At 67.2% G+C, this 54862-nt stretch carries 53 protein-coding genes (2 of these 53 cut by a window edge); 23 read left to right on the forward strand and 30 right to left on the reverse strand.

The genetic code is table 11. From position 1 onward, the window contains the following. The 9 genes from AC1DMS_RS23830 to AC1DMS_RS23870 all read right to left on the reverse strand — a co-directional run. Positions 1 to 386: the start of a Bug family tripartite tricarboxylate transporter substrate binding protein gene (locus AC1DMS_RS23830; RefSeq protein ID WP_015866202.1), read on the reverse strand. It extends 586 nt beyond the left edge of the window; the window shows 386 of its 972 coding nt (coding positions 1–386); it begins with the start codon at positions 384 to 386; the stop codon falls past the left edge of the window. Between the two features lie 78 nt (positions 387 to 464). Continuing rightward, the gene (locus tag AC1DMS_RS23835; protein ID WP_015866203.1) at positions 465 to 932 is read right to left on the reverse strand and encodes a VOC family protein; all 468 of its coding nucleotides are present in this window, start codon (positions 930 to 932) and stop codon (positions 465 to 467) included. A 47-nt stretch (positions 933 to 979) separates the two neighbouring features. Next, on the reverse strand, positions 980 to 2593 hold the full coding sequence (locus AC1DMS_RS23840) for an AMP-binding protein (protein ID WP_015866204.1): 1614 nt from the start codon (positions 2591 to 2593) through the stop codon (positions 980 to 982). A 200-nt stretch (positions 2594 to 2793) separates the two neighbouring features. After that, the gene (locus AC1DMS_RS23845; RefSeq protein ID WP_015866205.1) at positions 2794 to 3699 is read right to left on the reverse strand and encodes a LysR family transcriptional regulator; all 906 of its coding nucleotides are present in this window, start codon (positions 3697 to 3699) and stop codon (positions 2794 to 2796) included. Positions 3700 to 3757: 58 nt separating this feature from the next. Next, positions 3758 to 5257, reverse strand: a complete 1500-nt coding sequence (locus AC1DMS_RS23850; RefSeq protein ID WP_015866206.1) for a tripartite tricarboxylate transporter permease — start codon at positions 5255 to 5257, stop codon at positions 3758 to 3760. A gap of 8 nt (positions 5258 to 5265) precedes the next feature. After that, positions 5266 to 5775, reverse strand: a complete 510-nt coding sequence (locus AC1DMS_RS23855) for a tripartite tricarboxylate transporter TctB family protein (RefSeq protein ID WP_015866207.1) — start codon at positions 5773 to 5775, stop codon at positions 5266 to 5268. Next, positions 5772 to 6758 carry a Bug family tripartite tricarboxylate transporter substrate binding protein gene (locus AC1DMS_RS23860; RefSeq protein ID WP_015866208.1) on the reverse strand — a complete coding sequence of 329 codons (987 nt, stop codon included), beginning with the start codon at positions 6756 to 6758 and terminating at the stop codon, positions 5772 to 5774. The genes AC1DMS_RS23855 and AC1DMS_RS23860 overlap by 4 nt, the downstream gene beginning before the upstream one ends. A gap of 28 nt (positions 6759 to 6786) precedes the next feature. Beyond that, the gene (locus tag AC1DMS_RS23865; RefSeq protein ID WP_015866209.1) at positions 6787 to 7770 is read right to left on the reverse strand and encodes a Bug family tripartite tricarboxylate transporter substrate binding protein; all 984 of its coding nucleotides are present in this window, start codon (positions 7768 to 7770) and stop codon (positions 6787 to 6789) included. 47 nt (positions 7771 to 7817) lie between these two features. Then, positions 7818 to 8870 carry a lactonase family protein gene (locus AC1DMS_RS23870; protein ID WP_015866210.1) on the reverse strand — a complete coding sequence of 351 codons (1053 nt, stop codon included), beginning with the start codon at positions 8868 to 8870 and terminating at the stop codon, positions 7818 to 7820. A gap of 265 nt (positions 8871 to 9135) precedes the next feature. On the opposite strand from AC1DMS_RS23870, the gene acnA reads away from it, so the two are divergent. The 3 genes from acnA to AC1DMS_RS23885 are packed head-to-tail and all read left to right on the forward strand — an operon-like array spanning position 9136 to position 13528. Continuing rightward, on the forward strand, positions 9136 to 11775 hold the full coding sequence (acnA, locus tag AC1DMS_RS23875; protein ID WP_015866211.1) for an aconitate hydratase AcnA: 2640 nt from the start codon (positions 9136 to 9138) through the stop codon (positions 11773 to 11775). A gap of 30 nt (positions 11776 to 11805) precedes the next feature. Beyond that, a complete protein-coding gene (locus tag AC1DMS_RS23880) occupies positions 11806 to 12702 on the forward strand; it encodes a GntR family transcriptional regulator (RefSeq protein ID WP_015866212.1) in 897 nt (298 codons plus the stop codon). 4 nt (positions 12703 to 12706) lie between these two features. Further along, complete coding sequence (locus AC1DMS_RS23885) at positions 12707 to 13528, forward strand: ABC transporter substrate-binding protein (protein ID WP_015866213.1); 822 nt, start codon at positions 12707 to 12709, stop codon at positions 13526 to 13528. Here AC1DMS_RS23885 and AC1DMS_RS23890 read toward each other — a convergent pair. Continuing rightward, on the reverse strand, positions 13476 to 14393 hold the full coding sequence (locus tag AC1DMS_RS23890; RefSeq protein ID WP_015866214.1) for a LysR family transcriptional regulator: 918 nt from the start codon (positions 14391 to 14393) through the stop codon (positions 13476 to 13478). The two genes, AC1DMS_RS23885 and AC1DMS_RS23890, sit on opposite strands and share 53 nt — an antisense overlap. 72 nt (positions 14394 to 14465) lie before the next feature. Here AC1DMS_RS23890 and AC1DMS_RS23895 point away from each other — a divergent pair, with 72 nt between their 5' ends. From AC1DMS_RS23895 to AC1DMS_RS23915, 5 genes are all read left to right on the forward strand, one after another. Next, complete coding sequence (locus tag AC1DMS_RS23895; RefSeq protein ID WP_015866215.1) at positions 14466 to 15140, forward strand: HAD family hydrolase; 675 nt, start codon at positions 14466 to 14468, stop codon at positions 15138 to 15140. Between the two features lie 27 nt (positions 15141 to 15167). Then, the gene (locus tag AC1DMS_RS23900; protein WP_015866216.1) at positions 15168 to 16154 is read left to right on the forward strand and encodes a tripartite tricarboxylate transporter substrate-binding protein; all 987 of its coding nucleotides are present in this window, start codon (positions 15168 to 15170) and stop codon (positions 16152 to 16154) included. Between the two features lie 6 nt (positions 16155 to 16160). After that, positions 16161 to 17315, forward strand: coding sequence for a DSD1 family PLP-dependent enzyme (locus AC1DMS_RS23905; protein WP_015866217.1), 1155 nt, complete (start codon positions 16161 to 16163; stop codon positions 17313 to 17315). Then, the gene (locus tag AC1DMS_RS23910) at positions 17305 to 17721 is read left to right on the forward strand and encodes a RidA family protein (protein WP_015866218.1); all 417 of its coding nucleotides are present in this window, start codon (positions 17305 to 17307) and stop codon (positions 17719 to 17721) included. The genes AC1DMS_RS23905 and AC1DMS_RS23910 overlap by 11 nt, the downstream gene beginning before the upstream one ends. A gap of 68 nt (positions 17722 to 17789) precedes the next feature. After that, a complete protein-coding gene (locus AC1DMS_RS23915; RefSeq protein WP_015866219.1) occupies positions 17790 to 18083 on the forward strand; it encodes a type II toxin-antitoxin system Phd/YefM family antitoxin in 294 nt (97 codons plus the stop codon). Positions 18084 to 18092: 9 nt separating this feature from the next. Here the strand turns inward: AC1DMS_RS23915 and AC1DMS_RS23920 are convergent, their stop codons facing one another. Then, complete coding sequence (locus AC1DMS_RS23920) at positions 18093 to 18749, reverse strand: dihydrofolate reductase family protein (RefSeq protein ID WP_015866220.1); 657 nt, start codon at positions 18747 to 18749, stop codon at positions 18093 to 18095. 99 nt (positions 18750 to 18848) lie between these two features. Between AC1DMS_RS23920 and AC1DMS_RS23925 the strand changes: the two genes are divergently transcribed. Continuing rightward, positions 18849 to 19619, forward strand: a complete 771-nt coding sequence (locus AC1DMS_RS23925) for a glutathione S-transferase family protein (RefSeq protein ID WP_369664660.1) — start codon at positions 18849 to 18851, stop codon at positions 19617 to 19619. An 11-nt stretch (positions 19620 to 19630) separates the two neighbouring features. Here AC1DMS_RS23925 and AC1DMS_RS23930 read toward each other — a convergent pair whose 3' ends face one another. Next, positions 19631 to 20557 (reverse strand): LysR family transcriptional regulator, encoded by a 927-nt coding sequence (locus AC1DMS_RS23930; RefSeq protein ID WP_015866222.1) that lies wholly within the window; start codon positions 20555 to 20557, stop codon positions 19631 to 19633. 171 nt (positions 20558 to 20728) lie between these two features. On the opposite strand from AC1DMS_RS23930, the gene AC1DMS_RS23935 reads away from it, so the two are divergent. Further along, complete coding sequence (locus tag AC1DMS_RS23935) at positions 20729 to 22108, forward strand: MFS transporter (protein ID WP_369664659.1); 1380 nt, start codon at positions 20729 to 20731, stop codon at positions 22106 to 22108. Here the strand turns inward: AC1DMS_RS23935 and AC1DMS_RS23940 are convergent. After that, the gene (locus AC1DMS_RS23940) at positions 22077 to 22970 is read right to left on the reverse strand and encodes an alpha/beta fold hydrolase (protein ID WP_015866224.1); all 894 of its coding nucleotides are present in this window, start codon (positions 22968 to 22970) and stop codon (positions 22077 to 22079) included. The genes AC1DMS_RS23935 and AC1DMS_RS23940 overlap by 32 nt on opposite strands. A 204-nt stretch (positions 22971 to 23174) precedes the next feature. Between AC1DMS_RS23940 and AC1DMS_RS23945 the strand changes: the two genes are divergently transcribed. Further along, positions 23175 to 23624 carry a hypothetical protein gene (locus tag AC1DMS_RS23945; RefSeq protein ID WP_015866225.1) on the forward strand — a complete coding sequence of 150 codons (450 nt, stop codon included), beginning with the start codon at positions 23175 to 23177 and terminating at the stop codon, positions 23622 to 23624. A 118-nt stretch (positions 23625 to 23742) separates the two neighbouring features. Here the strand turns inward: AC1DMS_RS23945 and AC1DMS_RS23950 are convergent, their stop codons facing one another. After that, entirely contained in the window at positions 23743 to 24204 is a 462-nt protein-coding gene (locus AC1DMS_RS23950; RefSeq protein WP_062365245.1) for a carboxymuconolactone decarboxylase family protein, read from the reverse strand. A 156-nt stretch (positions 24205 to 24360) separates the two neighbouring features. Between AC1DMS_RS23950 and AC1DMS_RS23955 the strand changes: the two genes are divergently transcribed. The 4 genes from AC1DMS_RS23955 (at position 24361) to AC1DMS_RS23970 (ending at position 27752) form a co-directional block, all read left to right on the forward strand. Next, positions 24361 to 24960, forward strand: coding sequence for a TetR/AcrR family transcriptional regulator (locus AC1DMS_RS23955; RefSeq protein ID WP_015866227.1), 600 nt, complete (start codon positions 24361 to 24363; stop codon positions 24958 to 24960). Positions 24961 to 25038: 78 nt separating this feature from the next. After that, positions 25039 to 25863, forward strand: a complete 825-nt coding sequence (locus tag AC1DMS_RS23960; protein WP_015866228.1) for an oxidoreductase — start codon at positions 25039 to 25041, stop codon at positions 25861 to 25863. A gap of 46 nt (positions 25864 to 25909) precedes the next feature. Continuing rightward, positions 25910 to 26896 (forward strand): acrylyl-CoA reductase (NADPH), encoded by a 987-nt coding sequence (gene acuI, locus AC1DMS_RS23965; protein WP_015866229.1) that lies wholly within the window; start codon positions 25910 to 25912, stop codon positions 26894 to 26896. 22 nt (positions 26897 to 26918) lie between these two features. Beyond that, positions 26919 to 27752, forward strand: a complete 834-nt coding sequence (locus AC1DMS_RS23970; RefSeq protein WP_369664658.1) for an SDR family NAD(P)-dependent oxidoreductase — start codon at positions 26919 to 26921, stop codon at positions 27750 to 27752. Here the strand turns inward: AC1DMS_RS23970 and AC1DMS_RS23975 are convergent. Further along, a complete protein-coding gene (locus AC1DMS_RS23975) occupies positions 27701 to 28261 on the reverse strand; it encodes a DinB family protein (RefSeq protein ID WP_369664657.1) in 561 nt (186 codons plus the stop codon). The two genes, AC1DMS_RS23970 and AC1DMS_RS23975, sit on opposite strands and share 52 nt — an antisense overlap. Positions 28262 to 28347: 86 nt before the next feature. Here AC1DMS_RS23975 and AC1DMS_RS23980 point away from each other — a divergent pair, with 86 nt between their 5' ends. Further along, positions 28348 to 28974: a TetR/AcrR family transcriptional regulator gene (locus AC1DMS_RS23980; RefSeq protein WP_369664656.1), complete on the forward strand. Its 627-nt coding sequence runs from the start codon at positions 28348 to 28350 to the stop codon at positions 28972 to 28974. 43 nt (positions 28975 to 29017) lie between these two features. On the opposite strand, the gene AC1DMS_RS23985 is transcribed toward AC1DMS_RS23980, so the two are convergent. After that, entirely contained in the window at positions 29018 to 29899 is an 882-nt protein-coding gene (locus AC1DMS_RS23985) for a LysR family transcriptional regulator (RefSeq protein WP_015866233.1), read from the reverse strand. 103 nt (positions 29900 to 30002) lie between these two features. Here AC1DMS_RS23985 and AC1DMS_RS23990 point away from each other — a divergent pair, with 103 nt between their 5' ends. The 3 genes from AC1DMS_RS23990 (at position 30003) to AC1DMS_RS24000 (ending at position 33329) form a co-directional block, all read left to right on the forward strand. After that, on the forward strand, positions 30003 to 30944 hold the full coding sequence (locus AC1DMS_RS23990; RefSeq protein ID WP_369664655.1) for an NADP-dependent oxidoreductase: 942 nt from the start codon (positions 30003 to 30005) through the stop codon (positions 30942 to 30944). 42 nt (positions 30945 to 30986) lie between these two features. Then, on the forward strand, positions 30987 to 31856 hold the full coding sequence (locus AC1DMS_RS23995; RefSeq protein WP_478181884.1) for an NmrA/HSCARG family protein: 870 nt from the start codon (positions 30987 to 30989) through the stop codon (positions 31854 to 31856). A 300-nt stretch (positions 31857 to 32156) separates the two neighbouring features. Then, positions 32157 to 33329: a serine hydrolase domain-containing protein gene (locus tag AC1DMS_RS24000; RefSeq protein ID WP_369664653.1), complete on the forward strand. Its 1173-nt coding sequence runs from the start codon at positions 32157 to 32159 to the stop codon at positions 33327 to 33329. 34 nt (positions 33330 to 33363) lie between these two features. Here AC1DMS_RS24000 and AC1DMS_RS24005 read toward each other — a convergent pair whose 3' ends face one another. From AC1DMS_RS24005 to AC1DMS_RS24015, 3 genes are all read right to left on the reverse strand, one after another. Then, on the reverse strand, positions 33364 to 34620 hold the full coding sequence (locus tag AC1DMS_RS24005; RefSeq protein WP_478181885.1) for a CaiB/BaiF CoA transferase family protein: 1257 nt from the start codon (positions 34618 to 34620) through the stop codon (positions 33364 to 33366). Positions 34621 to 34694: 74 nt separating this feature from the next. Then, complete coding sequence (locus AC1DMS_RS24010) at positions 34695 to 35474, reverse strand: IclR family transcriptional regulator (protein WP_015866238.1); 780 nt, start codon at positions 35472 to 35474, stop codon at positions 34695 to 34697. After that, entirely contained in the window at positions 35471 to 36253 is a 783-nt protein-coding gene (locus AC1DMS_RS24015; protein ID WP_015866239.1) for an IclR family transcriptional regulator, read from the reverse strand. Before AC1DMS_RS24015 ends, AC1DMS_RS24010 begins: the two co-directional genes overlap by 4 nt. A 145-nt stretch (positions 36254 to 36398) precedes the next feature. On the opposite strand from AC1DMS_RS24015, the gene AC1DMS_RS24020 reads away from it, so the two are divergent. The 3 genes from AC1DMS_RS24020 to AC1DMS_RS24030 are packed head-to-tail and all read left to right on the forward strand — an operon-like array spanning position 36399 to position 39745. Next, on the forward strand, positions 36399 to 37367 hold the full coding sequence (locus AC1DMS_RS24020; RefSeq protein ID WP_015866240.1) for a Bug family tripartite tricarboxylate transporter substrate binding protein: 969 nt from the start codon (positions 36399 to 36401) through the stop codon (positions 37365 to 37367). 42 nt (positions 37368 to 37409) lie between these two features. Continuing rightward, positions 37410 to 38582: an acyl-CoA dehydrogenase family protein gene (locus AC1DMS_RS24025; protein ID WP_015866241.1), complete on the forward strand. Its 1173-nt coding sequence runs from the start codon at positions 37410 to 37412 to the stop codon at positions 38580 to 38582. After that, positions 38582 to 39745, forward strand: a complete 1164-nt coding sequence (locus AC1DMS_RS24030; RefSeq protein WP_015866242.1) for an acyl-CoA dehydrogenase family protein — start codon at positions 38582 to 38584, stop codon at positions 39743 to 39745. The genes AC1DMS_RS24025 and AC1DMS_RS24030 overlap by 1 nt, the downstream gene beginning before the upstream one ends. 5 nt (positions 39746 to 39750) lie before the next feature. Here the strand turns inward: AC1DMS_RS24030 and AC1DMS_RS24035 are convergent, their stop codons facing one another. From AC1DMS_RS24035 to AC1DMS_RS24065, 7 genes are all read right to left on the reverse strand, one after another. After that, a complete protein-coding gene (locus tag AC1DMS_RS24035; protein WP_015866243.1) occupies positions 39751 to 40194 on the reverse strand; it encodes a MaoC family dehydratase in 444 nt (147 codons plus the stop codon). Beyond that, a complete protein-coding gene (locus AC1DMS_RS24040) occupies positions 40187 to 41839 on the reverse strand; it encodes an AMP-binding protein (RefSeq protein ID WP_015866244.1) in 1653 nt (550 codons plus the stop codon). Before AC1DMS_RS24040 ends, AC1DMS_RS24035 begins: the two co-directional genes overlap by 8 nt. Beyond that, complete coding sequence (locus AC1DMS_RS24045) at positions 41836 to 42576, reverse strand: nitroreductase (protein WP_015866245.1); 741 nt, start codon at positions 42574 to 42576, stop codon at positions 41836 to 41838. The genes AC1DMS_RS24040 and AC1DMS_RS24045 overlap by 4 nt, the downstream gene beginning before the upstream one ends. A 135-nt stretch (positions 42577 to 42711) precedes the next feature. After that, the gene (locus AC1DMS_RS24050) at positions 42712 to 43731 is read right to left on the reverse strand and encodes an AraC family transcriptional regulator (RefSeq protein WP_015866246.1); all 1020 of its coding nucleotides are present in this window, start codon (positions 43729 to 43731) and stop codon (positions 42712 to 42714) included. Positions 43732 to 44248: 517 nt separating this feature from the next. Further along, positions 44249 to 44773, reverse strand: a complete 525-nt coding sequence (gene lspA, locus AC1DMS_RS24055; RefSeq protein ID WP_015866247.1) for a signal peptidase II — start codon at positions 44771 to 44773, stop codon at positions 44249 to 44251. A gap of 188 nt (positions 44774 to 44961) precedes the next feature. Then, positions 44962 to 45288, reverse strand: coding sequence for an EthD family reductase (locus AC1DMS_RS24060; RefSeq protein WP_015866248.1), 327 nt, complete (start codon positions 45286 to 45288; stop codon positions 44962 to 44964). 60 nt (positions 45289 to 45348) lie between these two features. Further along, positions 45349 to 45903: a carboxymuconolactone decarboxylase family protein gene (locus tag AC1DMS_RS24065; protein WP_015866249.1), complete on the reverse strand. Its 555-nt coding sequence runs from the start codon at positions 45901 to 45903 to the stop codon at positions 45349 to 45351. Between the two features lie 72 nt (positions 45904 to 45975). Between AC1DMS_RS24065 and AC1DMS_RS24070 the strand changes: the two genes are divergently transcribed. Further along, positions 45976 to 46299, forward strand: a complete 324-nt coding sequence (locus AC1DMS_RS24070) for a winged helix-turn-helix transcriptional regulator (RefSeq protein WP_015866250.1) — start codon at positions 45976 to 45978, stop codon at positions 46297 to 46299. Positions 46300 to 46493: 194 nt separating this feature from the next. On the opposite strand, the gene AC1DMS_RS24075 is transcribed toward AC1DMS_RS24070, so the two are convergent. From AC1DMS_RS24075 to AC1DMS_RS24090, 4 genes are all read right to left on the reverse strand, one after another. Next, positions 46494 to 47216 carry an alpha/beta hydrolase gene (locus AC1DMS_RS24075; protein WP_244883653.1) on the reverse strand — a complete coding sequence of 241 codons (723 nt, stop codon included), beginning with the start codon at positions 47214 to 47216 and terminating at the stop codon, positions 46494 to 46496. A gap of 243 nt (positions 47217 to 47459) precedes the next feature. Continuing rightward, entirely contained in the window at positions 47460 to 50033 is a 2574-nt protein-coding gene (locus tag AC1DMS_RS24080) for a DUF5682 family protein (protein ID WP_041945821.1), read from the reverse strand. Beyond that, the gene (locus AC1DMS_RS24085; RefSeq protein ID WP_015866253.1) at positions 50024 to 51145 is read right to left on the reverse strand and encodes an AAA family ATPase; all 1122 of its coding nucleotides are present in this window, start codon (positions 51143 to 51145) and stop codon (positions 50024 to 50026) included. The genes AC1DMS_RS24080 and AC1DMS_RS24085 overlap by 10 nt, the downstream gene beginning before the upstream one ends. A gap of 43 nt (positions 51146 to 51188) precedes the next feature. Continuing rightward, positions 51189 to 54862 carry the 3' portion of a DUF4132 domain-containing protein gene (locus tag AC1DMS_RS24090; RefSeq protein WP_015866254.1) on the reverse strand. The gene runs 154 nt beyond the window's last position, so the window shows 3674 of its 3828 coding nt (coding positions 155–3828); its start codon lies off the right edge, out of view; it ends in the stop codon at positions 51189 to 51191.

The following is a 54862-nucleotide window of genomic DNA, read 5'->3' on the forward strand; positions in this document are numbered from 1 at the left end:
TTCACCACAAGGATCATCGTGTTGGTCGCAACCTCCGAGATCACCGCCAGATCGCGCTTGACGTCGTATGGAACGTTGTTGAAGGTGTGCTGCGCGTAGTAGATCGGCGACGAATAGGTGAACAGCAAGGTATGGCCATCCGGGGCTGCCTTGGCAACCGCTTGCGTTCCGATCATTCCTGAGGCGCCTGCCCTGTTGTCCACAAGCACCGGCTGGTTCAGCCGCTTCTTGAGCTGTTCGGCAAACACCCTGCCCAGAATGTCCGTTCCCCCGCCGGGCGCGGCCGGCACCACCAGGGTCACCGGCCTGGTGGGGTAGCTCTGGGCCGATGAAAAGCCGCTGCAGGCGAGGGCCGCGGCCGCGATGACGATCTTGATGAATTGCATGTTTGTCTCCTTCGGTTGCTGCGCCGGTTCGTATGGCGGGCAGCGATTCTTGTGAACGTGAATGCCAGCGCGGTCGTCTTATTCGCCGGTGCCCAGTCCGTAGTAATCCCGCACGCGCGGATCGCGGTTCCTGCCAGGCTCGAACACCTCGAGCAGCACATCGTCCGGTGCCTTGACCATGAAGTAGCCGCCGCCGGAGTGCTCGCGCACGGGGTTGGGCAGATGCAGGCCCGCCGCCTTCATGCGCTCGTAGACCTCCTGCAGGCCGACCACCTGCATCCCCAGGTGATGCACGGCATTGCGGCCCAGATCGCGCGGCGATTGCTCGTACAGGTGCATGGCGCCAATGCCGATCTTCATGAACACGTTGCGTGCACCGCCATAGTCGCCGTCCCAGGTGACGCGGGCATCGAACCACTTTTCATAGAACGCGATGGTCTCGTCGATGTTCGACGCGAACAGGTGGACGTGCTGGAGGTGATAGCGATCGCCCAGACCATAGGGGCGGCTGCGGCTGGGCCCCAAGCTGGAGGTGACTTCTGTCATGCTTTCTTTCTCTCTGTTGGCGTGGTTTGGAACGATGGCGGCCTGCTTCACTTCTTCCAGCGCTTCTGGTCGCGCAGGTCGTGCAGGCCGGGAAGATCGGCGCGAAAGCCGTCGGGGAAGATGCGGTGCTTCTGCACCTTCTGCGTGCCGGTGATCGGCAGTTCGTCGACGAAGCAGATCCAGCCGGGTGGCTTGTAGTAGGCAAGCCGTTCCGCAGCAAACTGATGCAGCGCCATGGCCAGGGAATGGTCGCGGGCCGTCCCAGCGGCCGGAATCACGCAGGCAAGAACCTCCTCGTCGCGCAGATCGTCGGGCACCGCCATCACGGCGACCTGCTTGACCAGCGGGCTGGCGGCCAGCACGGCTTCGACTTCCGCGCTGGAGATGTTCTCGCCGCTGCGTCGCACGATGTTCTTCTTGCGGTCGACGAAGGTGAACAAGCCATCGGTCGAACGCGTACACAGGTCGCCGCTGTGGAACCAGCCGCCGGCCCACGCGGCTTCGGTCGCCTCCGGGTCGTCGAGGTAGCCGCTGAAGAAGCCTTGGCGCGGGTTTTCTGCGGTGTGGCGCACCACCAGTTCGCCTGCGGTGCCGTCGGCCACTTCGTGCCCCGCGTCGTCGACGATGCGGGCCTGCAGCCCCGGCAGCGGTCGGCCGCATGCCCGCGTATGGATCTGGCGCGGCTCGCGGTCGACGCACATGAAGCGGCCGGTTTCCGTCATTCCCCAGACCTCGATGAGCGGGATGCCGAACCGCGTTTCGAACCGCTCGTGGAGCACCGGATCGACGCCCGCGCCAAACGCCACGCTCACACCCGAGTGCCGGTCGCGCTCGGTTTCGGGTTGCCCCAGCAATGCCGGGATCATGATTCCAAGATATTTGAAGCGCGTCGCTCCGGTGTCGGCGATGTCGTTCCACCAGTGCGTCGCGCTGAACCGTCCCGGCATCACATAGCAGGAGCCCGTCACGATGGCGGTGCCCAGCGTGTTGATCGCGTTCATGTGATAGAGCGGCAGCGGATTCATCTGCCGCTCCGAGCCGACTGCAAAGGCCAGATGCGGCGGCAGCTGGCGCGCATAGTCCGCCGCCGTCTGCAGGTAGTCGTTGCTCAGCACGCAGCCCTTGGGCCTGCCGGTCGTGCCTGAGGTATAGAGGATGGCGGCCGCACGGTCCAAGGGTTCGGTTGGCACCGCGGCCGTATTGCCGCGGCGCGGCAAGCGGCGCAGCCCCTGCGGACCATTCGTGCTCAGCGGGATGGCGCGGCCCGAGGCTTCGATGGAACCCGCGAGCAGTGGCTGCAGCGCGGGCAGGCCGATCACCGCACCGCAGCCGGAGTGCCCGAGCTGGTAGGACAGCTCGGCAACCGTCAGGTCGGTATTCAGCGGCACCACGCAGGCACCCAGCGCGTTGAGCGCCAGATAGTGGAAGACGAACTCGGGCCGCGACTCGAAGGCCAGTGCCACACGGTCTCCCTCGCCCACACCCTGGTCCGCATACTGCGCCTTCAGCGCGTCGACCCGGCCGAGGACTTCACCGAACTGGAGTTCCCGTTGCACCTCCCATGCGTCGGCCAAGCGTGCGGGAACGGCCAGGAAGGGGTTGTTTTCGAATGCTTGCGCGGATTGGCGGAAGCGTTCGTACAGGCTTTGCCTGAGATCCATCGGTCGCTTTCTCTTTGCAAAGCCGCTTTCCGGCTTCGCCGATAGGGAGGGACCGCGGTCTGGTCATTGGCCATGGACCGCGATGGCGGCGGCATGATCCGGGATGTTGCGAAAGAACGCTCCGGAGCCGTTCGAGAACTCTAGGGAGGTCCCGGCGACTTTTCTTCCTACATCGATTCCTGGGCGGAATGCTGGCTGCGCTAGCCAGACAGGGAGTTGCTGCGGGCCTGCGCCTCGAGCCGGTGCTTCAGTTCCATCAGCAGTCCCACGGAGGGCGTCTTGCGTCGGTGATAGACCGTGACTTCGCCCGTCAGCGCATGCAGGTCGACGTCCAGCGCCGCCAAACCTTCGCCTGCGAGCGGCTGGAACGCTTGCTCGGGAAGCACCGTGATCAGGTCGCTTCGCCGCAGCAGCGGAATCATGAGCGTGGCCGAGGTGTCGGTCTCGACGCGCACGTCCAGCGCACCGAGGCCCGCATTGGCGAACATCTGTTCGACCTCGGTCCTGAGCGTCACATCGGAAGTCGGAAGCAGCCAGCGCGATTTCGACAGCTGCTCCAGGCTCGGGATGCTTCCTGCAAGCGGATGCCCGGCGCGAACCACGAGCCTGTAGCGCTGGGGTCCGACCCGCGTGCGCAGAACGTCGGGCGGGAGGTGCTGCACGCCGAAGCACACGGCCAAATCGAGCTTGCCTTCTTCGAGCATGCGCACCAGCTCTGCCGAATGCTTGACGCTCACCAGCAACTGGACCGGGTGCGGTCCCGGGAGCATGTCGGCCAGCACCGGCGCGGCCACGCTGCCGAGCAGTGCCGGCACGATGCCCAGCCGGATCGCCCCGCGCATCGCGGCCACTTCGCCGGCCATGTCGCGCCGCGTCGCAATCGTGAGCGCGCTGAGCTCCATGGCCCGCAGGTACAGGGTCCGGCCGGCCGGCGTCAGTGCGAGCGAACGCCCGCCGCGCTCCATCAGCTGGACACCGAACTCGTCTTCGAGCTTGCGCACGACCTTGGTGACGGCCGACTGGCTCAGGCCGCAGCGAAGTGCGGCCCGCTGAAAATTGCCGGTCTCGTGAACGGCTCGGAAGACATCCAGATCTTCAAGGCGCATCGAAGCAGCATAGCCGAGGCGCAGCTTGGAAGCTCATGGAGAAAGCGGCAACTTCGCCTCAGGCGTCGTCGCCCTTGAACCGTTTCAAACTCTTGAAGATCAGCGGAGCGACCAGCGCGAACAGCGCCAGCGCCAGCAGCGTGGCCGAGCCCGCGTGCTTGAAGAACACGAGGCCGTCGCCCAGGCTGATCTGCAGCGCGCGCCGGAATTGGCTCTCCGCCATCGGGCCCAGGATGAGTCCGACGATCATCGGCGCCACCGGGTAGTCCCAGCAGCGCATCAGGTAGCCGCAGATGCCGAAGGTCACGAGCATCACGAGTTCGACCGTCGACGGGTTCGCGGCCAGCGTTCCCATCACTGCGAACACGAGGATGCCCGCGTAGAGCCACGGCTGCGGCACCTTCAGCAGCCGCACCCACAGGCCGACCAGCGGCAAGTTGAGCACCAGCAGCATCAGGTTGCCGATGAAGAAGCTGGCGATCAGGCCCCAGACCAGATCGGCGTTGGTCACGAAGAGCAGTGGGCCCGGCACCAGTCCGTACTGCTGGAAGCCCGCGAGCATCATCGCGGCGGTGGCAGAGGTCGGCAGGCCCAGCGCCAGCAGCGGCACCAGCGTGCCGGTCGCCGCCGCATTGTTGGCCGCTTCCGGGCCTGCCACCCCTTCGATCGCACCTTTGCCGAACTCCTCGGGCTTCACCGCGAGCTTGCGCTCGAGCGTGTACGACAGCAGCGTCGGCACTTCGGCGCCGCCTGCAGGCAGCGCACCAATCGGGAAGCCCAAGCCGATGCCGCGCAGCCATGGCTTCCACGAGCGCTGCCAGTCTTCCTTCGTCATCCAGAGCGAGCCGCGCACGGCCTCGATCTTTTCCTGCACGCCGGTGAAGCGCGAGGCGATGAAGAGCGTCTCGCCCATCGCGAACAAGCCCACGGCCAGTGTCGTGATCGACACACCGTCGAGCAGGGCGGGAATGCCGAAGGCCAGGCGCGACTGGCCCGTGAGCTTGTCGATGCCGACCAGGCCAAGCACCAATCCCAGCGCAAGGCTCGTGATGCCGCGCAGCACCGAGTCGCCGAAGGTGGCCGACACCGTGACAAAGGCCAGCACCATGAGTGCGAAGTAGTCCCACGGACCGAACTGCACCGCGAAGTCGACAAGCCACGGTGCGAGCACCGAGATGCCGATCGTCGCGATCAAGCCCGCGACAAAGGAGCCGATGGCCGCCGTGGCGAGTGCAGGCCCGCCGCGCCCGGCCTTCGCCATCCGGTGCCCCTCGATCGCAGTGGCAATCGAGGCCGCCTCGCCGGGCGTGTTGAGCAGGATCGCGGTCGTCGAGCTGCCGTACATGCCGCCGAAATAGATGCCGGCGAACATGATGATGGAGCCGGTCGGATCGAGCTTGAAGGTGATGGGCAGCAGCAGCGCCACCGTCAGCGACGGGCTGATGCCGGGCAGGATGCCGACCAGCGTGCCCAGCAGCACGCCGATGCCGGCGAAAAGCAGATTGCCGGGCTGGATGGCCACCAGCAGGCCTTGCCCCAATAGCGTGAAAACTTCCATGTGGCCCCTTAGCCGAGAAACAGGCGCTCGAGCGGCCCAGCCGGCAACGACAGGGACAAGGCCCTGGTGAAGAAGGCAAACACGATAGCCGCGAGCAGAAAACCGATGGCGGGCGACTTGATGCGAATGGGCTGGCCGAAGGCCCGCGCAGTCGAAACAAAGAGCCAGGTCGAACCGATGACAAAGCCGCCGCCGAGCTGCAGGATCAGGATCATTCCGATGAGCCCGCCCAGCACCCAGCCCAGCGCCCCACGGTTGGTGAGCACGGCGCCGAGCTCCGACGCCTTCTTGCCGTGCAGCGCAGCGCGCATGCGCAGGGCTGCGACGAGGTGCGCGAGGCCGAGCACGACCAGCAGCAGCGCCACGATGCGCATCGCGGCGGTGGGCCCGACGCCGACCGCCTGCGCGGGCGCCATCAGCGTCACGTCGTAGCCGATGACCGCGGCCAGCCCGAACAGCACGGCGCCTACCATGGCGGTCGCGTGCCAGCCCGGGCCGTTGGTTTCCGGATCGCTCATTTCACGAGGCCGATGGAGCTCAGCACTTCCTTCACGCGCTGCTGATCGGACTTGAGGAACGCGGCGAAGGCGTCGGCGTCGAGGTAGGCATCGTCCCAGCCGCGGGCCTTCGAAATCTTGGCCCATTCGGGCGACTTGAGGGCCTTGTTCACGGCCGCCACCAGCGCGGCCTTCTGCGGCGCGCTGATCGCCGGACCCGCAACCACGCCGCGCCAGTTCACGAGCTCGACGTCGATGCCTTGCTCCTTGAGCGTGGGCACCTCGACGCCTTCGATCCGCCTGGCTGTCGACACGCCGAGCGCGCGCAGCTTGCCGGCCTTGATCTGGCTTTCGAACTCGTTGTAGCCGGACACGCCCGCGGTCACGCGGCCGCCCAGCATCTCGGCCAGTGCTTCGCCGCCGCCCGAGAAGGGCACGTAGTTCAGCTTGGCCGCGTCGCCGCCGGCCTGCTTGGCAATGAGCCCTGCCAGGATGTGGTCCGCGCCGCCGGCCGAGCCGCCGGCCCAGACGACCTTGGAGGTGTCCGCCTTCACGGCCGCTGCAAGATCCTTCAGCGTCTTGTGCGGCGAGTTCGCGGGCACGACCACCACCAGCGGATCGCCCGTCATGCGGGCGATCGGCGTGACCGCGTCCAGGCCGACCGGCGCCTTGTTGGTGAGCACCGCGCCGACCATCGTGATGCCCATCACCATCAGCTGGTTGCCATCGCCCTTTGCGTTGTTCGCGAACTGGGCCAGGCCGACCGTGCCGCCCGCGCCAGGAACATTGACGACCTGCACGTTCTTGGCTGCGCCCGTGGCGGTGAGCACCTGCTGCAGCGAGCGCGAGGCGCTGTCCCAGCCGCCGCCGGGGCCGGCCGGCGCCATGATCTTGAGGTCGAGGGGTGCCTGTGCCATGGCGGGCGCGGCCGCGAAGCCGAACAGCATGGCCGCGATGGAAGCGGCGAGCAGGGCGCGGCGATTCGAGTTGGACGAGAGTTTCATGAAGGTCTCCTGTGGATTTGATGGGGGCTCATTCCGCGACGATCCGGGCGCTGTCGACGATGTGCGCGTACTTGACGGATTCGGTCTTGATGAAGTCGCGGAACTGGGTTTGCGAGAGCGGCATGGGCTCGCCGCCTTGCTCGCGCAATCGCTTGATCAGCTCGGGGTCGCGCAGGGCAGCGGTGACTGCCTCGTTGAGCTTCGCCTGCACGGCAGGCGGCGTTTTCGCGGGTGCAAAGAGACCGAACCAGTTGTCCAGGTCGTAGGAAGCCGTGGGTGCGAACTCCGCGATCGCCGGGATGTCCGGCGCAAAGCCGGCGCGCCTGGCCGAGGTCACGGCCAGTGCCTTCACCCGGTTGCCCTTGATGAAGGGCGTTGCACCGGCCAGGCTCACGAAGGTGATGTCGACATTGCCCGACGCCACGTCGACCAGCTGGTTCGAGGCGCCCTTGTAAGGCACGTGCTGCATCTGGATGCCGGCCAGGGACTGGAGCAGCTCGCCATTCAGATGCTGCGGGTTGCCGACGCCGCTCGTGGCATAGGTCACCTTGCCCGGGTTCTTCTTCGCGTACGCCACGAGCTCGGGCAGGTCCTTTGCCGGGAACGATGGATTCGCGACCAGCACGTTCGGCACCCGCGTGACGGCCGTGATCGGCGCCAGGTCCTTCTCCGGCGAGTACTGCATCTTTGTCTTGTAGACCAGCGGATTGATGGCGGTCTCGCCCGCCGAACCCAGCAGCAGCGTGTAGCCGTCGGGAGCGGCCTTTGCCACGAAGGCGGCGCCCAGCATGCCGCTCGCGCCGGGCTTGTTGTCCACCACGACCGACTGCTTCAGTGAAACGCGCAGCTTCTCCGCCAGCAGGCGCGCCATCGCATCGACGCCGCCGCCGGCGGAGAAAGGAACGACGATGGTGATGGGGCGCGTGGGGTAGTCCTGCGCAAGCGTCGACAGCGGGAGGGCGGCGAAGGCCACCGTGGCGCACAGCAGCGCCCGGCGTTGGATCGAATGCATCTGGGTTGTTCCTTGGTTCTGAAAATGGGCTGGGTGTGGGAGCCGGGTCATGCAGAAAAGACCATGCAGACCGGGCTGCCTGACCTGACCGACGCGCCTGTGGGCTTGAGCGTGCCGGTCGAAAGGTCGACGGCCAGCGTCACGATGGAGTCGCTGTCCTCGTTGAGCGCAAACATGAAACGCCCGTCCGGCGAGAGGGTGAAGAACCGTGGCGTCTTGCCTTGCGTGGGTTCGGCCTCGATGAACTTCAGCGCGCCGGTGGACGGGTCGATGCTGAACACGGCGATGCTGTCGTAGCCGCGGTTGGAGGCATACAGGAAGCGCCCCTGCGCGTCGATCTGCAGCTCGGAAGCGCGGCTGTTGCCGGTGAAGTTGTCGGGCAGCGCAGACAGGACCTGGAATGGCGCAAGTGCGCCGGTTGCGGGAGTGACGCGATAGGCCGTCACGGTCGAGTCGAGTTCGTTGACCACATAGGCGAACGGCGCCTTGGGATGGAAAGACAGGTGGCGTGGCCCTGCGGTTTCGCGCGTGGCGACGAACGGCACCGGCGCGGGCGTCAGGCGGCCTTCTTCAAACCGGAAGCTGAACACCCGGTCCAGCCCCTTGTCCGGCACGACGACGAAGCGGCCGCTCGGATCGAAGGGATTGAAGTGCGGTTTCGCCTGCTTCTGTTCGATGCGGTGTGGTCCGATGGGACCGTCGAGCCTCACGAGCTGGGTCAGCCCGCCCAGCGAGCCATCGACGTTCACGGGCAGCACCGCCAGGCTTGCGCCGATGTGGTTCGACACCACCAGGAAGCGGCCCGTCGGATCCAGCGCCAGGTGCACCGGGTTCTTGCCCTGCGTGCTCTGCCGGTTGATGAAGGTGAGGAGGCCCGTGCTGCGGTTCACCTTGAAGGCGCTCGCTTCGCTCTCGTCGCCGTGCACGGCGTAGAGGAATTCGCCGTTGGCACTGAGCGCCAGGAAGGACGGATTCACGAGGTTCCTGACGACGTCGACGGGCTCCAGCGTTCCCTTCGCGGAATCGACTTTGAAGATGCTGATGCCCTCGCCACGCGCGTTGCGCTCTCGGGTGGTGCGACTGCCAACGTAGGCGTACATGGGGTGTCCTTGGGTTGATGAAGCCTGGGTGGGCTTGAAGGCCGTCGAGGCGCACCCGGCAAGTTGGCCAAGCAGGGCAGAACCACCGAGGGCCAGACCACCCAGCAATGCGCGGCGGCGGCCTGCTTGGGTGGATGGCTCGGGCGGAGAGAGGGGCGAAAACATGGTGGCGGGCGCTTTCGACGGGCTGTGGTGCGGGACTGAATCGGGGCTGAGGGTTTGCACTTAATTGCATTTTATGAATGAAAAATGCAAAATAAGAATCATGGAAAACACTGAGACGCCCTGCATGCGGTTTGTCGTGGCCGGGCAGGACTACCTGGCCGTCGATCTGCCGGCGCTCTGCAAAGACAAGCTCAGTCGCTTGCCCGTGGTCTTGCGCCTGCTGATGGAAAACGTCGCGCGCAACATGGAAGGCGCCGAGAAAGACGCCGCTCTGGCAGCGCTTCTCGCGTGGACCGACACCGGCACCAGCGAAGCGGAAATCGCCTTCCAGCCCGGGCGCGTGCTGATGCACGACACGACCAGCACGCCCGCGCTGGTGGATCTGGCCGCCATGCGCAGCACGCTGTCGGAGGCCGGTGTCGATCCGTCGGTGCTGAACTCGAGCCTGCCGGTGGATGTGTCGGTGGACCACTCGCTGGCGGTCGAGGCCTTCGCGCGCAAGGACGCACCCGAGGAGAACATGGCGATCGAGGTACGGCGCAACGCGGAGCGCTACGCATTCCTGCGCTGGGCCTCGAAGGTGCTGCGGGGCGTGCGCATCAATCCGCCCGGCACAGGGATCATGCACACCATCAACCTGGAACAGCTGGCCACCGTGGTGACGCTGCAAGAGCGTGATGGCTTGCGCTGGTTGGTGCCGGACATGATGATCGGCACCGACAGCCATACGCCCATGGTCAACGGCATCGGCGTGCTCGGCTGGGGCGTGGGCGGACTCGAAGCCCAGACCGTGATGTTCGGCATGCCAACCATGCTGCGTATTCCCGATGTGATCGGCGTGCGACTTACCGGTGCGCTGCGCCCGGGCGTGCTGGCGACCGATCTGGCACTCGTCGTTACGCAGCGTCTGCGGGCTATCGGAGTCTCCGGCGAGTTCGTGGAGTTCTACGGCCCCGGTGTATCGACTTTGACCGCAGGCGACCGCTGCGTGGTGGCCAACATGGCGCCGGAGTACGGCGCGACCACGGGCTTCTTTCCGGTCGACCGCCACACGATCGACTACCTGCTGGAGACCGGCCGAACGCGGGCTCAAGTCGAACGCGTGGAAACGTACACCCGCGCGGCCGGCTTGTGGTTCGACCCTGCAGCGCTGCCGACCTACACGCGCGGCCTCCACATCGCGCTGGAGACGGTCGACATGCACATCGCGGGCCCGCGTCGCCCGCAAGACCTGTTGGGGTATGGCGATGCCGCCTCGGCCCTGGCCGCGCTCGCCTTCGAGCCGAAGGCTGTCGATACCCAAATGCCCCGGCACCCGGTTGCCATTGCAGCCATCACGAGTTGCACCAACACTTCCGACCCGCGCCTGCTGGTTGCCGCCGGCCTCGTCGCGCGCAGGGCGCGCGCGCTCGGCCTGAAGGTGCCGCACTGGGTAAAGACATCGCTCGGTCCGGGCTCGCCCGCGGCAGCGGCCTACCTGGAGCGCGCCGGCCTCACGACCGACCTCTCGGCGGTCGGCTTCGACATCGTGGGCTACGGCTGCACGACGTGCATCGGCAACTCGGGTCAGCTGCCCAGGGTGATTCACGACGCGATGGGCAGAGGTGCGATCCATCCGGTCGCGGCGCTGTCGGGCAACCGCAACTTTCCGGGACGGGTTCACCCCGACCTCGACCTTGGCTTTCTGATGTCGCCGCCGCTGGTCATCGCTTTCGCGCTGGCGGGAGACGCGGAGCGGGACTTGCGCGTGGACCCTGTGCAGATCACCGCCAAGGGCAAACCGGTTTATCTGCGGGACCTGTGGCCTTCGGCCGAAGAGATCGAAATTGCGCTCGCGCGTTCGCAAGATCCGTCGGATTACCCGCGCGCCTTTGCCATCGCCACCGGCAACCCCCTGTGGCATGCGCTCGCCGCACCGGACACCGAGCTCTACCCCTGGAACCGCGCCTCCACCGCGCTGCGCCGCCCCCCGTTCGCCGCCTTGTCGGAAGGCAGCATGCTCGGCCGCTACAGCGCGTACCCGCTCCTCGTGGTGGGCGACGACATCACGACCGACCACATCTCGCCGGCCAGCGCGATTCCCAAGGACAGCCTGGTGGCCGACTTCCTCGTGGCGCGCGGCGACGACCGCGACGACCTGAACGTATTCGCCTCGCGGCGGGGCAACTGGGAGGTGATGGTGCGGGCAGCCTTCCACAGCAAGACGCTGAAGAACCTCCTGGCGCCTGGCGCCCCTGTGGCACACACGCTGCACGTGCCCACCGGCGAGGTGGTGCCGCTCTGGGAGGCCGCGCAGCGCTATCGCGCATCGGGCGATTCGGTCGTGCTGGTCGCGGGCGAGCGATACGGCACCGGCTCATCGCGCGACTGGGCCGCCAAGGGCCAGCGGCTGCTGGGTATTCGCGCTGTGCTGGCCAACAGCTTCGAGCGCATTCATCGTTCCAACCTGATCGGTATGGGCGTGCTGCCACTGCGCTTGCCTGCGGGCATGACGCCTGTCACGCTCGGGCTGGCTCCGGGCGATTGCATCGAGGTCGATGCGCAGCCCGAAAATATCCGCCCGCGCGGCCCTGTTGCCGTCACGCTGCGCCGCGCCGGTGGCCGCACGGAGTGCTTCGATGTGGTGGCGGCGGTCGAGACGAAGCTGGAGGTCGAGCTTCTGCAGGCTGGTGGCGTCATTCCGTCAACCCTGCAAAAAATGATGAAGAAGCATGGCGCGGCAGCCCTGCCTGCCGCGTAGATAACCGGAATCGCTGGAGAATCCGCCCCTATGCGGACCGATCAATCCATTCCCTCGCAAATTCTCGACCTCATCCAGGCAGACGCCATGCCGGCTGGCACTCATCTGCCGGCGCAGCTTCTGGCTGACCGACTGCGGGTGTCGCGCTCTCCCGTGAACGAAGCGCTGTCGCTGCTGGCCGAGAAGGGCGTGCTCATGCGCCAGCCCAATCGGGGCTACTTTCTGGTGAAGCCCATCGAGAATGAGGCGAGGGCACTCGCCGGCGAGCTGGGCCTCGAAGAATCCGACGTTGTGACCGAGGTGTACTTCCGCATCGCAGACGATCGATTGAGGGGGCTGCTGCCCGACGAGTTTCCTGAGGCGCTCCTGAAGCAACGCTACGGCCTCACCCCCGTGCAGCTGAATGGCGTGCTCAGTCGCATTGCCAATGAAGGCTGGGCCGAGAAGAAGCCGGGCTACGGCTGGGTGTTTTCGTCGATGCTGACCACCGCCGACAGCCTGCTGCAGTCGTATCGGCTACGCCTTGCGCTCGAGCCCGCCGCGCTGCTCGAGCCCAACTACCACCTATCGCCCCAGGTGATCGCGCGCTGCCGCGCAGCGGAAAAGCATTTGCTCGAAGGCGGCATCGAAACCGACACCGCCGATCAGCTGCACGACCGCGGCGTGCGCTTCCACGAATCGCTGGTCGAGGGCTCGGGCAACGCGTTCTTCATCGACACCATCCGGCGCGTCAACCGCGTGCGCCGGCTGCTGTCGTACCGCTCGATGCAGGACCGCAGCCGCTACAAGGAACACTGCCAGCAGCACCTGCACCTGCTCGACCTGCTCGAGCGCGGCCGCAACGACGAAGCGTCGAAGGCCATGCACCAGCACCTTTCCAGCACGCTGCGCAATCTCGCGAAGATCAGCAGCATCCTCAAGACCTAGCTCCATGACCATCGATTCCGCCATCGTCCGGGCGTTCGCACCCACCGGCGCATTGCGCGCCTCCATCAACCTCGGGAACCCGATCCTCGCCCATGCGGACAAGACAACCGGCGCGCCCGCCGGCGTTTCGGTGGACCTGGCATGCGCCTTTGCGAAACGCCTTGGCGTCGCGCTGGAACTGGTGGTCTTCGATGCCGCGGGAAAGTCGGTCGAAGCGGTGGCCAACGAGCAGGCCGACATCGGCTTCTTTGCGATCGACCCGGTGCGCGGCGCGCAGATCGCGTTCACCGAGGCGTACGTGCTGATCGAGGGCAGCTATCTCGTCCGCGAGCGTTCGCCTTTGCAGCACAACGACGAGGTCGACCGCGAAGGAACCGCGGTCGCGGTCGGCAAGGGAAGCGCCTACGACCTCTACCTGACGTGCGAACTCAAGCATGCGCAGATCGTGCGGGCACCGACTTCGCCCACCGTGGTCCAGACCTTCCTCGAGCAGAACCTGGATGTGGCTGCTGGCGTGAGGCAGCAACTCGAATCGGACAGCCGCGTGCACGCCGGCCTTCGCCTGCTGCCTGGCCGCTTCATGGTGATCCGGCAGGCCATGGGAACGCCCAAGACCCGGGGCGCGGACGCGGCGCGTGCATTGCGGGTTTTCGTGGAAGAGATGAAGGCGTCCGGCTTCGTGGCCGATGCGCTGAACAGGCACGGCATCGAAGGCGCATCGGTGGCGCCGCCCGGGCCTGCAGAGGACGCACTCGAAGGCCGGCCTCTTTCCATCACCCAGCGCTCGGCCGGCCCGCTGCCCCCGCCGCTTCCACCAGGAAGCTGACCAGCGCCTGCACCCGCGCGCTGCGCCCCTTGCGCGTGGGCACGAGCACCACCACCGGGGCGGCGCCGAATTCCCAGTCCGCCATCACGCGCTCGAGGCGGCCGGCGGCCAGCGCTTCGGCGGCGTCCCATTGGGAGCGCAGCACGATACCGAGGCCGTCCTCGGCCCACTGGCGCGCCACGCTGCCGTCGTTGCTGACGAAGGCCGGGTTGATGCGCAGCGTCTCGCCCTTGCGGGCGCCGCTGCCCGCGGGCCGCATGTGCCACAGCGTCACGTCCTCGTCGTTCTCGCGGATGCAGATGCAGGCGTGGTAGGCCAGGTCCGCCGGGTTGCGGGGCGTGCCGTGCTCGCGCAGGTAGCCGGGGCTCGCGCACAGCCAGCGTTCGTTGGAGGCGAGCGGGTGCGCCACCCAGGACGAGTCGCGCACCGCGCCCACGTGCACCACCGCGTCGGAATCGTGCTTGTCGGGCCACGGCGTTTCACGCAGGTCCAGCTGCAGCCGCAGGGCCGGATGCAGGCGGGAGAAACGGGACAGCCACGGCGCGACATGCGTGCGGCCATAGCCGAAGGACGCGGCCACGCGCAGCGTTCCGCTCAGGCGCCGGTCGTCGCGCTGCAGGGATTCGCGCAGGCCGTCGAACTTCAGCAGGAGTTCATAGGCCTCGCGCCCGAATCGTTCGCCTTCCGAGGTTAGGTGCAGCTTGCGCGACGTGCGGTTGGCCAGCACCAGGCCCAGCGAGGCCTCGAGCTTGCGCAGGCGCATCGACAGCGCGGGCGGCGTGACGCCGAGCGAGCGCGCGGCCGCGCTGAGCGAGCTCTCGCGCAGCAGCGCGGCAGCCAAGCGAAGGTCTTCGATCTGCATCATTCAGCAGAGCTTAACTATTGATGACGCAAGAGTGAAGCTCGAAGATACCTTGGCGCACCTAAAGTGAGCGCCATGCAAAACACTTCGACTCCCAACACCGCGGCCGGGCGCTATCCCCGGGCCGTGCTGTTCGACCTGCTCACTGCGCTGCTCGATTCGTGGACCGTCTGGAACGCAGCCGCCGGTTCCGAGCAGATGGGCCGCGCCTGGCGCGCCGAATACCTGCGGCTCACCTATGGCTGCGGCGCCTACCTGCCCTACGAAGACCTGGTGCGGCAGGCCGCGGCCACCGTGGGGTTGCCCGCGAGCGCCCCGCAGTCGCTGGACGACCATTGGGACGAGCTGCCCGCATGGAGCGGCGCCACCGAACTGCTGCGGGCGCTTCGGCCCCACTGCAAGCTGGCCGTGGTGACCAACTGCTCGCGGCGCCTGGGCCAACGCGCGGCCGAACGCCTGGGAATCGACTGGGACGTGGTCGTGACCTCCGAGGAGGCGGGCTTCTACAAACCCGATCCCAGGCCCTATCGGCTGGCCCTGGAGCGGCTGGGCGTGCAGCCGGCCGAGGCGGCCTTCGTTGCCGGATCAGGCTACGACATGTTCGGCACGGCCAGCGTCGGCCTGCGCACTTATTGGCACAACCGCGTCGGCCTGGCCCGGCCCGAGGGCGCGCCGCTGGCGGAGGTCGAGTCGCCCACGCTCGATGGTGCGCTGCCATGGCTGCGCGGCTTCCGACCGGCCGCTTCCTGATCCAACCCACCACTCCAGGACCTGCCCATGATCCGCTCCCTTCGCCTGGCCGGCAGCCTTGCCGCCTTCTGCGCCGGCTTGCTGGCCGCACCTGGTGCTGCCGCCCAGCCGTTTCCGAGCCGCCCGGTCACGCTGATCGTTCCTTTCCCCGCCGGCGGTCCCAGCGATGCACTGGCCCGCGCCGTCGCGCAGAAGATGGCAGCGCCGCTGGGCCAGCCCATCGTCATCGAGAACCTCGGCGGCGCTAACGGCGTCATCGGCCTGGCGAAGGCGACCAAGGCCGCCGCCGACGGCTACACCATCTCGTTCGGAGGCATCGGCACGCACGTGGCCAACCTCGCGCTGTACAAGAAGCTGGCCTACGACCCCGTCGCCGATTTCGCGCCCATCGGCCCCGCGGGCGCGGCACCGATGCTGCTGCTGGCCCGCGCCGACCTGCCGGCCAACGATCTGCGCGAGTTCAGCGCCTGGCTGGCGAAGCACAAGGACAAGGCCTCCTACGGCAGCGCGGGCGTGGGGTCGATCTCGCACTACGGCTGCGTGCTGTTGCTGTCTTCCCTCGGCCAGAACGCCACGCATGTGCCCTACAAGGGCGTTGCGCCGGCGGTCAACGACCTGATGGGCGGGCAGACCGATTTCATGTGCGACCAGACCACCACCGCATTGCCGCAGATCGCCGGCGGGCGCATCAAGGCCATCGCCGTGCTGTCGGGCACGCGCCTCGTGCAGTTGCCGCGTGCAGCCACCGCGGCGGAAGGCGGCCATGCGCTGGACGTGCGTTCCTGGAATGCCTTCTTCGCCCCGCGCGGCACGCCGCCGCCCGTGCTTGCCAGGCTGACCGGCGCACTGCAGCAGGCGGTGGCCGATCCGGCGCTGCGCAAGCAGATGGAAGGGCTGGGCGTCGACCTGCCCGCACCTGCCGATGCAACGCCCGCGACCGTCGCCGCGCTCATTGCGCGCGGCATCCGCGACGACGTGCCGGCCCTCAAGGCCAAGGGCCAATACCTGGACTGATTCGAAATGGACAACATGCAGAACTCCCCTCCAAACCTCGCCGACATCGACACCCCCGCCGCCATCGTGTCGCTTCCGCGCATGCAGCGGAACATCGCGCGCATGCAGCAGCAGGCCGATGCGCTGGGCGTGCGCTTTCGCCCGCACGTGAAGACCAGCAAATGCGCCGATGTGGTCGCGGCCCAGCTTGCCGCTGGCGCGGCGGGCATCACGGTGTCGACGCTGAAGGAGGCCGACCAGTTCTTCGCCCGCGGCGTGACCGACATCCTCTATGCCGTCGGCATGGCGCCGCACCGGCTCGCGCATGCGCTGGACCTGCGCCAGCGCGGCTGCGCACTGCAGATACTGACCGACAGCGTCGAAGGCGCGCGGGCCATCGCCGACTACGGCCGTGCGCACGGCCACGCCTTCGAGGTGCTCATCGAGATCGACACCGATGGCCACCGCTCCGGCATCAAGCCGGGCGAGGACCTGCTGCTCGAGGTCGGCCGCATGCTGCACGAGGGCGGCATGCGCCTGGCCGGCGTGCTGACGCATGCGGGCTCCAGCTACGAACTGCACACGCCCCAGGCCCTGGCCGCGCTGGCCGAGCAGGAACGCGCCGGCTGCGTGCAGGCCGCGCAGCGCCTGCGCGCCGCGGGCCTGCCGTGCCCCATCGTGTCGGTGGGCTCCACCCCCACGGCGCTGGAAGCCGCGTCGCTGGATGGCGTCACCGAACTGCGCGCCGGGGTCTATGTCTTCTTCGACCTGGTGATGCGCAACGTGGGCGTCTGCCGCACCGAAGACATTGCGCTGAGCGTGCTCACCACCGTGATCGGGCACCAGGCCGACAAGGGCTGGGCCATCGTCGATGCCGGCTGGATGGCCATGAGCCGCGACCGGGGCACGGGCAAGCAGCAGCGCGACTACGGCTATGGCCAGGTGTGCACCGTGGACGGAGTGCCGATCGAGGGCTACCTGCTGTCGGCCGCCAACCAGGAGCACGGCATCCTCTCGCGCGAGGGCGCTGCGGACCCGGACATCGTGGCGCGCTTTCCGGCCGGAACCCGGCTGCGCATATTGCCCAACCATGCCTGCGCCACCGGCGCGCAGTTTCCCGCCTACCAGGCGCTGGCCGAGGACGGCACGGTGCAAACCTGGGAGCGCTTCCATGGCTGGTGAGAACGTTGCCGAGTCCAACGACATGTCGGGCCCGGTCCATGTCGCAGTGCCCGCGCTGGCCAGGCCGGGCGGTCACTACAGCCATGCCGCCGTTGGCGGCGGCCTGGTCTTCATCGCCGGGCAATTGCCGATCACGCCGGCCGGCGAGCGCCTGGCCGATGCGGCTTTCGAGGTGCAGGCGGCGCAGACGCTGGCGAACGTGGAGGCGGCCTTGCTCGCCGCGGGTTCGGGCATCGGCAAGCTGCTGCAGGTAAGGGTCTACCTCGACGACATCGCCAACTGGCCGGCCTTCGACAGGATCTATGCGCAGTGGGCCGGACCCTCGCGCCCGGCCCGGGCCGTCGTGCCGACTGGGCCGCTGCATTTCGGGTTCAAGGTCGAGGTGGAGGCGATGGCGCTTGGGTGATCGGGCGGTTGCGGTTGAAGGCTTGGACGCTAGACTGGCGCTAAACGAACCTTAATGGATAGTGCAATATGCCATTGAGAGCATCGGACATTGTTCCCATCAGCGAAGCGCGCACCCGGCTCACCGAACTGGCCGAAGACGTGGTCCGCAGCGGCGCGGAGAAGGTGCTGACCAAGAACGGCGCGAGCTACGTTGCCTTGGTCGATGCACGCCGGCTGGACTACTACCATGCCCTCGAGTCGGAGCACGCCAGCCTTGTGCTGGCCGAGGACGCCATCACCGGCCTGCGGCAGGCCTTGGCAGGCCAGTTCGTGTCTGACGAGGAACTGGACCGGGCACTCGGTGTCGCATCGGCGCCGTGAGCATGCCTGTCAAAGCGCGCTACGTCGCAGGAACACATGCGTGGCCCTCTCGCCTGCCACCTGCCGTTCGCAGCGGTAGCCCAGCACCGGCAGGTCCAGGCCTGCGAACAGCGCCTCGCCCTTGCCCAGCAACACCGGACGCACGGCCAGGTGCAGTTCGTCGATCAGCCCGGCCCTCAGGTATTCGCGCACCGTCGCCACGCCGCCGCCCACGCGCACGTCGCGTGCGCCTGCGGCCGCTTGTGCCAGCGCGAGCGCTTCGTGGATGCCGCCCGTGACGAAGTGGAAGGTGGTGCCGCCGCGCATCGTCAGCGGTGCGCGCGCATGGTGGGTGAGCACGAAGACCGGCACGTGGTAGGGAGGCTCGTCGCCCCACCAGCCTTTCCAGCTTTCGTCGGGCCAGGGACCGCGCACCGGCCCGAACATGTTGCGCCCGAGGATCCAGGCACCCATCTCGGCAAAGCCTTGTTCGGCCATCTCGTTGTCGATGCCGGTCTCGCCATTGGCCTCGCCCGTCTTTTGCATCTGCTGCCAGACGCGCGTGGGAAAGAACCAGTCCATGAGTTCGGGACCGCGAACACCCAGCGGGTGCTCCAGGCTCTGGTCCGGGCCGGCGGCGAAGCCGTCGAGCGAAACGCCGAAGCTGCGCACGAGCAATCGGGCCATGGTGTCGTCTCCTGCAGGAAGAAGGGAGCTTCAGTTTAGCGCTGGCGGCGTCCCGACGAACCCTCGTTCGAGGCCATGGGCGTCGCGCAGAATGCGCGCATGAGCATCGAATACTTCGGCGTTGAAGAAGCCATTGCCGGCACCGGCCTGCGCATGGTGGTGGTAGGCCACATTCCCAGCCCCTGGTCCGAGGCGGCCAAGGGCATCCTGCATGTGAAACGCATTCCGTGGAAAGCGGTGCGCCTCGCTTATGACAGTCCGCAACTCAAGGAGTGGGCCGGCCAGCGCAACGCGCCCGTGGCCGTCTACAACAACGAGGCGCCGCGCTCGGGCTGGGCGGACATCCTGCTGCTGTGCGAGCGGCTCGCGCCGCAGCCCTCGCTGCTGCCGGCCGATGCAGCCGAGCGGGCGCTGATGTTCGGCCTGGCCCACGAGATCTGCGGCGAGCAGGGGCTGGCCTGGTCGCGCCGCCTGCAGCTGGTGCAGGCCGGCCTGGCAGGAGAGGGCGGCTTCGCTGCGCCGGCCGCCGCATACATCGGCAAGAAGTACGGCTTCAGTCCACAGGCGGGCGCGAGTGCACCCGCGCGCGTGGTGGCTGTGCTGAAGATGCTGGCGGCGCGCCTGAAGGCGCAGCAGGCGGCCGGCAGCGATTACTACATCGGCGCAAGCCTTGGCGCGGTGGACATCTACAGCGCGACCGCGCTGGCGCTGATGCGTCCGTTGCCGCACGCCATCTGCGAGATGGACCCCGCCACGCGCCGGGCTTTCGAATTCCGCGAGCCGGTGACCGATGCAGCGCTGGACGATGTACTGCTGCGGCACCGGGACATGGTGTACGAGCGGCACCTGGGACTGCCGCTGTCGCTGTGACGTGAATGCATTCACGACGCGCTTGTCCGCTCGTTCAGTGGCCGGCAAACCTCCAGCACCAACCCGCGCAGCCACTGGTGCGCAGGGTCCCGATCCAGGCGCGGGTGCCACATCTGCGACACGGTGATCTGCTCGGTCGGCATCGGCAGCGGGAACGAGCGCAGCGTGCCGCGCGCCCTCAGGTGTTCGAAGTAGGAAGACGGTATCAATGCAACCAGGTCGGTCGCGGCCGCTATCGACAAGGCAGTGCCGAAGCTGGGCACCACGACCGCGGTGTTGCGCACCAGGCCCATTGCCGCGAGTGCGTCGTCCGCCGGCCCCACGGTCCGGCCGTGGCGTGAAGTGACCACGTGGTCGCAGGCAGCGTAGCGCTCGGCCGTGATCTCGGGTCCGGCGAGCAGGGGATGGCCATCGCGCACCACCGCAATGAAGCGGTCGCGAAAGAGCGCCTGGACGCGGACCTCCGGGCCCGACTCGCCCAGAACGCCGATGTCCAGATCGAGCAATCCCTCGCGCAGAGGCCGGACATCCTTGTCGGGCTTGGGCGCAAAGCGCAGGCGAACGCCCGGCGCCTCGCGCGCGGCGCGGGCCACCAGCTGGGGCGCGAAGCCCTCGATGAAGCCGTCGTTGGCCCGTATCGTGAACAGGTGCCGGAGCGTGCGGGGGTCCATGCTCGCGCCGGCGGGCTGAAGCACCGCGCGCGACTCCTGCACCAGTTCCCTGACGCGGTCGCGCAATGCCAGCGCATGCGGCGTGAGCACCATGGCGCGGCCCGCGCGCACGAGGAGCTGGTCCCCGGTGGATTCCCGCAGCCGCGCGAGCGCCCGGCTCATCGCCGACTCGCTCAGGTCCAGGCGCTCGGCAGCTTTGGCGACGCTGCCTTCGGAGAGAAGTGCGTTCAACGCAAACAGCAGGTTCAGGTCGGCTTCTGTCGGCATGCCCGAAGCTAGCACGGCCGCGAGGATTTCGACAGGCGCCGCATGCAGGAACAAGCTGCGCGCCACGCGCTGTGCAAGCCGTGTGCGCAGTCCTACGCTGGACCCATGTTGACATCCACACTTCGACCCGACTCTTCTTCCACTGCTTCACGCACCGCCGAAGCCCGGGAGGTGAACGACGACGCAAAGGCGGTGCACGATGTCGACGGCCTGCCGCTGCCGCGGCGCTGCCTGGCCGTCGCCGCGATCCTTGGCGCGGGCGTGCTGGTGGTGCTCGATGGCGCCATCGCCAATATCGCGCTGCCCAACATTGCCCAGCAGTTGCAGGCGAGACCCGCCGACGCCGTCTGGGTCATCACCGCCTACCAGCTGGCCGTGGTCATGTTCCTGCTGCCGGCTTCTGCGGTCGGGGAGAGCTTCGGGTATCGGCGGGTCTTCGCGGGCGGCGTTGCGCTGTTCACCGCGGCGTCGGTGCTGTGCGCGTTGGCCCCATCGCTGCCATGGCTCGTGGCCGCAAGGTGCCTTCAGGGCCTGGGCAGTGCGGCCGTCATGCCGCTCGGGCTGGCGTTGCTGCGCTTCACTTATCCACGCCGGCTGCTGGCACGCTCGATCGCGTGGAATGCGCTCGCCGTCGCGGCTGCTTCAGCGGCAGGCCCCACCCTTGGCGCCTTCATACTCTCCGCGGCAAGTTGGCCGTGGCTCTTTGCGGTGAACCTGCCGATCGGCCTTCTCGTGCTCGCCGCCTGCGCGGGCTTGCCGAGCCCGGCGCGCTCGGTGCGCCGCATCGACGGCTGGAGCATCGCGCTCAACGCGGTCATGTTCGCCTCTTTCGTGCTGGGGAGCGACCGGCTGGTGGCGCAGCCGCTGCACGGCGGCGCGTTGCTTGCGCTGTCGGCCGCTTGCATGGTCCTGCTGGTGAGGCGCGAGATGCCGAAGGCGGCACCGTTGATCCCGCTCGACCTGCTGCGCGTGCATTCCTTTCGGATCTCGGTCATTGCCTCCGTGTGCTGCTTCACCGGCCAGATGGCCGGCCTCGTGGCACTGCCGTTCTACATCCAGCACGAACTCGGCCAGAGCGCGGTGATGGCCGGCCTCTTGATGACCCCCTGGCCCTTGGCGGTGATGCTGGCCGCGCCACTGTCGGCGCGCCTGGCCCAGCGCGTGCCCAGCGCCTGGCTGTGCGCGGCCGGCAGTGCGTGCTTCGCGAGCGGTCTGGCCCTGTGCGCCCTGTGGCCGCTGCACGGCAGCCCGGCCGTGCCGATCGCCGCGTTCACGAGCCTCGCAGGCCTGGGCTTCGGCTTCTTCCAGACACCGAACAACCAGAACATGCTGCTCTCGGCACCCAAGGAACGCAGCGGCGCCGCCGGTGGCGCGCAAGGCACCGCCCGGCTCACGGGCTTGACGCTCGGCAGCCTGTTGATGAGCCTGATGTTCGAGCTGCTGCCGTCCCACAGCGTGGTGCACTGGGGCCTGGCGATCGCTGCTCTGGTTGCGTTGGCGGGGAGCGCGGCGAGTTTGCTCAGGAGCAGCGCGAGGGATCGCGCCGTGTGATGGGTATCGGGAGGAGAGGGGTACGCCTGATGAAATCAAGCATCAGCGCAACGGCCTCGGCCGCATGGGTTTCGAGCAGCAGGTGGCCCGCGTCCAGGACATGGGCTTCCATCCTGGGCAGCGCACGCATCCAGGACAGGACCTCGGCAAGGTCGAAATAGATATCGTGCCTTCCCCACGCCATGAGGGCAGGGGGCTGCCAACGCTCGAGGTACTGGGCGATGGCGCCGAAGCGGGCGGCGTAGTTTCCGTAGTCCGCGATCAGCGCCCGCTGGGTGTCCATATGGCCCGGCAGGTTCATCACCCGCCAATCCTCTTCCCAGTGCTCAGCGGGGATGCGCTCGGCCACCTCCGGCGGAACGCCCGCGATGTAGGTGTCGCGTGTGCCCGCGAGCGTCAGGTGCGCGGTCGCCGCCGCCTGGTTTTCCGCGTTGGGCTGCGACCAGTAGGCCTGCGTTGCGGCCCATCCCGGTCCCCACCCCGTTCGATGTGCGTTGGCGTTCTGCACGATGAGGCCCAGGACTTTCCCTGGCGCCTGCATCGCGATCTGCAGGCCCACGGGCGCGCCCCAGTCATGCAGGTAGATGAACCGCGGCCCGATCTCGAGCGAGTCCAGCAGTTCGGCGATCGCCTGGCCGATGGCGGCAAACGACGGGGCCGGCAGCGGCTCGGATTCGCCGTGGCCGGGCAGATCCGGCGCGATCACGAAAGCGGCTTGCGACAGCGCGGGCACGACTGCCCGGAACAGCCGGGCCGAGTTCGGGGTTCCGTGCAGCAGCAGCAAGGCGGGTCTGGACGCCTCGCCCGCGGTGGTGAACGACAGTTCGGTGCCGCCGGACAGGCGGAGCCGTTCCGTCTTCATGTCATCGACCGTGCTGCTCGGCAGGGGCTTTCGCTTCGAGGCGGGTGGCTTCCTGGTTCCCATGCATGAATTCTGGTTTCAAGAAATTCGCCTCTTGTCAGCGCAGGCCGCTACAGCGTGTCCCGGCGACGCCCTCACCGGGCACTTCGACCCGTTCGGCTATAACCTCGATTCCGCAGTGCCGCCCAGGCGAAGGAGTTCTCGATGAGTTTGGATTTTACTTTCGGCCGCATGGCACTCGCCCTCTGCGCCGCTTCGCTCTTCACCGTGACTTCCGCGATGGCCGGCGAGGTCGCCAGCCAGGCGCCAAGCGGGAGCCTCGCCGTCCAAAAATTGGCTGCCCGTACCGGACCGGAGAGCGTTGTCGTGGAGAGCGCAGGGCCCTACGGCGTCGACGCGGAAAGCGTGAGGCGCCATCTTGCCAACACCTTGGCAGGGGATTCGGTGCTGGGGCCGCTACCGCGCAACAACGAGCGCTACAGCTTCGATGGAAAGCTCCGCACCTACGTCGTACCGGTGCGCCCGGCCATCGACAACCCCATCAACAGCTATTCGCCCTACGACAGCAGTTCGTTCCGCCGAGATGCCGTGGCCGCGGATGCGTCGAATCTCGGCTTGCTTCAGGCGGTGTTCAAGCGCCTCGCTGCGGATTGAACGAAGCGCCGGCGACGGCGCATCACCCGCTCCGCGCCGCGCACACCGAAGGACTCGCAGGGCCGGGCCACCACCGATGTTGCTTGATCGCGGCGGCCGGCCGGCCGGCCGGGCGGATTCAGCCGACGGTGTACGGCGTTTCGGGCACCTGCGTGTGGAAGCTGGCATTGAGCATGTTCCACGAGCGGATCGCGCAGACCGCGAACGAGAGGTCCGCGATCTGTGCGTCGCTGAAGTGCCGCTTCACTGCCTCGAAGTCCGCGTCGCTGGGCGTGCGATGCGGCACCGCGTTGACGGCCTCGGCCCAGTTGAACGCGGCGCGCTCGGCTTCGCTGAAGAAGCGCTCGGCCTCGCGCCAGCCGGCCACGGCGTTGACATGGCGCGGGTCCATGCCCTGCTTGAGCAGGTCGGCCCAGTGCATGTCGATGCAGAAGGCGCAGCCGTTGATCTGGCTGATGCGCAAGTTCACCAATTCACGCAGGCGCTTGTCCAGCGTACTGCCGGCGACGTGGGAAAACTGGGTACCGGCACGCGCTGCCGCAGGCGCGAGGGCGTGATAGTCGAGTCGGGCTGAGGACATGGTGAGCTCCTTGTAGCTTGAGGGTTGAGGGAACAACACCTCCTAGACGAGCGGGCGCATTGCCTTGTGACAGGCGCCCGGCACTGCTCGACCATGCCTCGGCCACTGAGCGGCTATCGCCCAAAACATCATCAGCGCACCTTTTTGAAATCGTATATGATGAACATCATGCGAAATTCGAAACATCCCGTCCGAACGGCGGCCAAGGAAGCCTCGCACGAGCGCATCGTCTCGGCTGCGGCGCGGGCGATCCGCCGCAGCGGCTATGACGGAACCGGAGTCGCCGACATCATGAAGGAGGCCGGCCTGACCCATGGCGCCTTCTATGCCCACTTCGCCTCGCGCGAGGCCATGCTGGCGGAAGCAGCGGAGCGGGCCTGTACGGAGTCGGCCGCCATAGCGGCGGAGGCGGCTGCCAGCGTGCCCCGGGAACAGGCCCTGACCTACATGCTCCACGCTTATCTTTCGCGAGAAAACCTGGAGCAGGTCGAGCGGGGGTGCCCCCTGGCCGCGCTGGGTTCGGAAACCGCGCGCCAAACCCCCGAAGTCCGGCGAGCGAACACCCGCTACATCAAGGAAATGGTCGATCTTGTGGCCCGCCAGTCGCCGGATTGGGGGCAGGCCGGTGCCCACGAACGCGCGCTCGTGACCGTCGCCACCATGGTCGGCACCCTGCTGCTGGCCCGCGTCGTCGACGAGCCTGCGCTGTCCGACAGCCTGCGCGAGGCTGCCTTGAAGCACCTGCCCATCGCCTGAGAACACTGGCACCCATCGACCTTTCGCTCGCCAGAAAATATGATGAGCATCATGCGACTATCAAACTGAAGGAAAAACATGAGCACGAAGAACAAGGTGGCCCTCGTGACAGGGGCCTCGTCCGGCATAGGCGAAGCCATTGCGCAGAAGCTGTCAACGGCGGGCTACAAGGTCTACGGCACCAGCCGGCGCGGCGGCGGCGAGGTGGGCCAGCGAACGTTCAAGATGCTGCCACTCGATGTGACCCAGGACGCGTCGGTCGATGCTGTGGTCCGGCAACTGATCCAACTGGAGGGCCGCATCGATCTGCTGGTCAACAACGCCGGCTTCGGGGTCGCTCCCGCCGGTGCGGAAGAGAGCTCGATTGCCCAGGCCCAGGCCATCTTCGACACCAACTTCTTCGGCATGGTGCGGATGATCCGGTCCGTCGTACCGCATATGCGTCGCCAGGGGAGTGGCCGCATCATCAACATTGGCTCCGTGGTGGGCTTCCTGCCTTCGCCTTACATGGCGCTGTACTCCGCCACCAAGTACGCGGTCGCCGGCTATTCGGAATCGCTGGACCATGAACTGCGCACGCAGGGCATTCGCGTCTCGGTGGTGGAGCCTCCCTACATCAACACGCCGTTCGAAGCGAACTCGATGCAGCCCGACACACCGCTGGACATGTACCGCGAGATTCGCGCGGGCATGGAGCAGCGGCTCAAGGATGGAATCGCGGGCGCAGAAGGCCCCGAGGTGGTGGCCGACATCGTGTTGAAGGCGGCCACGGCCACGCAGCCCAAGACCCACTACGCCCCCGGCATGGCCGGCCGCCTGCGCCTGCTGCGCAGGTTCGCGCCGGCCAGCCTGCTGGACGCCGGGGTGCGCAAGGATCTTCGGCTCGACGCGATAGCCCGCTAGCCGTTTCGCACTCCGTTCCAAACAACACTCCTTTTGAAAGAACACGATGACCTTCCAAGCACTGCTCGCCAGCAAGACAGGCGACAAGATCACCACCCGCGTGGTCTCGTTGAGCGAACAAGACCTCATGCCCGGGGACGTCGTGGTCGACGTCGACTACTCCAACGTCAACTACAAGGACGCAATGGCCATCACCGGCCGCGCGGAGGTCATCCGCCAGTTCCCGTTGATTCCCGGCATCGACTTTGCCGGCACGGTCAGGACTTCTTCCTACCCTGGCATCGCTGCTGGCGACCGCGTCGTCGCCAATGGCTGGGGCTTGAGCCAAACCCACCACGGTGGCTATGCGCAGCAGGCGCGCGTGAAGGGCGAATGGCTGGTCAAGCTTCCGGCAGCCTTGTCCACCAAGGACGCGATGGCCATCGGAACGGCGGGGTACACGGCGATGCTCTCCGTGCTGGCGCTCGAGCACGGCGGGCTCACGCCCCAGCATGGCGACGTTCTCGTGACGGGCGCCAATGGCGGCGTCGGTTCCATCGCCATTGCCCTCTTGTCCGGTCTCGGCTACCAGGTCGTTGCCTCCACAGGGCGACTGGAGGAAGGCGGCTATCTGCGCAAGCTGGGGGCCGCCGAGATCATCGATCGCCGGACGCTGTCGGAGCCGGGGGCGCCGATCGCCCGCGAAAGATGGGCCGGTGCCGTCGACTCGGTCGGCAGCCACACACTGGCCAACGTGCTGGCGCAGACAAAGTATCGAGGCGTGGTCACCGCTTGCGGCCTGGCCCAGGGCACCGATCTTCCGGCCTCGGTGCTGCCATTCATCCTGCGCAATGTGACGCTGGCCGGCATCGATTCGGTCAATGCGCCCCAACAGGTGCGCATCGAGGCTTGGTCGCGGCTGGCGCGGGACCTGGATCTGGACAAGCTCGCGCAAGCGACGCATGTGGTCGGCCTTGCCGAGGTGCCTGCAGCCGTCGAGCGATTGTTCGCAGGAAAAGTCCAGGGCCGTACGGTTGTCGACGTCAACGCATGAGTGCGCTGGATCAAGGAAAAACATGAGCGATCTGAATACTCACAAAGCTGCTCACGCCGGCAGGCGCGCGTTGGTGACCGGCGCATCCAGCGGCATCGGCGCGGCCATCGCGCGTGAGCTCGCGGCGCTGGGCGTCGATCTCGTGCTGACGGCGCGGCGCCGCGACGCACTCGAGGCGGTCGCCGCGACCTGCAAGGGCGTCAAGGTCGAGATCATCACCGGGGACCTCGGCAAGCCCGATGCCGCGCGTGCGCTGTGGGACGAGGCGATCGCCGGCGGCCCGATCGACATCCTGATCAACAACGCCGGGTTCGGCTACTTCCGCCGCTTCGACGAGGTCGACTGGGCGCGCGACGCGGAGCTCGTGCAGCTCAACATGACCTCGCTCGTCGCGCTCGCGCGCTGCTTCGTCGACGCGCGCAAGGCAAGCACCGGACCTGCGCACATGGTGAACATCGCGTCGACGGGCGCGTACCAGTCGGTGCCGAACATGGCGCTGTACGCCGCGTCGAAGGCGTTCGTGCGCAACTTCAGCGAGGGCCTGCATGACGAGCACCGCGGCACGCCGCTGACGGTGACCTGCGTCTGCCCTGGCGGCACCGAAACGGCCTTCCACGCCGCGTCGGGCGGGGGCGACTACTCGTGGATCGCGAACGCCTCGACGAAAAGCGCTGAGTTCGTGGCGCACGCCGCCATCCGCGCGATGCTGCGCGGCAAGCGCACCGTGGTGCCCGGCCTGTTCAACAAGCTGTCGTGCCTCAGCGTGCGATTCGTGACGCGGCGGTTCGCATCGCGGGTGGCCACTCAGGTGCTCGGCAAGCCGCGGCTCGCGCTGCCGGCCCGAAGAGAGGCCTGAGAAGCGACGAGGCAATTCCGCCTTCTCGCCGGCGCTTCGGCCTCGTGCAGGTACGCCGTGAAGCCATCCTTGGCCGGCGGCACGGAATGGAGCAGCATCACTGCGCTGACCTGTCCGCGATGGCCCGCGCCGTGCGTCACGACATGCATGAGCATCTCCTCGCGGGACATGCGCCCCGGTGCGCCGTCGGTGAACGCGAAGTCGATACTTTCGGCCAGCTGGGCGGGGTCGAGCGTCGAGACATGGTGGATGTATTCCAGGTCGCTTCTCCGGAGATCGGCGGCCAGGGCTGCGAGCGTCGGCATCTCGCTCAGGTTGGCCGACGGGTACGCGTGGGCTTCTCGCCGCAGGTGGGCGGCGAATATGCGGTCCACCACGTACGTGTGGCTCAACGCCTTGATGGCCAGTGCGGTGACCGGTGAGTGGTCGCCGAGCCCGGCGAGCGCCGTCAGCAGCTGGTCGTCGGCCCAAGCCTTGAATCTGAAGAGGCGGTGCAATGTGTCGTGCATGTCATGGGTCTCCTGGGATGTTTGCGCGTCTGCCAAGAATATGAGCGATCATTCGCTTTTTCCACTCGCATTGACGGCTGCGGAACATGGCGAAAAAACCGGTCACCAAGCCCAGGAAAATCGCGGTCCAGGAGCGATCGCGCGCGACGGTCGGCAGCCTGATCGAGGCAACTGCTCGCATTCTGGTCAAGGAAGGCTTCGACAAGGCGAGCACCAACCGCGTCGCGGAAGTCGCGGGGGTGAGCATCGGCTCGCTCTATCAATACTTCCCCAGCAAGGAGGCACTCGTCGCCGCCGTGATCGAGCGCCACCAGCAGCAGATCATGCAAATGGTCCGCAGCGAACTGGCGCAGGTCAGGGACCAGCCGCTGGACCAGGCGATACGCCGGTTCGTCGCGGTCGCGGTTGCAGCGCATCGGCTCGATCCCCAGCTGCACCGCGTGCTTGCAGAGCAGATCCCGCGCGTGGGAAGGCTCGAGAAGCTGGAGACTTTCAGCCGCGAAAACTTCAGCCTGTTCAGGGCCTACCTCGAGACGGCGCGGGACGAGCTTGGCGTCGACGACCTGGAGCTCGCATCATTCGTCTGCGTCACCACGATCGAGGCATTGACGCACAACGCGGTGCTGCACCATGGCAAGGTGCTGACCGGTGATCGAATGGATGCGCTCATCGACGAGGGCGCACGCCTCGTGACCGGCTATCTCAAAGGCTAGCCCGGCGGTTCAGCGGCGCTGCATCGGGCAAGGCTGCTGACTTCTATCCGTTCAGCACCAGAGACCCCTGCGGATATTGCTCGCACATGAAGTCGACAAACGCCCGGACCTTCGGCGCGGGAAGCCGCCTCGATGTGTGCAGAACCCACAGCGCGACCTCCACGCCCGAGACCATGCCCCACTGAACCAGCTCTCCGCGCGTGAGCTGGTTCCACGCGATGGACTGCGGGATCAGCGCGGCGCCGGCGCCGGCCACCGCGGCGTCGCGGATCATCAGGAACGATGAAAGCCTGAGCCGCGGGACCGGCTCCACGACCAGGCGTCCGTCGTCGAGCGTCCAGTTGCCGCCTTGGAAGGTCGTTGCAACAACGCCGGGAACAGCGCTGACCTTGCCCTTGCCTCGCTTGGGCATGGGCACCGAGGGCGCGGCCACGACCACCAGCCGGTCCTTGGCGAAGCACCGGCCCACGAGGCTGCTGTCGGGGCTCGGATTGATCCGGATCGCGGCATCGAACTGCTCCTCGACAAGGTCGACCAGGCGATCGTCCGCCACCACCTCGCAGCTGACCTCCGGGTAGGCCGCGCAGAACTCGGCGCCGATGCGGCCCATCGCCAGCTGCGAGAACAGCACCGGCGAGGCGATGCGCAAGCGCCCGCGCGGCACCGACAAGCCCTCGCGCGCGGAGGTCATGGCGTCGGCCACCTCGTGCATCGGCCCTTCGGTGCGATCCATCAGCATCTGGCCGGCCTCCGTGAGCTTGAGCCCGCGGGCGCTGCGCTCGATGAGCCGCACGCCGAGCTGCTCTTCCAGGTCCGCGATGCGGCGGGACAGCGTGGCCTTCGATCTGCCGCTTGCGCGGCTTGCCTTTCCGAGGCCGCCATTCGCTGCGACGAGCGCGAAGTCGGTCAATGCGTTCAGGTCCATGTGTTCCGGATTTGAGACGAGGTGTCTTCATTTTCGGGTCTTCGTTTTACGAATGCAACGGCCTATCTTCTCCTCATCGCAACTTCGAGATGAGGAAATTGAAATGACCACCACCACTACGCAACGCGCTGTGCTGATCCGGGCCTATGGCGGTGCTGCCGCTGCCGAGGTCGCCGAGATCGCGAAGCCCGCAGCCGGGCCGGGCCAGGTCCTGGTCCGCGTTCGGGCCGCCGGCGTGAACGGCATCGACTGGAAGGTTCGCGAGGGCTTCGTCCGCGACGCCTTCCCGCTGCAGCTGCCCGCCGTGCTGGGCATCGAGCTGGCGGGCACCGTCGAGGCGCTCGGTCCCGGCGCTTCGCGCTTTCGCGTGGGCGATCGCGTCATGGGGCCGCTGGGCGGGCTCGGCGCCTATGCCGATGTCGTGAGCGTCGACGAGGCGAACTTGGTGCGCACGCCGCAAGGCCTGGACGACGTTCATGCGGCCGGCGTTCCGGTGGCGGCCGTGGCCGCCTGGCAAAGCCTGCACCACGCGGGGCCGATCACCGCAGGCCAGCGGATCCTGATCCACGGCGCCGCAGGAGGGCTGGGCGGCTATGCCGTGCAGTACGCCAAGCGGGCGGGGGCCGAAGTCTTCGCCACGGCGTCGACCGCGCACCTCGACTACGTGCGCAGCCTGGGCGCGGACCACGTCATCGACTACCGCACCGAACGTTTCGAGTCGGTCGCACAGAACATCGACCTGGTGCTCGACTACGTCGGCGGCGAAGTGCTCGATCGCTCGTGGCAGGTGCTGTCGAAGGACGGCGCGATCGTCGGCACGTCCTCGCCCGACATCCTGGCACGCACGCCGCCCGGCCACCGCGGACTGTGGTTCATGAACAAGCCGGACACCGCCCTGCTGGAACGGCTGGTGGCGGAGATCGCCGAAGGCACGCTGGTTTCGAAGCTCGGCGAAACCGTGGGCTTCGGCGACATCCCCGCGGCCATCGAACGCAATCGCACCGACCCGCGCATCGGCAAGGTGGTCGCGGACTTCTCGCGCTGATCGATCTTTTTTTATCCTTCTTCAACTTCCTAGGAGATTCCCATGAGCATTCTCGTCACGGGTGCCACCGGCACCATCGGTTCCCTCGTCGTCCAAGGCCTGGCCGCTGCCGGCGCCAACGTCAGCGCGTTCGTTCGCACGTCCGGAAAGCAAGCCTTCCCGGCGGGCGTCAAGGAAGTCGTCGGCGACCTGACCGACGTGCCCTCGCTGCGCGCGGCGTTGTCCTCAGTGCGCACGCTGTTTTTGCTGAACGCCGTCACGCCCGACGAAGTGACCCAAGCCCTCGTCGCGCTGAACCTGGCGCGCGAGGCCGGCATCGAGCGCATCGTCTACCTGTCGGTCATCCATGCGGACAAGTTCACCAATGTGCCGCACTTCACCGGCAAGCACACGGTCGAGCGAATGATCGAGAGCCTCGACATTCCGGCGACCATCCTCCGGCCGGCCTACTTCATGCAGAACGAGCGCATGGTCCAGCAGGTGATCCAGGGCCACGGCGTCTACCCGATGCCGATCGGCTCCATGGGCGTCGCGATGATCGATGCGCGGGACATCGCGGACGCCGCGGTCGCCGAACTGCTGCGCCGCGACCGCGCGCCCGCACCGCAACCGCGCGTGACGCTGGAACTGGTCGGGCCCGAGCTGCTGACCGGCGCCTCGGTGGCCAAGGCCTGGAGTGCCGCGCTCGGCCGCGAAGTGGCTTACGGCGGCGATGACGTGGTGGCCTTCGAAGCTCAGATGGCCGCGCTGGGCCCGTCCTGGCTGGCTTACGACATGCGCCTGATGATGGCCGGGATCCAGAAGTTCGGCATGCACGGTGCGGACGGTGCAGCGGATCGCTTGCAGGCCATCATCGGCCACCCTTTGCGCAGGTACGCGGACTTCGTCAAGGAGGCGGTTGCCGCGACGTAGGCGGTGCCTCGCGGCAGGTTGCGCTTGTGGCAGAGCCAGACATATGCAACCATCGCGCCGCCGTGCGGCGAGGCGACAAAGCGCATCGCCATCACTCGTCGGGCATCACACCAACAAGGGGGCCGCGTGGATCAAGGTGTTCAAAAGAAGGCATTCGTACTATCGCGCGGATTGCACGCGGCTCCTTCGGTTCTCTTGATGGCGGCGGCGATGCTGGTTGCCGCTTGTGGTGGTGGCGGCGGCGGTGGGAGTGGCGGCGCGGTTCTTCCCATCGCCGGCATTCCACCCGCAAATGGCGGCGTGACCCCACCGGACAACGGCAATTCCGACGGCTATCCGCATGCGTTGGAGTCCATCGGCACAGTGCGCCAGATCTACGACGGCGCACTCTCCCCTGAACTGGCGGTCAATACCTACCGCAACATCGACCGCTTGTTTCCCACGCGCACTGTCGAGCCCGGCGGCACGCCGTCTGCGTTGCCCGCTGCGGCCACGCGGCTCGCACAGGTGAGCTTCGCGGTGGGTGCTGCGAGATACAGCCTCGCCGACTTCATGTCGGTGAATCGCGTTGCCGGTCTGCTCATCCTGAAGGACGGCAAGATCGCCAATGAGACCTATCAGTACGGCAACACGCAACGCACGCGCTGGATGTCGATGTCGGTGGCCAAGTCGATCACCTCGACGCTGATCGGTGCGGCCGTGAAGGACGGCTACATTGCCAGCATCGATGACCCGGTCACCAAGTACGTGCCGCGCCTGGTGGGCAGCGCCTACGATGGTGCGACGGTCCGCAATGTGATGATGATGGCTTCGGGCGCGCAGTGGAATGAGACCTACACCAATCCGAACTCCGACCGGCGCCAATTGCTCGAGGCACAGATCAGCCAGAAGCCGGGCTCGGCCATGGATCTCATGAGCAAGCTGCCGCGCGCGGCGGCACCGGGCTCCGTCTACAACTACAGCACCGGCGAAACACAGGTGGCCGGCGAGATCGTCTACAACGCGGTCAAGAAACCCCTGGCGCAATATCTCTCCGAGAAGATCTGGTCGAAGGCCGGGATGGAGGCGCAGGCCAACTGGTGGCTCGACTCGCCCAACGGCGTGGAGATCGGCGGCAGCGGCATCAGCGCCACCTTGCGCGACTACGGCCGCTTCGGCCTGTTCGTGATGAACGATGGCGTGGCTGCCGGCCAGCAGGTGGTGCCGGCCGGATGGGTCACGGAAGCGGGCACGCCCAAGATGCTGACCGGCGGCAGCGCGATCAACTACGGCTACCTGTGGTGGATACCGCCGAGCGGCCCCTCGGCCGCAGACGGCGCCTTCTACGCGAACGGCATCATGGGCCAGCAGATCTACATCAACCGCAAGGAAAAAGTGGTCATCGTCGTCTGGGGCGCGCAGACCGACCCCGCGGGAAACGGCACCTTGCCGGTGGTGCCGTTCTTCGATGCCGTGGTGGCGGCGCTCAAGTAGGCAGTGCGAATATTCAGGCAGCCGCAGCGCCCGCTCAGATCACGCCTTCGCGCCGCAGCCTGTCCAGCGCATCGCCGCCAAGGCCCAGCGCCCCGTAGACCTCCGCGTTGTGTTCGCCGGCCGCCGGCCCGGTGCGCGGCGGCGCGGGCTTGAAGCCCGAGAAGCGCGGCACGATCGCGGGGGCGGGCAGCGACCCGAGGTCCGGATCGGGCAGGCGGATGATGGCTTCGCGCGCGATGAAGTGCGCATCGGCCATCACGTCGTCCACCGCATAGACCTTGCTGTGGGGAACGCCGCCGCGGATCAAGGCCTCGGACAGTTGCGCCAGCGTCTGGCATTCGCACCAGCCGGCGACGATCGCATCGATCTCGTCGATGTTCCGCACCCGGTCCGGCGTGGTGGCAAAGCGCGGATCGAGCGCCAGCGTCGGCTGGCCCATGGCCTGGCAGATGCGCTTGAAGATGGGGTCGGACGATCCCACGATCGTGACCCAGTGGCCGTCGGCCGTGCGGTACATGTTGGACGGGGCCGTGTAGGTGGCCCGGCTGCCCGAGCGGCTGCGCGCCTGCCCCAGCACCTCGTGCTCGACCGGCAGGGCTTCGAGCAACCGGAACATGGCCTCGGTCGCCGCGAGATCGATCTCCCGGCCCGGTGCGTCTGGGTGGCGATGGCGTTCCGCGATGGCGGTGGAGATGGCGAAGGCGCCGAACAGGCCCGCGATGACGTCGCCGAGCGGATAGTTCATGTGCTGCGGGCTGCGGCCGCTTTCGCCGGTCAGGTGGGCGAAGCCGCTCATCGCCTCGAAGATGCGCGCGAAGCCCGGGCGCTGCGCATACGGGCCGGTCTGGCCGAAACCAGTGAGGCGCAGGATGACGAGCCTGGGGTTGACCGACCACAGCGTGGGCGCGTCGAGCCCCCACTTGTCGAGCGTGCCGGTACGGAAGTTCTCGACCAGCACGTCGAAGGAAGCGATCAGCCGCAGGAACAGCGCGCGGCCCTCCGGCTTGCGCACGTCGAGCGACACGCCTTTCTTGCCGCGGTTCGAGACCTTCCAGAACAGCGCATGGTCCGGCGTGGTGGGCGAGAGCGAGCGCAGCGGGTCGTTGCCTTCGGGCAGTTCCAGCTTGACGACTTCGGCGCCCATGTCGGCGCACAGCGAGGCCGAGAACGGCGCCGCAATCACGGTGGCCATGTCGAGGATCCGGATGCCGGCGAGCGGCCCCTGCGGCGTGGCGGGCGGTGGCGTGGGCTCGGCGGCGGCGGCGGTGTGTTTGAAAGCGTCGGATGGCATGCATCGGAGTCTGTTGGCGCGCTCCATTTGCCGCAACCCATGTTTCGACATCCTGAACGCGGTGCCGGCGCGCGCTATCGCAGGCCCAGCGAAAGCTCGATGCTGTGCGCCAGCGTGAGCAGCCGCGGCGCGGCCTCCCGGCGCATCTGCGCGAAGCTGCCGCGCCGGGTTGCCACGGCGCAGTTCAGCACGAACTGCATGCCGTCCACCAGGCCGTGCAGCGGCACGGCAAAGCCATGCCGGTTCGGCTGCCAGTCGGCACGGGCGCTGCAGAAGCCGTCGCGCGCCAGTTCTTCACGCGCCAGCTCGGCCGCCGCGGCATGGCGCTCGAACTCGGCCGGCGCGGCGACGCGGATCTGGTTCAGCACCGACAGCCGCTCTTCGGGCGCGGCGCGCGCGAGCCAGGCGCGTCCGATGGCCGTGGCCAGCATGGGAAGCGGCGCGCCGATGTCGGGCGTCAGCACGAAGTCTTCGCTGCTGCGCGCAGTCTCCACGTACACCATGTGGATGCGGTGGCGCAGCCCGAGCGAGACGGCGCCTTCGATCTCGCGCGCCAGCGTTTCCATCATCGGCCGCGCGACCGGACGGATGCGCATGCTGGCCAGCAGCGGATGGCCGAGGCCGAGCACAGCCGCGCCCAGCCGGTACCTGGCGCTGGCCGGGTCGCGCCGCAGGTAGCCGAGCAGCGCGAGCGTGTGCGTCAGGCGCGCGACCGTGGGTTTCGAAAGGCCGGTGCGCTGCGCAAAGTCCTTGTTCGCGAGGCTCGATTCGCCGGGATGAAAGCACAGCAGCAGGTCGATGCCGCTCGCGAGCGTGGTGGCGAACTGGCGGTCCTTGGTGTCCGCATCTTTCATGGCGCGGCATCCAGGTCGGCTTCCACGCTGCGCGCGAGCGCGACGAGGCGTGGGCCCACGCCTTGCTCGAGCTGGCGCGGGCCGAGCCGCGAGGTGAGCACGCCGCAATTGAGCACCAGCGTCTCGCCGTCCTGGGGAATGCGGATCGGCACGCCGACCGCCTGCACGTCGCTGCGCCAGGCGCCGCGCGACACGCAGAAGCCCTTGCGCTTGAGGTCGGCCTGCGCCCGAACAAGGTCGGCTTCGTACAGCCGCACCTGGCCCGGTTCCGATGCCTCGATCTGCGCCAGCACCGCGTCGCGCAACTGCTGCGGCGCGTGCGCGAGCCAGCCGCGCCCCATGGCTGTCGGCAGCATCGGCACGGCCGCGCCGATGTCGGGCCGCCATGCGCTGAGGTCGTGGCCGCGGCAGGTTTCGATGTAGACCATCCGCGTGCGGTCGCGCATGCCCAGCGAGACCGAGCCGCCCACCTCGTCGGCCAGCTGTTTCATGCGTCCGCGCGCGACTTGCCGGATGCGCAGGCTCGCCATCAGCGGATAGCCGATCGTGAGCGCCGTGGAGCCCAGGCGATAGCGCCGCAGGTGCGCATCGAAGACCACCAGGCCGCGCGCCGCCAGCGTGTAGGTCAGCCGCGAGATCGTCGCCTTCGACAGCCCGGTGCGCTCCGACAGTTCCTTGTTGCCGAGCGCGGGCTCGCCGACGGTGAAGCAGTGCAGCACCTGCAGGCCGTGCTGCAGCGTGGTTGCGAAGTCGGGGTCGGGGTGGCGTGCGGCAGGCATGGGGGGCTCGTGTGGCGCGGTGAATGCTACGTCCGGCAGCGCGTGCTGGCGAGCGGCGGCATTCAAGATAGAGAAACATCGTTTTCCATATGTGATGCCGCTGCGTAGTCTCCGGGCCCTGGCAAAGAATCAACCGGAGACTCCCATGCGCAAGATGTTCATGCTCGCTGCCGCCTGCCTGCTGGCCGCGGCTTCCGCGGTGCACGCCGACCCGGCCGCCTATCCGGCCAAGCCGGTTCGCCTCATCGTGCCCTTTGCACCGGGCGGCTCCACCGACGTGCTGGCGCGGCTGCTGGCCGCGGCCCTCGCTCCCGAGCTGGGGCAGCCCGTCATCGTCGAGAACAAGGCCGGCGCCGGCGGCAACATCGGCGGCGACTACGTCGCCAAGTCGGCGCCCGACGGCTACACGCTGCTGATCGCGGCGGCCGGTCCCACGGTGATCAACCCGAGCCTCTACACAAAAATGCCCTACGACCCGGCCAAGGACCTGCGGCCAGTGACGCTGCTGATCCAGGAGCCCAACCTGATGGCGATCAACCCGAAGATCCCCGCGAAGACGGTGCCCGAGTTCATCGCCTATGCCAAGTCCAGGCCGAAGGAGGTCAGCTTCGGCTCCGCGGGCAACGGCAGCCCGTCCCACCTGGCCGGCGAATGGTTCAACCAGCTCACCGGCACCACGATGGTCCACGTCCCGTACAAGGGCACGGGCCCGGCAATGAACGATCTGCTGGCCGGCCAGATCGCGATGATGATCGACAACATGCCCGCGCTGTGGCCGCACGTGCAGTCGGGCAGGCTCAGGGCGCTGGCGGTGTCCACCGACAAGCGGGCCACGGCCGCACCCGAGGTGCCGACCGTCGCCGAGTCGGTCAAGGGCTTCAGCTTTGGTGCATGGAAGGGCCTGATGGTGCCCGCAGCAACGCCCACGGCCATCGTCGAGCGCCTGCACGCCGCCACCACCAAGGCGCTGGAAAAGCCCGAGCTTCGCCAACGGCTGCTGGCGCTGGGCGCCGAGCCGGTCGGCAACACCCCGGCGCAGTTTGCCGAGCTCATCAAGGCCGACACGGCCTCGTGGGCCGCGCTGGTCAAGTCCACCGGAACCAAGCTGGACTGAGGTCCGCGCGCATCCACCCCATGAAGCAAGGAGCAACACATCATGCAGCGTGACCCCCAAGCGTTCGAACAATTCCTGGGCAGCCTGCGCAGCTACGTGCGCGAGCGGCTGGTGCCCAACGAGGCGCGCGTGGCCGACGCCGACGAAGTGCCCGCCGACCTGGTGGCCGACATGGCGGCGCAGGGCCTGTTCGGCTATTCGATCCCCGAGGCCTATGGCGGTGCGGGCATGACGACCGAGGAGCTGGTGCTGGCGGCAATGGAGCTGTCGCAGTGCTCGGTGGCCTTTCGGGCCCGTGTCGGCACCAACACCGGCATCGGCTCCGAAGCGCTGGTGGCCGACGGCACCGAGGCGCAGAAGCGGCGCTACCTTCCGCGGCTGGCCAGCGGCGAGCTGACCGGCGCGTTCGCGCTGACAGAACCCGAGGCCGGCTCGGACGCCGTGTCGCTGCGCACCTCGGCGCGGCGCGAGGGCGACCACTACGTGCTCAACGGCACCAAGTGCTTCATCACCAACGCGCCGATCGCTGGCCTTTTCACGGTGATGGCGCGCACCGACCCCGACGACCTGTCGGCGCGCGGCGTCACGGCCTTCCTGGTCGAGCGCGGCATGCCCGGGCTCAGCACCGGGCCGGCCTACAGGAAGATGGGGCAGGCGGGCTCGCCCGTGTCCGAGGTGCACATGAACGACTGCATCGTGCCGGCGGAGAACGTCATTGGCGGGTGCGAAGGGCAGGGCTTCAAGACGGCGATGAAGGTGCTGAACAAGCAGCGCATCCACCTGGCGGCCCTGTGCATCGGGCCGGCGATCCGCATGCTGCAGGACGCCGTGGCGTTCGTGTCCACGCGCAAGCAGTTCGGCCAGGCGCTCTCGGGCTTCCAGCTGATCCAGGCGCTGATCGCCGACAGCCAGACCGAGATCCATGCAGCCCGCGCGCTCGTGCTGGACACCGCGCGCAAGCGCGACGAAGGCATCGACGTGACGATGGAGGCGTCGATCTGCAAGTACTTCGCGTCCGAGATGTGCGGCCGCGTGGCCGACCGCAGCGTGCAGATGCTGGGCGGCTACGGCTACATTGCCGACCACGGCATGGAGCGCTTCTACCGCGACGTGCGGCTGTTCCGGCTGTACGAAGGCACGAGCCAGATCCACCAGCTCAACATCGCCAGGCGCACGCTGGCCAAGGTCGGCTACGGCGGTGAAGGCGCCTCCTGATGTTCGGCTACAGCGACCGCCTTCCGGCGCTGCGCGAGGCGGTCCGGCGCTTCGTCGAGGAAGAAGCCATTCCGCGCGAGTGCCCGGCGCTGGCCCACGACCTGGATGCGCTCGAAGCCGCGGTGCGTTCGCTGCGCGCCAAGGCCATGGAGGCCGGCATCTACGCACCGCAGCTGCCGGTGGCGTGGGGCGGCCTGGGCCTGTCCTGGCGCGATCGCTCGGTGGTGCTCGAAGAGGCCGGCCGGAGCTTCCTTGCGCCATTGGCCATGAACTGCGCGCCGCCGGACCAGCCCAACATGATCAACCTGCTGGCCGACGGAAGGCCGGCGCAGCAGCAGCGCTATCTGGTGCCGCTCGCGCGCGGCGAGGCCCGCTCGTGCTTTGCGATGACCGAACCCGAGCCCGGCGCCGGGTCCGATCCGTCGATGCTGCAGACCGTGGCCGAGCGCCGCCCCGGCGGCTGGGTCATCAACGGCCGCAAGTGGTTCATCAGCGGCGCGGTCGGTGCCGCGTTCGCGCTGGTGCTGGCGAAGACGGGCGAGGGCGCGACGATCTTCATCGTCGATGCCGGCAACCCCGGCTACCGCGTGGTGCGCAACATCGCGAGCATCGATGGCTTCCAGATCGGCGGGCATGGCGAGATCGAACTGCAGGACTGCTTCGTGGATGACGGCGCGGTGCTGGGCGAGGTGGGCCGGGGCTTCGCCTACGCGCAGGCGCGGCTCGAACCGGCGCGCCTGTCGCACTGCATGCGCTTCATCGGCCGCGCCTCGCGCGCCATGGCGCTGGCGCAGGACTACGCCAACCGGCGCCACTCGTTCGGGCAGCCGCTCGCGCAGCTGCAGCAGGTGCAGGCGATGGTGTCCGACTCGCACATCGACCTGCATGCCGCACGCCTGATGACGTGGCACGCGGCCGCCAAGCTCGATGCCAAGCAAGGCATCAAGCACGAGTCGGCCATGGTCAAGGTGTTCGTGTCGGAAGCCGTGGGGCGCGTGGCGGACCGCGCCGCGCAGATCATGGGCGCGCTCGGCATGTCGGAAGACTCGCCCGTGTCGATGATCCTGCGCGAGATGCGGCCCTTTCGCGTCTACGACGGCGCGTCGGAGGTGCACCGCTCGACGCTGGCGCGGCGCATCCTGAAGGAATCGCTGCGTCCTTGAGGCCGTCACTCGCCGGCGGTCAGCAGGACGGTGCCGTGCGCGAGCACGCGGGTCCGGTCGTCCGATCCTTTCATGCATCCCTGCAGCTCGATGATGCTGCCGCCCTTCGGACGGGCCGCGATCGATGAAACGCTCCACTCGATCAGCACCGTCTCGCTCGCCAGCACCGGCCGCAGCAGATCGACGGAGAAGTTGATGCCCAGGACATTTCCCTTCTTCGCGAAATGCGTGGCGGTCAGCCCCATCAGCAGCGAGGTGGTGTGCGTGCCGCTCGCGATCATTGCGCCGAAGCGCGTGCTTCTTGCGAACGCCGCATCGTGGTGCAGCGGGTTCTCGTCTCCCGCGGCCAGGGCAAATGCCCTGACCTGTTCTTCGTCGAAGGTGTGGGTTCGCGAGAAGCGGTAGCCGGGCTCGACAGGTGCACCGGCAGCGGGCTCGAACTCAACCATGGCGCGCGAGGCCGGTGATGGCCTCCCGGCTTCCGGCCTGCTCGCGCAGGCGGAACTTCTGGATCTTTCCCGTGGCGGTCTTCGGCAAGGGGGTGAAGATCACCCGGCGCGGACACTTGAAATGAGCCAGCCGCTCGCGGCAGAACGAAATGATCTCCTGTTCGGAAGGCGCCGCAACGCCTGCCCTGAGCTCGATGAACACGCACGGCACCTCGCCCCATCTCTCGTCGGGCTGGGCCACAACGGCCGCATGCAGGACGGCCGGGTGCCCATGAACGACATCCTCGACCTCCACCGAAGAGATGTTCTCGCCGCCCGAAATGATCACGTCCTTCGAACGGTCGGTGATCTGCGCATAGCCGTTGCCATGCAGGACCGCCACGTCGCCGGTGCGGAACCAGCCGTTGGCGAGCGCCTTGCGCGTCGCGGCCTCGTTCTTGAAGTAGCCCATCATCACGGTGTTGCCGCGCAGCATGAGCTCCCCCGCGGTCGTGCCGTCGCGGGGAACCGGCGCCAGCGTGTCCGCATCGCCGACCATGAGGCCCTCGAACATGGCGGCGCGCACGCCCTGGCGCACCCGCAGCTTGCCTTGCTCGGCGGGTGCAAGATCGTCCCAGCCGTCCTGCCACGCGCAACTCACCGGCGTGCCGCAAACCTCCGTGATGCCGAACACATGCTCCACGTCGAAGCCCATCGCGAGCACAGCGTTCAGCACGGCCAGCGGCGGCGGGGAACCCGCGGTCAGTACCCGCACGCTGCGGGACAGCCTGATGTTCTGCGCCGAATCCGAGAGCATGGCCATCACGACCGGCGCTGCGCAGAGATGATCGACCTGGTGCGTGTCGATGGCCTCCAGCACCGCTTCGGCGGACACCCGGCGCAGGCAGACGTGGGTCCCGGCAGCCGCCGTCACAGCCCAGGTGAAGCACCATCCGTTCGCGTGGAACATGGGCAGCGTCCACAGGTACTTCGGCGCCCGCGGCATCGCCCAGTTCGTGATCTGCAGCAGGCTCATCAGGTAGGTGCCGCGGTGGCTGGCGACCACGCCCTTCGGGTCTCCCGTCGTACCCGAGGTGTAGTTCAGCGCAATGGGCTGCCACTCATCGCTCGGCCAGCGGCCGGGGAACGCCGGATCGCCGCTTGCCAGCAGCGATTCATAGTCGGTCTCGCCGATGCGTTCGCCGGGCGGTGCGAGATGGTCTTCGATGTCGATGACCGCGGGAGGGTTGTCCAGCAGCTCCAGGGCGGCGGCAACCGTCGCGGCGAATTCGCGGTCCACCATCAGCAATTTGCACTCGCCGTGGCGCAGGATGAACGCGATGCCTTCAGGGTCCAGCCGATGGTTGATCGCGTTGAGCACGGCACCTGCCAGCGGCACGCCGAAATGCGACTCCAGCATGGCCGGCGTGTTGGGCGCCAGCACCGACACGGTGTCGCCCCGCTGGACGCCCCTGGCGACCAGCGCCGACGCCAGGCGATGGCAGCGCTCGCGCGTCTGCGCCCAGGTTCGCGTCAAGTCGCCGTGCACCACCGCCACGCGGTTCGGATGCGCCAGCGCGGCGCGCTCGAGAAAGCCGAGCGGTGTCAGCGGCACATGGTTGGCCTCGCAGCGGTCGAGCCCCTTTGCATAGGATTGCGCGCTCATGTCCTTGTCTCCTTCGTGCTGTCGTGGAACGTCGTGAATGCGGAAACCGGCTCCCGCTCGGTGACCAGCGAATTCTCGATGGAGGACTCGTCGGCGTAGCCCAGGCTCATGCCGCAGACGAGCATCTGGCCCGCGGGGATGTCCAGGAATTCGGCGATCTGGCGATGGAACTTCAGGAACGCGGCTTGCGGACAGGTGTGAAGGCCGCGGCCGCGCGCGGCGATCATCACGCTCTGCAGGAACATGCCGCAGTCCAGCAGGCTTCCTTCCTGCAGTGCGCGGTCGATCGTGAAGAACAGGCCCACGGGCGCATCGAAGAAGCGGTAGTTGCGCCCATGCTGCAGGTGCATGCGCTGCTTGTCGCCCTTGGCAATGCCAAGCAGACCATAGAGGTCCCAGCCCACCTTGCGGCGCCGCTCCAGGTAGGGGGAGAGCCATTCGCGCGGGTAGTAGTCGTAGGGCTCGAGCAGTTCTCCCGATCTGGCGGGATCGTCGTCGAGCGCCGCGATCGCAGCGGACAGGCCGGCCTTCGCGGGCCCGGTCAGCACGTGCACATGCCAGGGCTGCATGTTCATGCCGGAAGCGCTGTAGCGCGCGGTCGAGAGAATCGCTTCGATCTCTTGCTGTGGCACCGGCCTGGGCAAGTAGGCCCTGATGCTGCGCCGCGTGGCAATCGCCCAGTCGACTGCGCCTTGCAGTGCCTGCGCGTCCAGCGGCGGCGCCATCATTCGGTTCATTGCGGGTTTCCTCGTTGCCGGATTGCCGAAGAGCTTAGTTCCGCAAGGATTCGATGCCCATGCCCGCAGGCCTCGATCTGGCCGGGGCTTCCGGGCATGCGGATGCGGCTTTGGGGGGCGCCGGGCGCCCCGGGCTCATTCCCGTGTGTGCGCAGAGGAGCGGTAGCTTCCGGGGCTCACGCCCGTCCATTTCTTGAAGGCGCGATGAAAGGCGCTGGGCTCCTGGAATCCGGTGCGGGCGGCGACCTCGGCCACCGTCAACGAGGCGCTCGACAGCAGGTCGATCGCGATGTCCCGCCGCAGATCGTCCTTCACGCGCTGGTAGCTCAGCCCCTCCTGCTGCAATCGGCGCTGGAGCGTGGTGCCGGAGACGCAGAGCTCCTGCGCGAGCTTCTCCAGTTCGGGCCACGCATCGGGCATCTGGCTGCGCAACCGGTGCCGCACCTGTGCGCTGGTGCTCGAGTCATTGCGGTACTTGACCAGCAGGTTGGCGGGCGCGGCCCGCAGGAAGGTGTCGACGGTCTGCGGAGATTCCGCGATCTTCAGATCGAGCAGCTCACTGGCGAACGTGATGTGCGTGGTCTGTGCGTTGAACTTCACGTCCTCGCAGAAGCGCGTGCGGTAGTGGCTGTCATCGGCCGGAGGCGGGCAGCGGAACCGCATCTCGCGCAGGGGAATCCGCCGGTGCACGAGCCAGCATGCCAGTCCATGGACGAGGATGAACCAGGTGCCGTAGCCGAACAGCCGGCGCAGCACGCCACCGTCGTGCAGGATCACGCGCGCCTCGTCGGCCGATCGCACCAGCTCCCCGCGAAAGTCGTCCAGGGTGGCGTGAAGAAAGCGGAGGATCCGGCGCAGCGCGTGCTCCAGGTTCTCCGAGCTGACCGCCGCGCGCGTCATGAGCGCATAGCTTCCGCGGCGCAGCCCGTGGCTGTCCAGCCCGAAGAACTCGTCATCCATCAGGTCGGCCAGGGCCACCCACATGCGCGAGTAGGCGGCCGCCGAAATGCGCGCACGCGGCGCGTTCAGCAGATCGCGGTCCAGCCTGGCGATCTCGAGCACGCCGCTGATGTCCATGTTCCTGAGCGCGGCGGCGCGAAGCGCCTCGTGCACGAGCTCGATGGAAACGGTGCCTTTCAGCCCTGCTGATTTCATGCGAACTCTCAAACAACGGGATGGAACACTAGCGGCGGGGCTTCCAGTTCGAAACGGCCTGAAGGAAGGCACGCGTTTCCGCGCATAGGCTCGGTGCGGCCCGGTGGCATGTAGCTGAGCTTCACGACCACCGTGCGAGTGGCCGGGTCGACGTACGTGAACTGACCCGGCAGACCCAGGGCATGGTACGCGCCGGTTTGCGGAAATGTCCACCATTGATAGCCATAGCCGCCGTTCGGCGAGTTGCTGCCGGGGCCGAAGTGGACGGAGTTTGCACGGTCATACGGGTGGAAGCCGGGGAGCTTTCGGGCGTTCGTTCGAAAAAGTGTACCGGCAGGCCGGTTCAGGCCACTGGCGAGTGGACCGCCTCGGCGAAAGCGCGGTGGTCGACCTTCTGTCCTGACGGCAACCCAGAGCGGGTTGCGCCGCGGGCTGCGAAGCGTTGTGTTTCTCTACTGGCTCAGCATCGAAGTACTGTTTGTCGAAGCCGACGACCTTCGAGTGGCAGGCGCCTGTTTCAAGCGGCTCGCGACCGCCTGATCTCAGCCAGGACCAGAAGCGCCGCGCCTGCAGTGATGGCGCAATCGGCCACGTTGAAGATGGCGAAGTCGTAGACCTCGCGCCAATGAAGATGGATGAAGTCGACCACGTGCCCCTGCCACGAGCGGTCAATCGCATTTCCCAGCGCGCCGCCGAGCACAAGTGCCAAGGCCGCCCTGAACAGCGGCGTCCCGCCGGGCTGCACCAGCAGTTTGAAGATGAACGCCGCCGCCGCGATGGCAAGTGCCGTAAACAGCCATCGCTGCCAGCCCGAGGCGTCAGCCAAGAAGGAGAAGGCAACGCCCCGGTTGTGCGCCAAGACGAGATCGGCAAAGGGCGTGATGGGAAGGATTTCGCCTCCGCGCAGGAATCGCGTGGCGAGCGACTTCGACACTTGGTCAAGCAGAACAACCGCGAAGGCAATGCCCAGATAGGGCGCCAGCCGGGCCGCCACGGCAGATATACCGTCGCGGTGCCTGTCAGCAGACACGATGATCGTCATGGGGGTTCCCGTTGATGTTGTGGGGCCGGGGCCCCTTGAGGTGCAAACACTCGTGCCGCCCCGACAGTCGATCGCCACCGGCGCGGTTCCAGGCGGTATTTTCCCGTATGAGCGCGAGCCGACGAGCGAGTTCCTCCAGTTATCAGATGCCAAGGAGGCACCTCGCGACAAATCTCGACCTGGTCCGTTTAACGATCGGACCGCTCGACGACGACCTCGCTTAACTGGACCACCGGCACGATGTCGGTGTAGTTGGCGATGTCGCCCCTGATCTCGGCGCCGTGCTCCTGGCTGGCGGCAAGGTAGCTTTCGGCCGAATCACAGATGAACGCGCACATCGCCACGAAGGCGGGCGGTGAACCGGGTGCTCGGCCGGCCAGGCCTTTTTCGACGGTGTAGTAGGCGCAGGCACTGCCCAGCCTGGCCTTCACCATCGGCATGTGCCGGTCGCGGTAGTAAGCGTGATCGAAGCGGGCGCCTTCGGTGTACGGGTACATCACTGTGACTTTGATCATTCGGTTCTCCTTGTCATCAGACATCCCACCGGTTTCAAGCGACAGGACGATCGAAGGGGCTTAGCTGCGGTAAGACGAGGGAAAGGTTGCCGAGCCTGGCTCGGCAGGCAAGCGCAGAGCGTTTGCCAGATAGCTGACGGTGCGATAGAAGCCTGCCAGCATGAGCAGCTCGAGAATGCCCTCGTCGCTGAACGCCGTCTTAAGCGACTGCCATAGGGCGTCGTCGACAGTGCAGTTGGAATGAAGCATGTCGCAAAGCTCTAACAGCAGCCTGTCCTCATCTTGCCAGCAGGTATCTCGCGGTTGTCCGGAGGCGAGCGAAAGGACTTGGGCTTCATCAAATCCGGCGTGCGATGCGAACAGTGCGATGTGGACGCCCCATTCGTACTCCGATTTACACAGCGCCGTGGTGCGCGTGATGACGAGTTCGCGCTGTCGCAAGGTTAGGTTTCCACGGTCAAGCAGCCCGCCCGCGAAAAACTTCTGGAAAAGGCGAGGGTCCCTCGCGAGCGTGGTAAACAGCACCAGAGGCGGTTTTCCACGCATGAGGCCTTCAAGCGAAGATTGGATGCCGGCGGGGAAAGGTGGCTCCGCAGGAGCGATACGAACAGTCATGGGTTGACCTCGAGCATCTGCTACATTTTCTAAAGCATTGCACTTTATCCACGTTGCTTTGAAAAGTAAAGCATGGCTGTTCTAAAGGTTGGCGCCCCTGTGCGCGGTTCAAGGACCGGCCGCCCCATCATGGTGGCTCTGGACCTACTGGGTCGAAGGTCCACGCTTCGGATTCTTTGGGAGCTCCGCGCGGAGCAGCTGACGTTTCGCGCTCTTCAGGAGGCCTGCGAGACAAACTCCAGCCTGTTGAACACGAGGCTCGCAGAGCTACGAGCGCTTGGTTTGGTTACGCACGACGAGGGAGGCTACGGACTCACCGATGAGGGGCGAAAGTTGAATGCAGCGCTGACGCCTTTGAGCGACTGGGCGCGTCAGTGGAAGCCCCCGGCGCGCTGAGTCGCGCGCCTTCAATGCGTGGGGTCTCGGGCGAAGCTAGAGGCGGGGTGTCGAGACCGGATGCATCGTCTTCGCGATCCGCGGGATTCGCATCACCCGCTTGAGGTTGTACGTAGCTCAAAAGTGGCGCAGGGTCGAAGCTGAAGTCTGGACTTATGCATGGGCCGGCAGTCGCATGTTGTTCCGAGGTCAGCTCACTTGAAAACCACGGCGAGTGCATCTTCGAAGGCCGGAAGATCGACGGCCACATGGGAGGTCGAATAGGTTTTCTCCACGATCTGGAAACCGGAGTAACCGCGTTGCAAGAGCTTTTGATAGACCGCATCGACCGGCTGATAGTTGCACTGGGTGGTATCGCCGCAGCGTGCAAGGATCAATGTTGCGGGAAGTGCCTTGTCTTTCCGCACCTCGTACATCTTCTGCTCATACGTATCAGTCTCCGCTTGCTGATATCCGTACGAACCGTCGAAGGAGAGGAAATGCGAAAAGGTGAGGGTGGTGCCGGCGCCTTCCAGAAAGAGGGCGTAGCCAGTCATGCTTCCGCTGAGTGAATGTCCTGTCAGGATTCGCTTCGTACTGTCCGCCCGATACTTCGATTCGATGAATGGGACGAGTTCCTTCGTCAGAAAGTCGTGGTACGGCACGGCGCCCGGAAAAGTGTAGTCCGTGCTTCGGCGCGATGTGCCCCCGATGCCGACCAGAACCGCATCGATGCCTTTGCGTTCAAGGATGCCCCTCAAGTTTTCGAATCGCCCGCTGGGCGCATTGACGGCGTCTCCGTCCAGGGCATAGATGACGGGATAGGCCTTGGTGCTCCCGCTATAGGACGCGGGGAAATAGATGGTTAGCTGGTAAGTCGCACCAGTCTCAGCCGATTTGATCGAATCGGAGATCGGGCGACCGGCCGCTGACGGCACTGCAGCGGGTTGCGTGGCCGATGGAAGCAGCGGAGCAACCGCACCACTGCCGCCTCCGCCCCCGCCTCCACCGCAAGCCGTCAGTCCAAGGACAAGCATCCATCCCACTATGAATAACAGTGAACTTTCTCGCATAAACGACGTTCCCACTCCTGTTGACAATCCCTGCGGCTGAATTCCAGTTCCGCGAGCGCCGAGATCAGTTGGGGCGCAAGGCTCGCCTGAGCGTCTGGAGATCGATGGTCATATCGCGCTTTCGATGTTGTTCTTCTTGTGCTCTGGGACCAGCCACGCGGCAAGCCCGTCTCGGCGCATGCACTCGGCCAGCGCGAGCTGCAGTCGCGCGCCTTCGTGCAGGTCTTGTTCGGTGGTTTCGTAGTGCATCTGGTTGAGCGCCTGGCCCTCTGTTTCGCCCATGCCATGCAGCGCGGCAATACGGCCGGCCAGGTCGGACGTCTCTTGCGGCTTGAGGCGCGTGAAGGCCTGCCGCAGATCGGGCAGATGCGCCACGAAAGCCTCGGCATCCCAGCCCTGCACCAGGCCGTCGAGGCCTTCGAGCAGCGCGGGCAGGCGCAGCAGCAGTTCAGGCGCCGCGGCCATCACCCCGTTGAGAAAACGTACCGCCTCGCGCGGCTCTGCGCCCGCGCCGAAGCGTTGCCGCACCACGGTGTCGAGTGCGTTCTCGTCCCAGTGTCCATCGAGGTACAGCAGGGCCGAAGCAGCGCCGGCCACCGCGGGCGCGGCCGACGCACCGGTCGCGAATCGTTCGAGTTGCGTACGCAGCAGGTCGAGGTCGATGGCGCCGTCACCGGCTTCTCCCGGTTCGCCTTGGAGCGAGGCCAGCAGGCGCCCAAGCTCGCGCAGTGAAAGCAGTTGCTTCACCGCGCCCGCCTCACCTTCTTCCGGGCACCCGCCCACATCGGGCAGCAGGAACAGCGCCGCGGGCCACACACGCTCCAGCAGGCTGCGCAGCTGCGGATGCTGCTGCACGCCCAGCGGCTCCCGCGCACGCCAGAGCGTGACGAGCCGATGCCCGCACTCGACCACCGAGCCGAGCGAGGCATCTTCGTCGAGGTGGGTGGAAAGCATCGAGAGCAGCTGGGGCAGCCGCGACTGCAGCCCGATCAGGCAGGCGCGCAGCAACAGCGCCACGGCCGCGCTCGCGCTGCGTCCGCGGCCCTCGTCGGACAGAGCGATCTCTTCCTTGCGCAGCTTGGCCATGCAGACGGCCTCCACGCTGGCGCCATCGCCCGCCAGTTCAATCAGCCGCGCCTCCACCAGCGGCGACCAGGCGGCGCGCCACTCTTCGAACAGCAAATGCAAACGGCTGTTGCCAAGAAAATCCGGTCCCGCGAGCCAGGTGCCGAGCCCCGTGTCGAGGTATGTCATGGCATGGAAGAAGCGGCTGCGCTCGCGGTGCGAAGGCTTGCGATAGAGATCCAGCCGCGCGATGCGCGCGGTACTGTCGTCCAGGCGCACGCCGGCCTGGCGGGCGAGCCTGCGCGCGTCCTCGATCAGCGGCGGCGAGCCTGCCGAAGGCGGCACGTCGCCGATGCGCGTGCCGCTCAAGAAGTTGCGCAGGTCGGCGGTAAAGCCGCGCGTTCCTTCGTCGATGGCGCCTTTGATGAAGCAGGAGCGGATGGCATCGAGCAGGTCTTGCCGGCCCGGACCGGCATTGCCGCGCAGCGCCGCGAGCCGCATGGCCTGCGCGGCGGCGGCCTGCACCAGTGCTGTAGACACCGCATCGGCATCGTCCTGCGCGCGGGTCTGGCGCGCAAAGCGGGTCAGGCTGTCGAGCGCCACTGCGGTGAAGGGGTCGGCCTCGCCGGCCTCGAGGCGTTCCCACACCTGCTGGTAATAGCCGGGCGACGGCATGCCCGAGGCATAGCCGTTGAGCGCGTCGAGCCGCTCGAAGCTGTAGCGGATCAGCCATGCGTTGTCGGGTGCGTCCTGGCCGGCGGGCGCCTTCGAGGGCTTGGCCTCTTGCCACTGGTTGACCAGCTCGAGCGTGTGGAAGCCGCCGGTGACGACCACGATCGGCCCCTCGACCTCGTTGCGCCAGCGACGGATGTGCGCCGCCATGTGGCGCTCCCGCGGCAGGCTCAGCTCGGCCTCGAGCACCTCGGGCTCGTAGTCGAGCCGCGCCATGGCGCACCAGCTGAACACGTCGGAAAAGAAGGCGCGCCAGTGGCCGAGAGCGGCCGACGTGCGCAGTTCGAACAATCGGTCCCACAGCTCCTGGTGGTCGACGCAGCCGAGCCGGGCGGCCATGGCGTTGAGGTAGCGGCTGTGCGCGAAATGGCGCTCTTCCATCAGGCTGCGCGCGGCGTCGCGTGCATCGCCTTCGTCGCCCTCGCCCTCGTCGCCTTCGTCGCGATGCCAGGCCTTGTCGCTCCAGGGAAGATCGATCAGCCCCAGGCGCGCGCCCAGCGCTGCGCCTTCGCGCACCGCAATCCACTCGGGGCTGTAGTCGCAAAACGGAAAGAACGACGTGCGCGATTCCGTGCGCGTCTTCTCTTCCGAGTCGGGGTCATCGACCGGAGCCTGCCGGGTGCTTTGGCACAGCCATGCAACGGGGGCGGTGGTTTGCGGGTGCTGCAGCAGCGGCAGCAGTGCGTTCAGGTCGTCCGGTCCTTCAATCAGCACAGCCGCCGGCCTGACCTCGCGCAGCAGCGCCCTCAATGCGAATGCACAGGCCGGGCTGTGGTGCCTCACGGGCACGAAGAACACGCCCTCGCCGTCCTCGCCGAACAGCCGGCCGCGCGCGGCCTCCAGCCCGGCAGGCAGAACGCTGCCGGCTTCTGCAACTACTGCCACAGCGCGCGCGTCGCGTCGTGAAAGGTCTTCCATTGCGCGTCGCGCTTGCCGCGTTCGCGCACGACGGTGTCGAAGTAGTGGCGCACGCGCTTCACATCGTCGGTGCTGTCCTTCAACACCACGCCTTGCAGCTGGCCCGCGATCTCGCGCACGGTGAGCCGGCCGCCGTTGAAATGGCGCGCTTGCAGGGCCGCCGCATAAGCCACGTTCACGGCCTCGGCCGTGGACATCACGGCATCGAGGCCCTTGATGGCGGTGCCGTCCTGCGTCTGGCCCGCGCGCAACTCCTGGAAGGTGGTAACCAGCAGCGCCACCACGTCGCGCGGCACATCGACCGGCGACTCGCCGCCACCGTCGAGTTCGCGCTTCAACTGGGCCATCACCAGTTCGACTTCGAACGAATGGTCCCGGATGGGCTTGACCGTTTCGAAGTTGAACCGACGCTTCAAAGCGGACGACATCTCGTGCACACCGCGGTCGCGCAGGTTGGCCGTGGCAATGATGTTGAAGCCGCGCTGGGCATAGAGCCGGGCATCGTCGCCCAGTTCTGGAATCATGAGTTGCTTGTCGCTCATCAACGAAATCAGCACGTCCTGGATCTCGGGCGGGCAGCGCGTGATTTCCTCGAAGCGCACCAGCTTGCCCGCACGCATGGCCTGGTAGAGCGCAGAAGGCACCAGCGCGCGCTGGCTCGGCCCCTCGGCCAGCAGCAGTGCGTAGTTCCAGCTGTACTTGATGTGGTCTTCGGTGGTGCCGGCGGTGCCCTGCACCGTGAGGCCCGAATCACCGCTGACGGCGGCTGCAAGCAGTTCCGAGAGCAGCGACTTCGCGGTGCCCGGCTCGCCCACCAGCATGAGGCCCTGGTGGCCCATGAGCGTCACGATGGCGCGGTCGACCAGCGGATCGTCGCCGTAGAACTTGCGGCTCACCTGCAGCTTCTCGTCGCCGAGGATGAAGCGCCGCACCGCGCGCGGCGAGAGCTTCCATCCGGTGGGTCGTGCATCAGTGTCGGCCGCGTGCAGCCGCGCGAGCTCGTCCGCATAGCGCGCCTCGGGGGCAAGGCGCACGGCCTGGGTCGCGGGGGAAGGAGACGGTGATGTGCCGGTGCTCATGATGATGTTGCTGCTGGTTTTTCTGCGGGTCGGCGCGGCGGGCTTACCACGGCATCTTCTTTTCCCAGCCCGCGTCGAACCCGGCGCAGGCCTGGGCAATGGCCAGGTAGTCGGCATAGGCCTCGGCCAGCAGCACCGGCGGCACGCTCGACAGCGGCAGCGCCCGGTCGCTGTAGCCGCGGGTCTTCATGTCCTCGAAGCCCAGCGTCTTGAGCGCCGCGGGCACGTTCTCCTCCGGCAGGGTGTTGCCCGAGAACTCGATGGCCACGCGCACGCCGGCCGACGAGAACTCCTTGGTGTACTGGTAGAAGAAGCCGCCGTCCTCGGCCTGCGCGCGCTGGTAGCCGAGCTTGGCAAAGCTGCCGCGCAGCGTGAAGGTGTCGCTGATCCAGCCCAGCCGGTCGTTGATTTCGCTCACCGGCTGGCCCTTGTCGTCGATGAACGCGACCGCCGGCGGCTTGCGCGTCATCTGCGCGAAGAGCGGCACCAGCTTGTAGTCCTTGAAGTGCCTGTTCCACGCGGCCGCTGTGCCTTCGTCGACCAGCGAAGCGTGGCCCAGGCGCAACTGGCTGTCGGCCGCAAGCTCGACCTCGTCGTCCTGCGTGTCGATCAGGCTGCCGTCCTCGGTGGGCCGGAAGCTGCCGCGCACCGCGCCTTCCGCATCCAGTTCGAGCCACACGAGCCGCTGTATCAGCCGCCCGGCAATCGGGTGCCGGTGCAGGTATTCGCGCCACTCGGCCTGCGGCCAGATGCGGCCGGTGCACATGGCTTCGAACAGGCGCGCGGTCTGCAGGTCGATGACCTGCTTGAGCTCTTTCCTGCTGGTCGAGAACTGGGCCTTCGCATCCCTGATGAGCACGGGGTCGTCGTTCTGGCGCGGCTCGGGCAGGGCCTTGACGATCTTGCCTTCGGGGTTGCGCAGTTCGGGCTTCATCGCGGCGTCGAGCACCACGGTGAAGATGCGGTCGCCGTACGCGAGCTCGAGCTTGCCGGTGTCGTCCAGGCCCGCGGTGGGAATGGTGCGGTCGGCGAGCTGGTCCTGCGTCCAGCCGTTGCGGTCGGCAATCTGCTGCACCAGAGCGCGCGCCTTCTCCTGGACCGAGGCGGTGCGGTAGCGGCGCGATATGCCCAGCAGCAACTGGATCACCACCGGGTCGTTGCCCGGTGCCACGCCTTCGAGCATGGCTTCGATCTGCGAGCGGCGCTGGTAATGGTCGCGCATGTACTGCTGCAGCAGCGTGACGACCTCGTGCCCCGGCGCATGGGCGGTCAGGGCAAGCGTGCCTTTTTCGCCGATCGCGCTGCCGAGGTATTCGCTCATCTTCTCGCGCTTGCACTCCTCGAAGACCTGCTCCTGCGTCTTCTGGAAGTCGGCTTCGTAGTACTGCTTGTGCTCGGCCTTCGCGTTCTGGTAGCGCTGCTGGTTGCCCTGGTAGCGCTGCGGTGCATGGGCGTTGGCATGCGCAATGCCTTCGTCGAGCGTGGGATGGCGCGTGTCGTGTGCAATGAACTGGCGCAGCACCAGGCTGCCGACGGCCTGGCGGCTGGCGGCATCGAGCAGGCCAAGGTAGCGCGTGAGCAGCGCATTGCCGCCCGGCTCCTTGAGCTTGCAGGCGAGCACCACCCACCAGCGCACGATCTCGGGTTCTACCGGGCTGCCGTCCAGCCATTTGCAGGCGGGCAGCGCGTCCAGGGAGAACCACGCAAGGCCCGCCGGAGGCTTGGCCTTCAGGCCCTTCTTCGCCTCGGCCAGAAGAATCGCCGGTGCCAGACGCGCGGAGATGTCGTCGCCCAGCGCCTCGAGCGCCGTGAGGCAGGCCGCGCGCACGGTCTCGCGGGCTTCCTTCTCGAGCGCCTTGGTGATGGCGGGCACGGCCTCGGCGTACTTGAGCTCGGCCAGCCAGTTGGCGGCCTCGATGCGCACCTCGCTCTTGGTGGCGCCGAGCGACTCGACCACGCGCCGGCCGATGTCGGGCAGCATCGACAGTGCCTTCTGCGCGGCTGCGCGGTGCGTCTTGCCTTCGCCGAGGGCCAATTCCATCACCCGCGGCAGCCAACGTGCCTGCACGGTCGGAAAGACCGCCAGCGTGCGCAGCGTGGCGTTCAGGTCGAGCTGGGTCTGGCGGCCTTCGCGCTTTGGCGGCGCGACAAGGCCCAGGCCTTCGTCGATGTACTCCGGGTGCTCCGCGAAGAAGGGCCACACGCGGTCGGCCGGCAGCACGTCCACCGCCGAGGCCTGGTTCCAGTATGGAAAGAGCGCGGTGTGCGCCACATCGTCGATCGGCATGCCGGAGCGCTTGAGCAGCTCGGCCAGCGCGCGCAGGTCGACCGAGCCCACGGGCTGGCGGCCGAGCCACTTGTGAAAGCCGTCGTCGAACCAGAAGCTGGTCCAGTGGCGCGACACGGCCAGCCAGCGGATCAGGTGCGGCATGCCGAACCCCGGCATCGACTGCAGGCGATTGCCGAAACCCACGACCTGCTGCAGCTGGCCGTTCTTCGCGCGGTTCTGGTCGTTCTTGCTGCCCTGCCCGTTGAGCACGCGCACGGCCACGCGCATGTCCTCGTCGGTGAGCTTCTTGTGGGCGGCGTAGTTGTCCTGGCGCCACTTGTACCTGTAGGTCTGCTTGGAGGCCTTGTTCTCCTCGATCTCGGCCTCGGCCGCGACGCGGTTCTTCTCGAGCAGCTCGATGCGGTTGGCAATGAGCAACTGCACCGCCTCTTCACCCAGCGGAATGTCCTCGAAGGGTTGCCAGGCCGGCGGCTCGGGCAATTCGAGCTCGCCCGCGTCGCCCGCGGCGTCGAGCCGCGACATGGCCGAGCGGATGGCCTGCTGCACGGCCTTGCTGGTCTCGGTGCCGGCCGCCACGTCGAGCAGCGCGCGCGCGGCGCCACCCGGCAGGCGCGCAAGCAGTTCGGCGGCCTGCGTGCGCTGGGTGGTGTCGCCGTCTTTGAGCAGTTGCCCCAGGAGTTCGAGCCGCTGCGCCTCGGCAATGCCCTCGAGGTGCGGCGTCGCCTCGGCGCGCACTGTCTTGCTGCCGTCGATGGCCAGGCGCAGGAACAGCGGCGCAAAGTCGTTCAAAAGCGCCTTGTCCTTGCCGATGCGCCTGGCCAGCAGAACGCGGCCCGCGGCCGACAGCTTTGCGGGCAACGCCTCGGTGGCGTCGCGCTGGCTGCGCATGTAGTCGGCAACGGCAGGGGCCTCGACCAGCCCGTCGAGCCGGTCGTGGTACCAGCTGTCCAGTCCCTTGCGCTCGAAGACCTCTTGCAGGGCGATATGCGGATCGAGTCCTTCGTGCGCGAGCAAGGCTGCAATGAGATGCACGTTCCACGCGGGCCGGTGCTTGGCGAGATCGCGCTCGGCAGCGTTGCTGGAGCTGCTCTTGTTGAAGCTCGCGAACACCGCGTCGTTGATGAGGTACTGAAGCCAGTCGGGCACCGGCGCGCCGGGATGCTCGAGCGACTGTCCGCCGTCGGCCGCCGCAAGCAGCTTGCCCAGTCGCACCAGCACGTCGAGCGCAGGAGCACTGGCATCCACGCTGGCGTAGAAGCGGCCACGCTGCTCGAGGCTCTGGTTGCCGATCTTCTCCAGCGCCTTGTTCTGGTGGTTGCTGTAACCCCAACGCAGGCGGCCGGGGGCTCCGAGCAACTGACCTGGCTCGAAGGACTTGGCAGCCTGCAGGTCGAGCAGCACGGTTTCCTGCGTGCCGTCGACCAGGA

It is taken from the genome of Variovorax sp. 05T418, assembly GCF_056396385.1.

Excerpts from the sequence above, each read along its gene's own strand:
- AC1DMS_RS23950 (WP_062365245.1), bottom strand. The coding sequence starts at position 24,204 with ATGTCCTCAGCCCGACTCGACTATCACGCCCTCGCGCCTGCGGCAGCG.
- AC1DMS_RS23995 (WP_478181884.1), top strand. The coding sequence starts at position 30,987 with ATGAGCATTCTCGTCACGGGTGCCACCGGCACCATCGGTTCCCTCGTC.
- AC1DMS_RS23900 (WP_015866216.1), top strand. The coding sequence starts at position 15,168 with ATGATCCGCTCCCTTCGCCTGGCCGGCAGCCTTGCCGCCTTCTGCGCC.
- AC1DMS_RS23840 (WP_015866204.1), bottom strand. The coding sequence starts at position 2,593 with ATGGATCTCAGGCAAAGCCTGTACGAACGCTTCCGCCAATCCGCGCAA.
- AC1DMS_RS23880 (WP_015866212.1), top strand. The coding sequence starts at position 11,806 with ATGCGGACCGATCAATCCATTCCCTCGCAAATTCTCGACCTCATCCAG.
- AC1DMS_RS24060 (WP_015866248.1), bottom strand. The coding sequence starts at position 45,288 with ATGATCAAAGTCACAGTGATGTACCCGTACACCGAAGGCGCCCGCTTC.
- lspA (WP_015866247.1), bottom strand. The coding sequence starts at position 44,773 with ATGACGATCATCGTGTCTGCTGACAGGCACCGCGACGGTATATCTGCC.
- AC1DMS_RS23970 (WP_369664658.1), top strand. The coding sequence starts at position 26,919 with ATGAGCGATCTGAATACTCACAAAGCTGCTCACGCCGGCAGGCGCGCG.
- AC1DMS_RS23870 (WP_015866210.1), bottom strand. The coding sequence starts at position 8,870 with ATGTACGCCTACGTTGGCAGTCGCACCACCCGAGAGCGCAACGCGCGT.
- AC1DMS_RS24020 (WP_015866240.1), top strand. The coding sequence starts at position 36,399 with ATGCGCAAGATGTTCATGCTCGCTGCCGCCTGCCTGCTGGCCGCGGCT.
- AC1DMS_RS23940 (WP_015866224.1), bottom strand. The coding sequence starts at position 22,970 with ATGAAGACGGAACGGCTCCGCCTGTCCGGCGGCACCGAACTGTCGTTC.
- AC1DMS_RS23850 (WP_015866206.1), bottom strand. The coding sequence starts at position 5,257 with ATGGAAGTTTTCACGCTATTGGGGCAAGGCCTGCTGGTGGCCATCCAG.
- AC1DMS_RS24045 (WP_015866245.1), bottom strand. The coding sequence starts at position 42,576 with ATGAACCGAATGATGGCGCCGCCGCTGGACGCGCAGGCACTGCAAGGC.
- AC1DMS_RS23915 (WP_015866219.1), top strand. The coding sequence starts at position 17,790 with ATGCCATTGAGAGCATCGGACATTGTTCCCATCAGCGAAGCGCGCACC.
- AC1DMS_RS24005 (WP_478181885.1), bottom strand. The coding sequence starts at position 34,620 with ATGCCATCCGACGCTTTCAAACACACCGCCGCCGCCGCCGAGCCCACG.
- AC1DMS_RS23985 (WP_015866233.1), bottom strand. The coding sequence starts at position 29,899 with ATGGACCTGAACGCATTGACCGACTTCGCGCTCGTCGCAGCGAATGGC.
- AC1DMS_RS23925 (WP_369664660.1), top strand. The coding sequence starts at position 18,849 with ATGAGCATCGAATACTTCGGCGTTGAAGAAGCCATTGCCGGCACCGGC.
- AC1DMS_RS23895 (WP_015866215.1), top strand. The coding sequence starts at position 14,466 with ATGCAAAACACTTCGACTCCCAACACCGCGGCCGGGCGCTATCCCCGG.
- acnA (WP_015866211.1), top strand. The coding sequence starts at position 9,136 with ATGGAAAACACTGAGACGCCCTGCATGCGGTTTGTCGTGGCCGGGCAG.
- AC1DMS_RS23980 (WP_369664656.1), top strand. The coding sequence starts at position 28,348 with ATGGCGAAAAAACCGGTCACCAAGCCCAGGAAAATCGCGGTCCAGGAG.
- AC1DMS_RS23860 (WP_015866208.1), bottom strand. The coding sequence starts at position 6,758 with ATGAAACTCTCGTCCAACTCGAATCGCCGCGCCCTGCTCGCCGCTTCC.
- AC1DMS_RS24030 (WP_015866242.1), top strand. The coding sequence starts at position 38,582 with ATGTTCGGCTACAGCGACCGCCTTCCGGCGCTGCGCGAGGCGGTCCGG.
- AC1DMS_RS24065 (WP_015866249.1), bottom strand. The coding sequence starts at position 45,903 with ATGACTGTTCGTATCGCTCCTGCGGAGCCACCTTTCCCCGCCGGCATC.
- AC1DMS_RS23910 (WP_015866218.1), top strand. The coding sequence starts at position 17,305 with ATGGCTGGTGAGAACGTTGCCGAGTCCAACGACATGTCGGGCCCGGTC.
- AC1DMS_RS24035 (WP_015866243.1), bottom strand. The coding sequence starts at position 40,194 with ATGGTTGAGTTCGAGCCCGCTGCCGGTGCACCTGTCGAGCCCGGCTAC.
- AC1DMS_RS23945 (WP_015866225.1), top strand. The coding sequence starts at position 23,175 with ATGAGTTTGGATTTTACTTTCGGCCGCATGGCACTCGCCCTCTGCGCC.
- AC1DMS_RS24050 (WP_015866246.1), bottom strand. The coding sequence starts at position 43,731 with ATGAAATCAGCAGGGCTGAAAGGCACCGTTTCCATCGAGCTCGTGCAC.
- AC1DMS_RS23920 (WP_015866220.1), bottom strand. The coding sequence starts at position 18,749 with ATGGCCCGATTGCTCGTGCGCAGCTTCGGCGTTTCGCTCGACGGCTTC.
- AC1DMS_RS23855 (WP_015866207.1), bottom strand. The coding sequence starts at position 5,775 with ATGAGCGATCCGGAAACCAACGGCCCGGGCTGGCACGCGACCGCCATG.
- AC1DMS_RS23905 (WP_015866217.1), top strand. The coding sequence starts at position 16,161 with ATGGACAACATGCAGAACTCCCCTCCAAACCTCGCCGACATCGACACC.
- AC1DMS_RS23990 (WP_369664655.1), top strand. The coding sequence starts at position 30,003 with ATGACCACCACCACTACGCAACGCGCTGTGCTGATCCGGGCCTATGGC.
- AC1DMS_RS23890 (WP_015866214.1), bottom strand. The coding sequence starts at position 14,393 with ATGATGCAGATCGAAGACCTTCGCTTGGCTGCCGCGCTGCTGCGCGAG.
- AC1DMS_RS23885 (WP_015866213.1), top strand. The coding sequence starts at position 12,707 with ATGACCATCGATTCCGCCATCGTCCGGGCGTTCGCACCCACCGGCGCA.
- AC1DMS_RS23975 (WP_369664657.1), bottom strand. The coding sequence starts at position 28,261 with ATGCACGACACATTGCACCGCCTCTTCAGATTCAAGGCTTGGGCCGAC.
- AC1DMS_RS23960 (WP_015866228.1), top strand. The coding sequence starts at position 25,039 with ATGAGCACGAAGAACAAGGTGGCCCTCGTGACAGGGGCCTCGTCCGGC.
- AC1DMS_RS23835 (WP_015866203.1), bottom strand. The coding sequence starts at position 932 with ATGACAGAAGTCACCTCCAGCTTGGGGCCCAGCCGCAGCCGCCCCTAT.
- AC1DMS_RS23865 (WP_015866209.1), bottom strand. The coding sequence starts at position 7,770 with ATGCATTCGATCCAACGCCGGGCGCTGCTGTGCGCCACGGTGGCCTTC.
- AC1DMS_RS24070 (WP_015866250.1), top strand. The coding sequence starts at position 45,976 with ATGGCTGTTCTAAAGGTTGGCGCCCCTGTGCGCGGTTCAAGGACCGGC.
- AC1DMS_RS23845 (WP_015866205.1), bottom strand. The coding sequence starts at position 3,699 with ATGCGCCTTGAAGATCTGGATGTCTTCCGAGCCGTTCACGAGACCGGC.
- acuI (WP_015866229.1), top strand. The coding sequence starts at position 25,910 with ATGACCTTCCAAGCACTGCTCGCCAGCAAGACAGGCGACAAGATCACC.
- AC1DMS_RS24085 (WP_015866253.1), bottom strand. The coding sequence starts at position 51,145 with ATGAGCACCGGCACATCACCGTCTCCTTCCCCCGCGACCCAGGCCGTG.
- AC1DMS_RS23955 (WP_015866227.1), top strand. The coding sequence starts at position 24,361 with ATGATGAACATCATGCGAAATTCGAAACATCCCGTCCGAACGGCGGCC.
- AC1DMS_RS24040 (WP_015866244.1), bottom strand. The coding sequence starts at position 41,839 with ATGAGCGCGCAATCCTATGCAAAGGGGCTCGACCGCTGCGAGGCCAAC.
- AC1DMS_RS23930 (WP_015866222.1), bottom strand. The coding sequence starts at position 20,557 with ATGCCGACAGAAGCCGACCTGAACCTGCTGTTTGCGTTGAACGCACTT.
- AC1DMS_RS24025 (WP_015866241.1), top strand. The coding sequence starts at position 37,410 with ATGCAGCGTGACCCCCAAGCGTTCGAACAATTCCTGGGCAGCCTGCGC.
- AC1DMS_RS24015 (WP_015866239.1), bottom strand. The coding sequence starts at position 36,253 with ATGCCTGCCGCACGCCACCCCGACCCCGACTTCGCAACCACGCTGCAG.
- AC1DMS_RS24010 (WP_015866238.1), bottom strand. The coding sequence starts at position 35,474 with ATGAAAGATGCGGACACCAAGGACCGCCAGTTCGCCACCACGCTCGCG.